At 65.9% G+C, this 54,768-nt stretch carries 62 protein-coding genes and 5 tRNA genes (1 of these 67 only partly in view); 44 read left to right on the top strand and 23 right to left on the bottom strand.

The genetic code is table 11. The features are described 5' to 3' along the window. Together L810_RS27600 and L810_RS47560 are read right to left on the bottom strand one after the other, a co-directional pair. Window positions 1-109: the start of a hypothetical protein gene (locus L810_RS27600; RefSeq protein WP_021161594.1), read on the bottom strand. Its footprint begins 266 nt before the window's first position; 109 of the gene's 375 nt are visible here — the first part of the coding sequence; the start codon lies at window positions 107-109; its stop codon lies beyond the left edge, outside the window. A 308-nt stretch (window positions 110-417) separates the two neighbouring features. Then, entirely contained in the window at window positions 418-870 is a 453-nt protein-coding gene (locus L810_RS47560; RefSeq protein ID WP_021161593.1) for a hypothetical protein, read from the bottom strand. A gap of 189 nt (window positions 871-1,059) precedes the next feature. Between L810_RS47560 and L810_RS27585 the strand changes: the two genes are divergently transcribed. The 23 genes from L810_RS27585 (at window position 1,060) to L810_RS27470 (ending at window position 16,321) form a co-directional block, all read left to right on the top strand. Continuing rightward, complete coding sequence (locus tag L810_RS27585) at window positions 1,060-1,518, top strand: helix-turn-helix domain-containing protein (RefSeq protein ID WP_257008995.1); 459 nt, start codon at window positions 1,060-1,062, stop codon at window positions 1,516-1,518. A gap of 810 nt (window positions 1,519-2,328) precedes the next feature. Further along, window positions 2,329-2,757: an HNH endonuclease gene (locus L810_RS45735; RefSeq protein WP_081712912.1), complete on the top strand. Its 429-nt coding sequence runs from the start codon at window positions 2,329-2,331 to the stop codon at window positions 2,755-2,757. Window positions 2,758-2,946: 189 nt separating this feature from the next. After that, a complete protein-coding gene (locus L810_RS27575) occupies window positions 2,947-3,327 on the top strand; it encodes a DUF1566 domain-containing protein (protein WP_021161592.1) in 381 nt (126 codons plus the stop codon). Window positions 3,328-3,360: 33 nt separating this feature from the next. Beyond that, window positions 3,361-3,786, top strand: a complete 426-nt coding sequence (locus tag L810_RS27570; RefSeq protein WP_021161591.1) for a hypothetical protein — start codon at window positions 3,361-3,363, stop codon at window positions 3,784-3,786. A 136-nt stretch (window positions 3,787-3,922) separates the two neighbouring features. After that, on the top strand, window positions 3,923-4,246 hold the full coding sequence (locus L810_RS27565) for a hypothetical protein (RefSeq protein WP_021161590.1): 324 nt from the start codon (window positions 3,923-3,925) through the stop codon (window positions 4,244-4,246). Beyond that, window positions 4,246-4,428: a hypothetical protein gene (locus L810_RS27560; protein WP_021161589.1), complete on the top strand. Its 183-nt coding sequence runs from the start codon at window positions 4,246-4,248 to the stop codon at window positions 4,426-4,428. The genes L810_RS27565 and L810_RS27560 overlap by 1 nt, the downstream gene beginning before the upstream one ends. After that, window positions 4,425-4,592 (top strand): hypothetical protein, encoded by a 168-nt coding sequence (locus tag L810_RS48515; protein WP_021161588.1) that lies wholly within the window; start codon window positions 4,425-4,427, stop codon window positions 4,590-4,592. The genes L810_RS27560 and L810_RS48515 overlap by 4 nt, the downstream gene beginning before the upstream one ends. Then, the gene (locus L810_RS27550) at window positions 4,589-5,398 is read left to right on the top strand and encodes a RecB family exonuclease (RefSeq protein ID WP_021161587.1); all 810 of its coding nucleotides are present in this window, start codon (window positions 4,589-4,591) and stop codon (window positions 5,396-5,398) included. Before L810_RS48515 ends, L810_RS27550 begins: the two co-directional genes overlap by 4 nt. Before the next feature lie 14 nt (window positions 5,399-5,412). Further along, complete coding sequence (locus tag L810_RS27545) at window positions 5,413-6,471, top strand: hypothetical protein (protein ID WP_021161586.1); 1,059 nt, start codon at window positions 5,413-5,415, stop codon at window positions 6,469-6,471. Window positions 6,472-6,483: 12 nt separating this feature from the next. Beyond that, window positions 6,484-8,304 carry an AAA family ATPase gene (locus L810_RS27540; RefSeq protein ID WP_021161585.1) on the top strand — a complete coding sequence of 607 codons (1,821 nt, stop codon included), beginning with the start codon at window positions 6,484-6,486 and terminating at the stop codon, window positions 8,302-8,304. 8 nt (window positions 8,305-8,312) lie between these two features. After that, window positions 8,313-8,963, top strand: a complete 651-nt coding sequence (locus tag L810_RS27535) for a ribonuclease H-like domain-containing protein (RefSeq protein WP_021161584.1) — start codon at window positions 8,313-8,315, stop codon at window positions 8,961-8,963. Window positions 8,964-8,993: 30 nt separating this feature from the next. Then, a complete protein-coding gene (locus L810_RS27530; RefSeq protein ID WP_021161583.1) occupies window positions 8,994-9,317 on the top strand; it encodes a hypothetical protein in 324 nt (107 codons plus the stop codon). Window positions 9,318-9,350: 33 nt separating this feature from the next. Then, window positions 9,351-10,175, top strand: coding sequence for a DUF2303 family protein (locus L810_RS27525; protein ID WP_021161582.1), 825 nt, complete (start codon window positions 9,351-9,353; stop codon window positions 10,173-10,175). A 223-nt stretch (window positions 10,176-10,398) separates the two neighbouring features. Next, the gene (locus tag L810_RS27520; protein WP_021161581.1) at window positions 10,399-11,010 is read left to right on the top strand and encodes a hypothetical protein; all 612 of its coding nucleotides are present in this window, start codon (window positions 10,399-10,401) and stop codon (window positions 11,008-11,010) included. Window positions 11,011-11,025: 15 nt separating this feature from the next. Continuing rightward, window positions 11,026-11,379, top strand: a complete 354-nt coding sequence (locus L810_RS27515; protein ID WP_021161580.1) for a hypothetical protein — start codon at window positions 11,026-11,028, stop codon at window positions 11,377-11,379. Continuing rightward, entirely contained in the window at window positions 11,376-12,422 is a 1,047-nt protein-coding gene (locus tag L810_RS44125) for a hypothetical protein (RefSeq protein ID WP_021161579.1), read from the top strand. Before L810_RS27515 ends, L810_RS44125 begins: the two co-directional genes overlap by 4 nt. After that, window positions 12,419-13,201 carry a hypothetical protein gene (locus L810_RS49260; RefSeq protein WP_021161578.1) on the top strand — a complete coding sequence of 261 codons (783 nt, stop codon included), beginning with the start codon at window positions 12,419-12,421 and terminating at the stop codon, window positions 13,199-13,201. The genes L810_RS44125 and L810_RS49260 overlap by 4 nt, the downstream gene beginning before the upstream one ends. After that, the gene (locus L810_RS27495; RefSeq protein ID WP_021161577.1) at window positions 13,201-13,551 is read left to right on the top strand and encodes a hypothetical protein; all 351 of its coding nucleotides are present in this window, start codon (window positions 13,201-13,203) and stop codon (window positions 13,549-13,551) included. The genes L810_RS49260 and L810_RS27495 overlap by 1 nt, the downstream gene beginning before the upstream one ends. Next, window positions 13,548-13,838, top strand: coding sequence for a hypothetical protein (locus tag L810_RS27490; protein ID WP_021161576.1), 291 nt, complete (start codon window positions 13,548-13,550; stop codon window positions 13,836-13,838). The genes L810_RS27495 and L810_RS27490 overlap by 4 nt, the downstream gene beginning before the upstream one ends. After that, a complete protein-coding gene (locus tag L810_RS27485; protein ID WP_021161575.1) occupies window positions 13,835-14,323 on the top strand; it encodes a DUF1643 domain-containing protein in 489 nt (162 codons plus the stop codon). Before L810_RS27490 ends, L810_RS27485 begins: the two co-directional genes overlap by 4 nt. Continuing rightward, a complete protein-coding gene (locus L810_RS27480; RefSeq protein WP_021161574.1) occupies window positions 14,320-14,958 on the top strand; it encodes a hypothetical protein in 639 nt (212 codons plus the stop codon). The genes L810_RS27485 and L810_RS27480 overlap by 4 nt, the downstream gene beginning before the upstream one ends. Then, entirely contained in the window at window positions 14,955-15,203 is a 249-nt protein-coding gene (locus L810_RS27475) for a DUF4224 domain-containing protein (RefSeq protein ID WP_021161573.1), read from the top strand. Before L810_RS27480 ends, L810_RS27475 begins: the two co-directional genes overlap by 4 nt. Then, window positions 15,200-16,321: a hypothetical protein gene (locus L810_RS27470; RefSeq protein ID WP_021161572.1), complete on the top strand. Its 1,122-nt coding sequence runs from the start codon at window positions 15,200-15,202 to the stop codon at window positions 16,319-16,321. The genes L810_RS27475 and L810_RS27470 overlap by 4 nt, the downstream gene beginning before the upstream one ends. Window positions 16,322-16,448: 127 nt before the next feature. On the opposite strand, the gene L810_RS27465 is transcribed toward L810_RS27470, so the two are convergent. From L810_RS27465 to ssuD, 8 genes are all read right to left on the bottom strand, one after another. Then, window positions 16,449-16,524, bottom strand: a tRNA-His gene (locus L810_RS27465). A 59-nt stretch (window positions 16,525-16,583) separates the two neighbouring features. Then, a complete protein-coding gene (gene dusA, locus L810_RS27460) occupies window positions 16,584-17,570 on the bottom strand; it encodes a tRNA dihydrouridine(20/20a) synthase DusA (RefSeq protein WP_021161571.1) in 987 nt (328 codons plus the stop codon). A gap of 130 nt (window positions 17,571-17,700) precedes the next feature. Continuing rightward, complete coding sequence (locus L810_RS27455; protein WP_021161570.1) at window positions 17,701-17,946, bottom strand: hypothetical protein; 246 nt, start codon at window positions 17,944-17,946, stop codon at window positions 17,701-17,703. A 55-nt stretch (window positions 17,947-18,001) separates the two neighbouring features. Beyond that, complete coding sequence (locus tag L810_RS27450; protein WP_021161569.1) at window positions 18,002-18,199, bottom strand: hypothetical protein; 198 nt, start codon at window positions 18,197-18,199, stop codon at window positions 18,002-18,004. Between the two features lie 138 nt (window positions 18,200-18,337). Next, a complete protein-coding gene (locus tag L810_RS27445) occupies window positions 18,338-18,553 on the bottom strand; it encodes a TOBE domain-containing protein (RefSeq protein ID WP_006476104.1) in 216 nt (71 codons plus the stop codon). A gap of 57 nt (window positions 18,554-18,610) precedes the next feature. Continuing rightward, entirely contained in the window at window positions 18,611-19,570 is a 960-nt protein-coding gene (locus L810_RS27440) for an ATP-binding cassette domain-containing protein (protein ID WP_021161568.1), read from the bottom strand. Further along, on the bottom strand, window positions 19,567-20,379 hold the full coding sequence (gene ssuC, locus L810_RS27435) for an aliphatic sulfonate ABC transporter permease SsuC (protein WP_021161567.1): 813 nt from the start codon (window positions 20,377-20,379) through the stop codon (window positions 19,567-19,569). The genes L810_RS27440 and ssuC overlap by 4 nt, the downstream gene beginning before the upstream one ends. Before the next feature lie 17 nt (window positions 20,380-20,396). Further along, on the bottom strand, window positions 20,397-21,554 hold the full coding sequence (gene ssuD, locus L810_RS27430; RefSeq protein WP_027787631.1) for an FMNH2-dependent alkanesulfonate monooxygenase: 1,158 nt from the start codon (window positions 21,552-21,554) through the stop codon (window positions 20,397-20,399). A 340-nt stretch (window positions 21,555-21,894) separates the two neighbouring features. Here ssuD and L810_RS27425 point away from each other — a divergent pair, with 340 nt between their 5' ends. Then, window positions 21,895-22,323 (top strand): hypothetical protein, encoded by a 429-nt coding sequence (locus L810_RS27425; RefSeq protein ID WP_006484223.1) that lies wholly within the window; start codon window positions 21,895-21,897, stop codon window positions 22,321-22,323. Between the two features lie 109 nt (window positions 22,324-22,432). Here the strand turns inward: L810_RS27425 and L810_RS27420 are convergent, their stop codons facing one another. Genes L810_RS27420 through L810_RS27410 form a run of 3 tightly spaced genes read right to left on the bottom strand, consistent with a single transcriptional unit; the run spans window position 22,433 to window position 24,464 of the window. Continuing rightward, the gene (locus tag L810_RS27420; RefSeq protein ID WP_021161566.1) at window positions 22,433-23,593 is read right to left on the bottom strand and encodes an enoyl-CoA hydratase/isomerase family protein; all 1,161 of its coding nucleotides are present in this window, start codon (window positions 23,591-23,593) and stop codon (window positions 22,433-22,435) included. Between the two features lie 31 nt (window positions 23,594-23,624). Continuing rightward, window positions 23,625-23,963 (bottom strand): DMT family transporter, encoded by a 339-nt coding sequence (locus L810_RS27415; protein WP_021161565.1) that lies wholly within the window; start codon window positions 23,961-23,963, stop codon window positions 23,625-23,627. A 3-nt stretch (window positions 23,964-23,966) separates the two neighbouring features. Next, window positions 23,967-24,464, bottom strand: a complete 498-nt coding sequence (locus L810_RS27410; RefSeq protein WP_021161564.1) for a heme-degrading domain-containing protein — start codon at window positions 24,462-24,464, stop codon at window positions 23,967-23,969. Window positions 24,465-24,661: 197 nt separating this feature from the next. Between L810_RS27410 and L810_RS27405 the strand changes: the two genes are divergently transcribed. From L810_RS27405 to L810_RS27375, 7 genes are all read left to right on the top strand, one after another. Beyond that, window positions 24,662-24,738: transfer RNA gene (locus L810_RS27405), tRNA-Met, on the top strand. 183 nt (window positions 24,739-24,921) lie between these two features. Next, window positions 24,922-25,467, top strand: a complete 546-nt coding sequence (locus L810_RS27400; protein WP_021161562.1) for an NUDIX hydrolase — start codon at window positions 24,922-24,924, stop codon at window positions 25,465-25,467. Window positions 25,468-25,478: 11 nt separating this feature from the next. Next, complete coding sequence (aat, locus tag L810_RS27395) at window positions 25,479-26,243, top strand: leucyl/phenylalanyl-tRNA--protein transferase (protein ID WP_021161561.1); 765 nt, start codon at window positions 25,479-25,481, stop codon at window positions 26,241-26,243. A gap of 33 nt (window positions 26,244-26,276) precedes the next feature. Further along, a complete protein-coding gene (locus L810_RS27390) occupies window positions 26,277-27,107 on the top strand; it encodes an arginyltransferase (protein WP_021161560.1) in 831 nt (276 codons plus the stop codon). Window positions 27,108-27,205: 98 nt separating this feature from the next. Continuing rightward, window positions 27,206-28,243, top strand: coding sequence for a quinone-dependent dihydroorotate dehydrogenase (locus L810_RS27385; protein ID WP_021161559.1), 1,038 nt, complete (start codon window positions 27,206-27,208; stop codon window positions 28,241-28,243). 101 nt (window positions 28,244-28,344) lie between these two features. Continuing rightward, window positions 28,345-29,139, top strand: coding sequence for a cystine ABC transporter substrate-binding protein (locus L810_RS27380; protein WP_021161558.1), 795 nt, complete (start codon window positions 28,345-28,347; stop codon window positions 29,137-29,139). A 122-nt stretch (window positions 29,140-29,261) separates the two neighbouring features. Next, window positions 29,262-29,954: an amino acid ABC transporter permease gene (locus L810_RS27375; protein WP_039358850.1), complete on the top strand. Its 693-nt coding sequence runs from the start codon at window positions 29,262-29,264 to the stop codon at window positions 29,952-29,954. A gap of 51 nt (window positions 29,955-30,005) precedes the next feature. On the opposite strand, the gene L810_RS27370 is transcribed toward L810_RS27375, so the two are convergent. The 6 genes from L810_RS27370 to rnr form a co-directional block, all read right to left on the bottom strand. Next, on the bottom strand, window positions 30,006-30,992 hold the full coding sequence (locus L810_RS27370; protein ID WP_021161557.1) for a Gfo/Idh/MocA family protein: 987 nt from the start codon (window positions 30,990-30,992) through the stop codon (window positions 30,006-30,008). Between the two features lie 101 nt (window positions 30,993-31,093). Beyond that, window positions 31,094-31,810, bottom strand: coding sequence for a FadR/GntR family transcriptional regulator (locus L810_RS27365; protein WP_021161556.1), 717 nt, complete (start codon window positions 31,808-31,810; stop codon window positions 31,094-31,096). A 279-nt stretch (window positions 31,811-32,089) separates the two neighbouring features. Then, window positions 32,090-32,785, bottom strand: a complete 696-nt coding sequence (gene rpiA / locus L810_RS27360) for a ribose-5-phosphate isomerase RpiA (protein ID WP_042976403.1) — start codon at window positions 32,783-32,785, stop codon at window positions 32,090-32,092. A gap of 91 nt (window positions 32,786-32,876) precedes the next feature. Beyond that, window positions 32,877-33,749, bottom strand: a complete 873-nt coding sequence (locus tag L810_RS27355; protein WP_042976402.1) for an N-acetylmuramoyl-L-alanine amidase — start codon at window positions 33,747-33,749, stop codon at window positions 32,877-32,879. 97 nt (window positions 33,750-33,846) lie between these two features. Continuing rightward, a complete protein-coding gene (gene rlmB / locus L810_RS27350) occupies window positions 33,847-34,590 on the bottom strand; it encodes a 23S rRNA (guanosine(2251)-2'-O)-methyltransferase RlmB (protein ID WP_021161555.1) in 744 nt (247 codons plus the stop codon). Window positions 34,591-34,739: 149 nt separating this feature from the next. Continuing rightward, window positions 34,740-37,232 carry a ribonuclease R gene (gene rnr, locus L810_RS27345; RefSeq protein WP_021161554.1) on the bottom strand — a complete coding sequence of 831 codons (2,493 nt, stop codon included), beginning with the start codon at window positions 37,230-37,232 and terminating at the stop codon, window positions 34,740-34,742. A gap of 250 nt (window positions 37,233-37,482) precedes the next feature. Here rnr and L810_RS27340 point away from each other — a divergent pair. The 9 genes from L810_RS27340 (at window position 37,483) to L810_RS27300 (ending at window position 46,075) form a co-directional block, all read left to right on the top strand. After that, window positions 37,483-37,569 (top strand) — tRNA-Leu (locus L810_RS27340). Window positions 37,570-37,906: 337 nt separating this feature from the next. Continuing rightward, window positions 37,907-38,896, top strand: a complete 990-nt coding sequence (locus L810_RS27335; RefSeq protein WP_021161553.1) for an aliphatic sulfonate ABC transporter substrate-binding protein — start codon at window positions 37,907-37,909, stop codon at window positions 38,894-38,896. A gap of 109 nt (window positions 38,897-39,005) precedes the next feature. Beyond that, window positions 39,006-39,092, top strand: a tRNA-Leu gene (locus L810_RS27330). Between the two features lie 413 nt (window positions 39,093-39,505). Further along, a tRNA-Leu gene (locus tag L810_RS27325) sits at window positions 39,506-39,592 on the top strand. 526 nt (window positions 39,593-40,118) lie between these two features. Continuing rightward, the gene (locus L810_RS27320; protein WP_021161552.1) at window positions 40,119-41,366 is read left to right on the top strand and encodes an ROK family protein; all 1,248 of its coding nucleotides are present in this window, start codon (window positions 40,119-40,121) and stop codon (window positions 41,364-41,366) included. After that, on the top strand, window positions 41,353-42,906 hold the full coding sequence (locus L810_RS27315; RefSeq protein ID WP_021161551.1) for a sugar ABC transporter ATP-binding protein: 1,554 nt from the start codon (window positions 41,353-41,355) through the stop codon (window positions 42,904-42,906). Before L810_RS27320 ends, L810_RS27315 begins: the two co-directional genes overlap by 14 nt. Before the next feature lie 40 nt (window positions 42,907-42,946). After that, window positions 42,947-43,984 carry an ABC transporter permease subunit gene (locus L810_RS27310; protein WP_021161550.1) on the top strand — a complete coding sequence of 346 codons (1,038 nt, stop codon included), beginning with the start codon at window positions 42,947-42,949 and terminating at the stop codon, window positions 43,982-43,984. Window positions 43,985-44,062: 78 nt separating this feature from the next. Then, window positions 44,063-45,007, top strand: a complete 945-nt coding sequence (locus L810_RS27305; RefSeq protein WP_021161549.1) for an ABC transporter substrate-binding protein — start codon at window positions 44,063-44,065, stop codon at window positions 45,005-45,007. A gap of 132 nt (window positions 45,008-45,139) precedes the next feature. Then, window positions 45,140-46,075 (top strand): carbohydrate kinase family protein, encoded by a 936-nt coding sequence (locus L810_RS27300; protein WP_042976431.1) that lies wholly within the window; start codon window positions 45,140-45,142, stop codon window positions 46,073-46,075. Window positions 46,076-46,097: 22 nt separating this feature from the next. Here the strand turns inward: L810_RS27300 and L810_RS27295 are convergent, their stop codons facing one another. From L810_RS27295 to L810_RS27285, 3 genes are all read right to left on the bottom strand, one after another. Further along, entirely contained in the window at window positions 46,098-47,828 is a 1,731-nt protein-coding gene (locus tag L810_RS27295; protein WP_021161547.1) for a SulP family inorganic anion transporter, read from the bottom strand. 7 nt (window positions 47,829-47,835) lie between these two features. After that, window positions 47,836-48,462 (bottom strand): ParB-like protein, encoded by a 627-nt coding sequence (locus tag L810_RS27290; protein ID WP_021161546.1) that lies wholly within the window; start codon window positions 48,460-48,462, stop codon window positions 47,836-47,838. A gap of 130 nt (window positions 48,463-48,592) precedes the next feature. Continuing rightward, complete coding sequence (locus L810_RS27285) at window positions 48,593-49,135, bottom strand: GNAT family N-acetyltransferase (RefSeq protein WP_021161545.1); 543 nt, start codon at window positions 49,133-49,135, stop codon at window positions 48,593-48,595. A 280-nt stretch (window positions 49,136-49,415) separates the two neighbouring features. Here L810_RS27285 and L810_RS27280 point away from each other — a divergent pair, with 280 nt between their 5' ends. The 4 genes from L810_RS27280 (at window position 49,416) to L810_RS27265 (ending at window position 54,531) form a co-directional block, all read left to right on the top strand. Further along, on the top strand, window positions 49,416-50,636 hold the full coding sequence (locus L810_RS27280; protein ID WP_042976429.1) for an MFS transporter: 1,221 nt from the start codon (window positions 49,416-49,418) through the stop codon (window positions 50,634-50,636). Between the two features lie 215 nt (window positions 50,637-50,851). Continuing rightward, window positions 50,852-51,673: a TetR/AcrR family transcriptional regulator gene (locus tag L810_RS27275; protein ID WP_021161544.1), complete on the top strand. Its 822-nt coding sequence runs from the start codon at window positions 50,852-50,854 to the stop codon at window positions 51,671-51,673. Between the two features lie 156 nt (window positions 51,674-51,829). After that, a complete protein-coding gene (locus tag L810_RS27270) occupies window positions 51,830-53,584 on the top strand; it encodes a long-chain-fatty-acid--CoA ligase (protein WP_021161543.1) in 1,755 nt (584 codons plus the stop codon). A 29-nt stretch (window positions 53,585-53,613) separates the two neighbouring features. Then, window positions 53,614-54,531, top strand: a complete 918-nt coding sequence (locus tag L810_RS27265) for a DUF1571 domain-containing protein (RefSeq protein WP_021161542.1) — start codon at window positions 53,614-53,616, stop codon at window positions 54,529-54,531. 27 nt (window positions 54,532-54,558) lie between these two features. Here L810_RS27265 and L810_RS27260 read toward each other — a convergent pair. Further along, window positions 54,559-54,768: hypothetical protein (locus L810_RS27260; protein WP_051392324.1), on the bottom strand; the 210-nt coding region annotated here is incomplete at its 5' end.

The following is a 54,768-nucleotide window of genomic DNA, read 5'->3' as shown; positions in this document are numbered from 1 at the left end:
CGAGCGCGCGCGTCAGGCAGTCCTCGAAGCTCATCGCCTCGACCTCCCCGTCCGGCAGCGTCGCGGCCTGTACCCACGGCGCGAACATCCTGAATTCGGTCTGGTTCATACGAAAAATCAATCGTTACCCAGTTGATTACCCACTTGCTTACCCAGTTGGCGCCGGGGCGAAATAAAGGCCAGGACAACACCTGGCCAACTGCAAAAGATGCGAACCACCGCTATGCGAGAATCGAAGCTCTCTACTTCCTCAACCACCACACAACGGGGTTCGCATGACCGACAAAATCGAGTCGCTCGTAATCGAGGTCGACACACTCACATCCGTAGGCGAGTACACCTTCGCGGTGCTGCCTCGAACGGAGGACTGGATCGAGATCGCCCACGCAGACGATTCGGCGACGATGTACCGAGTGGTCAAAGTTGTGCATCCTGCGAACGGCGACTTTCCCGACATTTACGTACTGCGTCTTGGAGACAATCACGAAGCGCTGGATCGCCTTGCTTGGCAACAAGCCGCGCACGAATAATTCGTTGCACGAGCTCGACGTCTTCGTTGCCGAACAGCACAACTGCGAGCAGTCGACGCCCGGCCATCGATGCCGACAAACGAATGACATCGAGGTCCTTCGTGACGGCGAATCCTTCCGGCTTCGCGTCCTCAGGAAGGTTGATCGGCTTCCCAACGGCGTTGAGTGCGTTCGGCTCCGCGCTTTCGGGATGCAGCCGTTTATGGAACGCATTCAGGTCCGCGACGGCTGCCTCCGCGAACCGCCGGCACTTCTCGCGCTCGACGCTCGGGCGCGATGGCCAACGCGTCGACGGCTTCTGCGCAGCGCGAACCGGCTTGAACACTCGGGTTTTCTTCACTTCCCCTCCTTCGGCTCATTGCACCGCTCGGCATGAAGTTCCATGACACGGCTTGCGATTGCGTACGACACGCGCGTGCCGCGCGCGCCTCTTAGGAGTGCCGAAATCAGCGACTGCGAGCACGGAACCAGCCCGGCTAGCTGCGATTGGGTGAGTCCCGAGTCCAAGAGGTCGGCGACGGCTTTTTGAATGTCCATGCCCCAGTATCACATTTGTGTTTTCAATGGTCAACACAAATCGAATGGGGCGTTCTATTACGATTGTGATATGTACACCCTAGCCGACAGACTTAAATGGGCGCGACTTCGCGCCGGCCTATCCCAGGAGCAACTTGGCGATAAGGCAGGCGTATCCCAATCAACAATTGGGAATCTGGAAGCCGGCACGCGCAATAGCGCAAGGCGGCTACCTCAGATCGCCGACATTCTCGGCGTCAATGCCCTTTGGCTCGCCGAGGGCGAAGGCAAGCCGACTCCAGATGCCGATACTGAAGCAAGCTACGACTCCTCAGTCAGTTCGGCGAGCGGGCCAGCAAAAACTTTGATCGACGCCATTCTCAGGGCTGACAAAGCCGGGGAATCTAGCCAGACGTTCGAGCTGATGCTTCGGATGCTTCCTGGCTCGGATAAGCTTGGCGCCGGCGACTAGCCTCGAACGCCGGTAACACCGCGATCTCGGGCGACAGCGGCTCGAGCGACGAGTCGCGAAATCCATACCGTGATGTGACGACTGGCTCCCGGCCCGATAACGTCACACCCAGCACCGCCCCACCCAACAGGCAGACGGCCCAGCGGCCGTGTTCTTGCCGCCACCTCTCGACAACGACGATCTGATCGATCAATGCTGGGTTGGTCGAATGAACCACCCTTGCCAAATCCCCGGGCCTGCATCGCAGGCGCTGCTCAGTTTCTTCTTTCATCGGCCGCCCTCGTCTTCGCCAGCACCACAATACTGTATATATGTACAGTAGTTTAGCCCCAGATTCGGGGAACATTCAACTGGTGTAAACAGTTCGTGCCGAAGATCAGCGTTTAGCAACAGTCGGCACCCCAATCACAATTTCTCGGTCAAAATCACATTTGTGTTGACACATCGAAAACACGTATGTGATTATCACTCCAACGCAGCACACAACGCGCTGCGCCACCGCCCAGGCGGATCGCTCTCTAACAATCGAAGGTATGCCGGGACCGCACACGCGGAGCAACCGGCCGGCGCGATCAGCGTCGTGAGTCAGGACAGGCGCAGCGTGCTAGGCCGATGTTTGGCTACCGCTTGCAGGCTTGAACGAACCTGATGCAAGACAGCGAAGCACGACGTGATCGAACGCGTTGTATTCGACACAAACCCATGGCGACCCAGAGCCTGCGCGGCAGGGAGTAGCTGGGCGCCATGGAGAGCTTTACCGATTGAGCTCGCATGGCCGAGATCAGTCGATAAATCTCTTCGGGAGTATTTATGGAATTGGAAGGTCCCTGCATTGATCACGGCCGCCGGGGCTATGGATGGGGATATGCGCGGGCATATCGAAAAGGAAAGCCTATCGGCCTTCACATCCTCGTTCTGATGCAAGCCACAGGCGAAGAGCGAAACGGCCGATTCGCGCTGCACTGGTGCGATAACCCCCGATGCATCAACCCCAAGCACCTTCATTGGGGAACTCATCAAGACAACATGCGCGAGCGCAACGAACGGGGTCGCGCCAGAGGTGGGCGGCTACCTGGAGAGTTGTGTGGAAAGGCAAAGTTGACCAACGCTCAGGTAGCAGAAATCAAAGCCATCTATGCATCGGGCGATGTGCTGCAAAAGGACTTGGCGAAAAAATACAGCGTCTCGACAGCTCAAATTTGCCGAATTCTAAAAGGCAAAGCGCGTCAGTGGGGATAGTTGTAATCGGCACAAACCTCGCGCGGCCCGGAGCCGGCACGGCCGGGAGTAGCCGGGCGCGCGAGTGATGCAGTTCTGACCGGTGGCGGTTCGTTCTCCGAGGCGCCACCGGTGAGAGCTGCAGCAGCAAGCGCAATTCGCCGTTTCACACCTCAATTTACTTAGTAGTTCTTCCGATCTGGAGTCTTCATGAACATGCCCACCCCCACCGCTGCAACGATTCCCCAGCTCGCTGAAGGCGAGATCTACGTCGGCGTCGTCGCCAACACCGCCGGAGAGCTGCATCACGTCATTCTGCTGCCGGGCGACAACGACGACGCCAGCTGGCAGGCGCAGATGGAATGGGCGCAGTCGATCGGCGGCGACCTGCCGACGCGTGTCGAAATGCTCTTCCTGCTGGAAAACCATCGCGGCGAGTTCGAGCGCGACGCGTACTGGACGTGCCAGCCGGACACCGATCCGGGCTACTCCGGCTGGGCGTGGTACCAGGACTTCCTCACTGGCCACCAGGACGGCTACCGCCAGAACGGCGAGTTGCGCGCCCGCGCCGTCCGCAGATTGCCCATTTAACCCTTCATCGATTTCAACTGCTTGGAGGGTGCGATGCATCTGAACAGTTCCACCGGCGGAAATGTCCGCACCCTCCCGGCACGGAAGGATGCGAGCGCCGATCGCCAACAAGCAGCGGCCGACGATGCGGCGCTGGCGCGCGACGAGCGCAATGAAGAAATCGCCGAGCACGTCACGTTCGACAAGCTCGAGATCTCGACGACTGACTGCGCGGTGATCGACGCCGCGTTGGCGCGCGGCCACATCGAGGATGTGTACGCGGTGTGGGGAATCCTCGTCGCCGCGCGCGCTGCCGAGATAGCGCGCCGCATCGCGGCCGCCGACCTCGCTGCTGTAGCACCGCGCTTCGCCATGACGACCTGCTCGTCGTGCGGCGCCGAGCTTGGCCCGGGCAATGCTGGCATCAGCCACTGCAGCGACCACGGCGCGCCGGTGCTGCGCCTTCTGCGCGGAGCGTGACATGGGCCGCGTCGTCGTGGGCGTCCTCGCCCTCCTGATCTTCTGGCTCGTCGTCGAAATCGCCCTCGCTCTCAAGCACTGGAACGACGACGAGCACCACCGCGGCTGAGCCGCAACAACCACACCGAGAGACCACATGGGACAGACCAACCACACGTTGGGGTCATGGGAAGCGTGCGAGCCCGGCGACTACCTCGACTACGACGGCAACTGCATCGTCGTGCTCGGCGATGACGTTCGCATCTGCATCGTGCTCGGCACCAGCGACGAATCGAAGGCGAACGCGAAGTTGTGCGCGGCGTCGCCCGACCTCGTGACGGCGCTGCGCCTCGTCGCATCGAAGACCGTGCTCACGTCCGGCATCCGCGCCGTTGTCGACGCCGCGCTCGGGAAGGCGGGTATCTCGGCGCCGATGCCGGATTCCCTTCGCCACGTGCGCATCTGCGGGGAGAACCTGTGATGCGCGCCCTTTCGATCTATCGCCCGGCGGCCGACAACTCGCTCCTGCGCACCGCCTCGCGCGCGCCGCGCATGCGCCGTGCTGCCGAGGCCGGCATGTGGATGGTCGCCTACGGCTGCGCGATCGCGGGCCTCTGGTACGGCTCGCTGCTCGCCGGCCCCTACCTGCGGAGCCTCGGATGACGCTGATCGACCACGCCTGCGCGGCGCTCGATCGGCTGTACGAGCGTCATCCCGTCCGCGCTATCGCGCTGATGATCGTCATCGCCTTCATGTGCATGCTCGCGATCGCAGCGCTCAACCAGGACGGCACGTCCGTCGTTTCCATTCCTGTGAGAACCGCATGAACCCGTCCGTCTACACCGTCCGCGCGTCCAGCTGGGGCGCTCTTTTCGACTGCGCCTACCGCTGGGAAGGCATCCACCTCCTGAACCTGCGCAACGTCGTCGGCCTGCGCGCCGCGCTCGGCACCGCGATCCACGCAGGCACAGCCGTGTTCGACCAGGCACGTCTCGATGGCTCGGGCCTGACCGTCGACGACGCGGCCGGAGCGTTCGTTGACAAGCTGCGTGACCCGGAAAACGAGTTCGACCCGGAGCGCGACGATCTCAGCATGTCGGACGCCGAGCGCATCGGCCTGTCGCTGACGACGAAATACTGCCTCGAGGTCGCGCCGCGCTACAACTTCATCGCCGTCGAGATGGAGACGAAGCCGCTCGAGATCGACTGCGGCGGCGGCATCGTCGTGCGCCTCACCGGCACCATGGACCGCGCGCGCGTGCGTCGCACGTCGGCCGGCGTCGGCATCGCCGACCTGAAGAGCGGATCGTCGGCCGTCCAGAAAGGCGCGGCCGTCACGAAGGGGCACGGGCCGCAGATCGGCACATACGAGCTGCTGTACGAGCACACGACTGGCGACGAGATCCGCGACACCTCCGAAATCATCGGTCTGAAGACGAAGGGCACGCCGGAGGTCGCAACCGCGCCGATCGCGAATTCGAAGCGCGTGATGGTAGGCACCGAGGAAACGCCCGGGCTGATCCAGTTCGCCGCTGACATGTTCCGGTCCGGCCGCTTCTATCCCAACCCGAAATCGCTGCTGTGCGACAAGAAATACTGCCCGCGTCACAGCACCTGCCAGTTCCACGACTAACTCGCGAGACCTCCATGTCCACGCCTACCACCCTGGAAGCTATCCGCAATCCCGCGCCGCGCGAGGCATCGCTGCCGCCTGTCCGCGCGGGCTTCTTCGACCTCCAAGGATTCGAGCTGCTGCAGCGCGTCGCCAAGGCATTCGCGTCGTCGTCGCTGGTCCCGGCGCACTACCAGAACAACGTCGCGAACTGCATGATCGCGCTGAATCTCGCACGCCGCCTCGGCGCCGACGAGTTGATGGTCATGCAGAACCTGTACATCGTCCACGGCAACCCCGGATGGTCGAGCAAGTTCCTGATCGCCAGCGTGAACACGTGCGGCCGATTCGAGACGCTTCGCTACGAGTGGCGCGGTACCGAAGGCAGCGACGATTTCGGCTGCCGGGCATGGACGATCGAGAAGTCGACCGGCGAGCGCCTGAACGGTACGTGGATCGACTGGAAGATGGTCAAGGCTGAAGGCTGGAACAAGAAGAACGGCAGCAAGTGGCTCACGATGCCCGACCAGATGTTCGTGTATCGGTCGGCTGCGTTCTGGCAGCGTGCCTACGCCCCCGAGATCAGCATGGGTCTCTCGTCCCAAGAAGAGCTGATCGACACCGTCGAAGTGCGCGCTGACGGTTCGGTCGCCGTGACCAGCACGCTCGAGGAGCTGCGCGCCGGCCGCGCGCAGCCGGCCGAAGAAGTCCCGCGCGGCGCTGAGCCGGCGCAGACCGGGCCCGCAGCAGAATCCCGCCAAGCCGGCACGCCGCTGGCGGCAACCCAGGCCAATCCGGTCGACGACCAAGACGGTCCAGCTGACGACGGCAACCAGGGTCAAGGCGGTTTCGACTTCGACGTCGCCGGCCTGGTGCGCGGCATCCGCGAGGACATCGAGTCCGCCGCAACGGCCGAGGATCTCGACCTCGCGCGCAGCGCGATCGCCGGCGTGCCGGACGAGTCCGCGAAGGCAGACCTGAACGCGGCGGCATCAGCGCGCATGCGCGCCATCACAGCGGCCGCTGAACAGGGGCAGCAACAGCCGCGCGCCGGTGCCGCTCGCCGCACGCGCGCGCCGATCAGCGCCGACTAACTGGAACCTGACATGAAGATCACCGACATCTACGTCTCGAAAGTGCTCGGGATCCACGCCGCAGACCTGCGGTTGTCGAAGCCCGTCGCACTCTTCGCCGGCCCGAATGGTGCTGGCAAAAGCAGCCTGCAGGAAGCTGTGCGCATGGCGCTCACCGGCGACACCGTGCGCGTCGCACTCAAGAAGGAATACGGATCGCTCGTCACGGAGGGTTCGGAGGCCGGCCAGATCGTGGTCGCGTGCGGCGAGCAGGCGAACAGCGTCATGCTTCCCGCTGGGAAGATCAAACGCGAGATCGCCGAGGATCAGCGTTTGCCGCTCGTTCTCGACGCGCAACGGTTCGCGCAGCTCGGCGCGGCCGAGCGCCGCGCGTTTCTGTACGATCTGATGGGCGTGAAGATCGGCCCGGACGAAATGCGCCGCCGGCTGCTCGCGAGGCTCAACCTGAAACCGGACGCACTGCCGCCGGCCGCCGCCGCACGCCTCGAAGCGATCACGCCGATGCTGCGCGCGGGCTTCGAAGGTGCGCAAAAAGACGCGGCTGACCGTGCACGCGGCGCGAAGCAGGCGTGGCGCGCGACGACCGGCGAAACATACGGCAGCCAGAAGGCGGCAACCTGGCGCCCGGCTGCCGTCAGCTTCGATGCGGCGGCGTTGCGCAGGCTCGAAGGTGATCGCGCCTCGCTCGACGGCGAAGTCGGTGAGCTGCAGCGCCAGATCGGCGCGGCCGAGGCCGGCGAATCAGCCGCGCGCGCCCGCGCATCGAGGATCGCTGCGTTGCGCGAGAAGGCATCCGGCTATGCGAAGGCAGCCGAGCTGGCGCAGCTCGCTGACGACCAAGTCACCGAGTTCCTGCCGAAGGTCGAAGCACTACGCGTGCGCGCCGGCGCCGCGCCGTCTGGCGTCGAGTGCACGTGTCCGGATTGCGGCACGCTGCTGCGCTTCCTGCACGGCGCGCTCACTGCGGCGGCCGCGGCCGGCGCGCGCGACGAGGAAGCCGTCGCCAAGCTGCCCGAGTACGAGCACAGCCTGACCATGCTGCAGAACGCCGCGCGCAACCGGCGCGCTGAGCTGGAAGCGACCGACGCTGCGGCCAAGCAGCTGAAGGAGCTCGAAAACGAAGCGGGCGCAGATGACGCGCCGGCACCGAGCGACGCGATCGACGCCGCGCGCAGCGAGCTCGGCACGCTGATGCAGCGCCGCAAGCAACTCGACGCGGACATCGCGGCCGCACGCGACGCTGAGCGCCGCGCCGCCGCAGTCGAGGAAACCGCGCGCAAGGCTGCCGCGCTGCACGACGACGTCGCGGCATGGGAGGCCATCGCCGACGCGCTGGCGCCGAACGGCATCCCGGCCGACCTGCTGCGCGAGGCACTGACGCCGATGAATGAGCGCCTGACAGCGCTCGCCGAGCTGTCCGAGTGGGCCGACGTGACGATCACGCCCGAGATGGAGGTCCTCGCCGACGGCCGCACGTACGCTCTGCTGTCCGAATCGGAACGCTGGCGTGTCGACGCGCACATCGCCGCGGCGATCAGCCACTTCTCGGGTCTGAAGCTGCTCGTGCTTGATCGTGCTGACGTCCTGGTCGGGCCGGAGCGCGACCGGCTGCTCTACTGGCTCGATGATCTCGCCTACACCGGCCAGATCGACACGGCGCTCGTGTTCATGAGCCTGAAGACGGCTCCGGCCGGCCTGCCGGGCGGCATCGAAGCATTCTGGGTCGAGGATGGACAGGTCGGCGCTCCCGCGCCGCGCGCCGTACGGGAGGCAGCCGCCGAACCCTCCCCCTACCGCGACGCGAAGTCCCGCGCCGCCAACGACAACGACTGAGGTATCCCGTGACCGAATTCGGCAATTCCCTGATCTACGACATCGAGATCGCCAAGGCGATCTTGGGGCGCGGCGAAGAGCGCATCGACGGCATCCAATACTGCGACGGCTGGCACGACCATGCTGGCATGGGGATCAGCGTCATCGGCGCGTACGACTACGCCGAGGCACGCTACCGCGTGTTCTGCGCGGACAACATCGTCGAGTTCCTCGAGCTGTGCGATGCACGGGCACCGCTCGTCTCGTTCAACGGCATCAGCTTCGACGACAAGGTCATCAATGCCTACGCCGAGACGGCCATCCACGGCTCTGTCGCGATGCCTCGTGAGCCGTTCCGTTACGACCTGCTCGCAGAGATCTGGCGCGCGGCCGGCCTCGATCCGACGTTCGGCGGTAACTCGCATACCGGCTACGGCCTCGACGCGACGTGCGAGGTCAACTTCGGGATCCGCAAGTCGGGCAACGGCGCGCATGCGCCGATTGCCTGGCAGCAGGGCCGCGTCGGCGAGGTCATCGACTACTGCCTCAACGACATCCGCATCACGAAGCGCCTGTTCGACCACGCGGTCGTGCTCGGCGAGCCGATTGTGCTCGCGAAGACCGGTGCGTCGGTGCGCCTCCGCACGCTCGACCAGGTCGAACGCACCTACCTCGGCTGATCACCCACATACCACCAGGAGCACACCACGATGATGAAGTCCTACACGTCGACGCTCGTCGACATCCGCGGCGGCATGCTCGTCGAGGAAGCCACGGCGCAGCTCAACCAGCTCGTCTCCCTCGTCCGCGACACCGGCAAGGCCGGGAAGATCAGCGTCACGATCGAGATCAAGCCGTTCGCCAAGGTCGCCGACGCGCTCGAGGTGTCCGGCGAGGTGTCGACGACGCTGCCGAAGGAGAAGCGCGCCGCCGAGGTCTTCTTCCCCACCGTCGAGAACAACCTGTCGCGCAACAGCGAGCGACAGCCTGATCTGCCCGGCATCCAGCTGGCCGGCACCGGCACCGACCGGTAATCGCAGCACCCACCACACCTACAGGAGATACACATGCTTGAGCATGACGCCCCCGATATCAGCGCCGCCCTCAACGCCGGTACCGCGCTCGCCGGCGCACAGAAGTCGCCGCTCGCGGACGGTACGCCGTTCGTTGTCGTGCCGAATGGCTACGAAGTCCAGCCGCTGACCGACCGCGACTCGTTCCCGCACCGCCCGAAGGGCATCGTGAAGGTGCGCGACGCCGCCAGTTTCATCGCCTACTTCAACCGGCAGAAGATGGCGAACAGCCTGATCTACGCGTCGCTCGACCCGGCTCAGGTGCTCGGCGTGATCGACGATCACTTCCAGGCTTCGGAATCGCAGGACAACGGCGGCGCCAACTGGCGCGAATACCGCGTGCAGTTCGCCGTGCCAGCGTCGCGCGAGTGGCGCGTGTGGAACGAAGTGAACCGCAAGCAGATGACGCAGCTGTCGTTCGCCGAGTTCATCGAAGACAACCTGCCGGACATCATCACCCCGTCGGGCAGCGACATGCTGTCGATCGCGCTGAACTTCGAAGCCAGCAAGGGCGGCAACTTCGTGTCGGCGACGCGCCTGCAGGATGGCAGCGTCGATTTCGTGTGGCGCGAGGACGTGAACGCGACCGGCAACAAGGTGAAGATGCCGACCGAAATCGCGCTCGAGCTGCCCGTATTCGAGAACGGCGCGAAGTACCCGCTCTCTGCTCGCCTGAAGTACCGCGTGAAGGACGGCGGCCTGACGATCTGGTACGAGCTGGTGCGGCCGCACAAGGTGCTCGAAGACGCGTTCCGTGCGATCTGGTCGGACATCGAAGCGCAGACCGAAACGAAGATCCTGCTCGGCTCCCCCGAATAACCGCTTTCCCTGTGGCCTGCCGCGCGCGCCCTCGTAGCGCGCGGCACTTCCGGGGCGGATGTCTCGCCCCGCTTTTTTCCACCGGCTTCAACGGTGGGTGCTCGGTGTGACGGGTGGGCGCCGTCACAAGCCAACGTCTGCAGCGCCGGCACTTCATGCTACCCCGCTGCCATATGCGAGCCGAGCACCCACCCTTGTAGCTTTCCGCACGTGTGAGGACCTCATGACGGAAGACATCGAAACCTTCCTAAGCACTGTCGCCGAGGCGACAGCCAAGACCGTCGCGACCGGTATAGGCCTGCCGCACCTAGACGTCGTGAAGGCGATCAACAAGATGCACGCGAGCGGCCAGGTCGAACGGGAGAAGCGCGCGGGCGGCGGCAACGAATACGTGTACTGGCTGTCGCGCGGAGAACCGCCGCAGCCGCAGGTCGAGCAAGCACTGCCAGCGGCCACGTCGGCGGCCACGGCCGCCACGAATCTGCCGGCCATCGTGGTCCGCTCGGCCGACTCTGCGCGCGCGATCGCCGAGTTACGTGCCGACGTCGAGCGCCTCACCGCCGAGCGCGACGCCGCGCTGCGGAAGGCCGACACCTGGCGCGCGAACGCGGCAACGCTCGAAGCGCGCATCGACGAGCTCACGCTCGGCCCGGTCGGCGCTGGCGCGCCGCTGTTCGTCACCGTCGGCCGCAACTGCAAGCCGCAGCGCCACGAATCGCTCGAGAAGGCCCAGCGCCGCGGCCGCGCCCTCGTGCGCAGCGAAAAGGAATCCGAGGTGCTCGTGCTCGAACCGGTCGGACGGATCGTGCGCGGCACGGAGTGGATGCCCCGATAACTACAGGACCACACCATGACCACCATCGATATCACCACGCTCACGAAGGTCGAGCGCAGCATCATCCTCTACGCGGAATCGTGCAGCGTCGACTACGGCGGATTGCTCGAAGGCATGCGCATGAACGCCCACGACCATGTCGCCCTGCGCAAGTTTGAGGCTCTCGGCATTCTTTCCTTCGGCCGCGTGCCCGCAAAGTTGCTCGGCCCGCTGTCGGACTTCGGGCGAAAGCCGACACACTGGGTCACGTTCACGGATGACGCATGGCAACTCGCACATGCACTGCGCCGCCAGCGCGCCGCGCGCGGATCGGCATCGCGTACGAAGGTCGACGAGGCGCTCGCCGAGCGCAGGACGGAGGCCGCATGACCGCCAACCATACGTCGCGCGCCGCCGCGCTGACCGATACCATCATGGAACAGGCGCAGGTCTACGCGTCCGCCTGGTCGCTGATCGATGGGCCGTTCGACCATGGGAACGCCCTCGCGACAGCCGAGCACGAGAAAGCCGAGCTCCACAACCTCGTCGGCAAGACGGTCGAAACGCTCGAGCAACACGCAGCGGCGCGCGTGCGGCCGTCGATTCTCGACGCGGCCGATGTTCTTCGGGATGCCGTGCAGGCGAACAGCATGCTCGCGATCGGCATCGTTCATGGCATCACATCCCTGGCCAGCGGGAAGCCCATCGCGCCGCTGAGCCTCGAAGGATTGCGCCGCGCGATCCTCACGCCGCGCGCGATCGTGCGCGATCAGGACGGCATGCTGTCGCACCCTGCTGTTCCGTACCTCGACGAGGACGTGAACTACGAGACATTCTTCGCCGCGTTCGGGATCGAAGCCGCGTTCATCCACATGGAGAACGACGTCGACGGCGATACGTACGACCGGTACTTCGCGTCCAACAACGCGAACTGCAGCTTCTGGACGCCGAGCGCGCCGACCGGTGACGGCTGGCTGCTGATCGAGATCTACGACACCGAGGACGGCCCGGTCGCGCTGTATGTGCGTGAGAAGAAATCCGAGTCCATCCGCGATCGCTCGAAACGCGAAGCAGGTGAAGGCGCTGCAACGACGAATGCAGTGCGCGACGTACTTTCCGAGCGAGACCGCCAAATCGAGCAGGAGGGCCACTCACGAGAGGACGATGATATCTACAACGACCAGGGCCAGCTCAGCTATGCCGCTGCCGGCTTGGCCGTTCTCGCGTCCAATGCGGCCACGGACGTCGTGTGCGGCCTTACTGGCGGCCTGACATACGCCGACGACTGCATCGGCTCGCCCGATCCATGGCCGCACGGCTGGCAGTACAAGCCGGCAACTCCTCGGCGAAACCTCGTGAAGGCCGCGGCGATGATCGTCGCGGAGATCGAACGCATCGACCGTGCGACTGCCAGTGCAGGAGACGCATCGTGAAAATGGCTCGTGCCTCCAAAGCCGACCTCGACGCAGCGCTCGACGTGTCGAACATCATCGAGCAGCTCGAGCAAGGCTACATGCCGTCGACCGACGAATCCGACGACCTCGAACGGTTCGACAGCGACGATCGTGAGCAGTGCAAGCGTGCGCTCGCCGCGATCCTCGACGCGGCCGAGAAAGGTTCGCTGTTCCGCGTCACGTTCGGCATGACCGTCGTGCTCGACCCGCGCAACGAGCTGCTCGACCCGGCCGCCGACACGCTCGAGCTGCACCCGAAGCTCGTGGCCGCGCTCGACGGCGCTGCGGTTATCCCTGCAGGCTTCGCGCTCGTGCCGGCCACACCGACACCCGAATGGGTGCTCCGCTACTGCGAGTTCACGAACCGCGACCCGGCCGGCACGCAGCACGCTTCGTCGATGGACGGCTGGGTCGAATCGAGCTTTGCGCAGGTTGCCGAGCGCGAGCTCGCCCTCGCGATCCAATCCGCGCCGCCGCCCGAGCGACACCCTGACGACCTGGCCGTTGACCGCTTCGCGGCGACGATGAAGGCGAAGCTCGCCGAGAAGCGAGCCGCCGGCCGCGGTGGCTGGGACGACCCGAAGCAGTGCCACGTCTCGACGCTCGCGCGCATGCTCGTCGAGCACGTCGCAAAAGGCGATCCAGTCGACGTCGGCAACTTCGCGATGATGCTCCACCAGCGTGCCGCCGGGCCGCTCGTGCTACCGGCCGCCCTCCACGTCTACACGCATCCGGAACCGCTGAAGGGAGGCAAGTGATGACGTACACGAAGAAGATCCCGGCCGCCGACCGTGTGCTCGCAGCGATGACGCCGGGCCAGATAGAATCGCCGTCCGATCTCGCGAAGCGTTTCGGCACATCCGCCGCGATCGTGCGAGGCGTGCTCGAGCAGCTCGCGACCGACGGCGCGCTCACCCGCGTGCGCTGCCTGCGCGTGAAACGGCCGAACTACATCATCGCGGGTACCGAGAAGCACACCGCGGCCCGCGACGGCTATGTCGGCGTGCCGGCCGCGCCGCGCACGCACTTCGTCATGACCGGCGACCTCGACGCCTATGCGTCCGAGATCCGGCGCCGCGCCGACCTTTGCATGATGGTGCGGCGATGAGCTGCGGCTACGACGGCAAGCACTTCGGTGCGTCGTACATCGACGCGATGTGCATCGACGGCTATCTCTGGGATCTGGATAGCTGCGACGAGCCCGGCGGCCCGCTGTTCAACGGCGGCGATATCCCATGCCCGAGCTGCAACACTGGCGAGTACGTCGAATACTGCGCACCGGACGTGTGGTCGAGCGGTAATTCGCGGCAGCGCCGCCGCGCGCGGCGGTCGCAACTCCGGGCGGTCAAGGCCAGCGTGCTGAAGCGGCTCGCCGCGGCAGGAGGTGCCCAATGAGCGCGATCATCAGCAGCTGCTGTGGCTACCGGTACCGCCTCGAGCGCGAGATCGCGCCGACCGGCATCGTCGTCGCGTTCTTCGGCGTCAACCCGTCCCGCGCAGACGCGAGCGTGCGCGACCAGACCGATCTGAAATGGACGGGCTTCGCGCACCGCTGGGGCGCGCGGAAGTACATCGCAGGCAACCCGTTCGCATGGCGCTCGCCGAACGTCCACGACCTGGTCGCCGTCGTCGATCCCATCGGTCCCGAGAACGACGCGCACCTCGCGCAGATCATCGCCGACGCCGATCTGCTCGTTCCTTGCTGGGGCGATCGCGGCAAGCTGCCGAAATGCATGCGGCCGCGCCTCGACGTCGTCGCCGGGATGCTGCGCGCCGCCGGCAAGCCAGTGAAGGTGTTCGGTCTGACCTCGAAAGGCGACCCGAAGCACCCGCTGTTCCTCGGGTATGACACCCCTCTCATCGAATGGAGCCGCCCGTGAAAGAACGCCCTATCCTGTTCAGCGGCCCGATGGTGCGCGCCATCATCGAGGGCCGTAAAACGCAGACGCGCCGCCCGGTGAAGTCGCAGCCTCCCGCGGAGACGCGCGACGTCTTCACGTTTCACCATCCAGACCCGCGCACGCACTTCTGGGCATTCGATGGCGGCTCCCTGCTCGATTGGGCCCAGCCGTGCCCATACGGCGAGGTCGGCGATCACCTGTACGTCCGCGAAACGTGGCAGCACAGCAATCATCCGCTCGGGCCATACGACGGCGACTGCCTGGTGTTCTACCGCGCCGATTACCTCGACGACCCGCACGGGCCCGACGGTGAGAAGTCACCGGAAGGCAAATACCGCGACTGGCGACCGTCGATCCATATGCCGCGAGCGGCGTCGCGCATCACGCTCGAGATCACCGGCGTGTGCGCCGAGCGCCTGCAGTGCATCGAATGGGACGAGGCGATCGCCGAAGGCATTCCCGATCCGCGGCGCGCCGCCCGGCGCGTCGATCCGGTCGTGGGCACTGTCGCGCAGTTCCGCAAGCTTTGGGACGGCTTGAACGCCGCGCGCGGTCACGGCTGGGATGCGAACCCGTGGGTGTGGGTTGTTGAATTTCGGAGGATCGAATCATGAGCCTCTATCTCACGACGCCGGAGCTGGCCGAGCTGGTCGGCTGCAAGCCGCGCAGCCACGCGTGCATGAAGCGCTGGCTCGAGCGCAATCACTGGCCGTTCGCGGTCAACATCGCCGGCGTGCCGCTCGTCGCGCGCGAGTATTACGACGCTCGCATGAACGGCACCGCGCCGCCGACGGCGCACGCGCGGCAGTCGCGCGCCGCCGCAGAACAAGAACCGAATTTCGACGCACTCGCAGCATGATCGGACGACGCAAACGGCCGGACGGATTGCCGTTCCGGCTCTACGCCAACTACGGAAAGCACAAGGTCAGCTTCGGCTACAAGCTGCCGAACGGCCGCTGGGCTTTCCGCCTGTCGGCGCCCGCGCACAACAAGGAAGCTCTGGCCGAGATCCGGAAGCAGGCGATCGAGCGCGCCGAAGCGCTAAACGGGAACGCGATCGAGCCCGGAACGGTCGAGGCGCTCGTCGCGCGGTACTTTGAGTGGCAGGACGGTCTGCCTCATACCGACGAGCGGCGCAAGGCACAGTCCACCCTCGACGAAAACCGAGTCGAGTCGAAGCGCCTGGTCAAGGTCTTCGGGAAGATGGCGCCGGCCGCGATCAAGCCCAAGCACGTGTATGGCTACCTTGACAAGCGTGCGCAGCTCGGCGCGCCGGCGAAGGCAAACAAGGAAATCGCCCTCCTGTCCGCGGTCCTTGAATACGGCCGGCGCCGCGGCGATCTCGAAACGAATCCGTGCCGCGGCATCGAGTACAACCCGACGCGGCCGCGCCAGCGGTATGTGACGCAGGACGAAATCGAACTCGCGGTCGAGGTCGCACGATCGCGGCGAAGCGTTGGCGACCAACACCCCAGCTCGGCATATCTGATTCTCGCGCTGTGCGTGCAGGCTGCGTACCTGACCGTCAGCCGTCCGACCGAGATGCGCGAGCTGCACCGCCAGGGCATCAAGCCGGAAGGCGTCGAGGTGCCGATCGGGAAACGGAAGGCCGGCGAGCAGCAGCGCGTGAAGCTCGTGCTGTGGTCGCCTGAGCTGAAGGCCGTGATCGACGAGGCGCTCGCGCTGCAGCGCACGTCGAGCGTGCACGTCTTCGGCAACACGGCCGGGCAGGTGTACACGCGCAGCGGATGGAACACGAACTGGTCGCGGCTGATGGGCTACTGCGAGAAGGAAGCGCAGGCGCGCGGTATACCGTTCGAGCGCTTCGCACTGCGCGACATGCGGCCGGCCGCCGTGACCGATCGCCAGGAGGAAGGCGACGACCGCATCATCGACGCGACGGGCCATGCAGACGAACGCATGGTGCGAAAGACATACGACCGCCGACGGCAAAGAAAAGTGCGCGCGACGCGTTAAAGCCGGAAATAAAAAAACCCGCTCAGTGGCGGGTTTTCTTTTTCGGAAGATCTTCCAAAATTTGGAATCTCATCTTCCAAAACTTGTAACGCGATCGATTAACCGTGCTGCAAGTCATTGAATTTGTTGGGGTGGCTGATGGGACTCGAACCCACGACGACAGGAATCACAATCCTGGACTCTACCAACTGAGCTACAGCCACCACTGTTACTGCTTTTTTTGTTCTTCGCTGCTTTTGTGTTTCAGCAGCGAAGAACAAGATTATACGAACACTTTTGAATCTTGCAAAGCTTTTTTTTCAAAAACTTCTTCGGCCTCGTTCAGATGCGCGCGCGCCTCGTCGAACACGGCCAGATCGCCGCGTGCGAGCTTCTTGTTGTCCGACAGCACACGACGCCAGCCACGTGCACCGGGCATGCCGCGATACAGTCCGAGCGCATGCCGCACGATCGCGCCGAGGTAGGTGCCGCGCTTCAGTTCGGCCGCGCAGTATTCGATCAGCTTCGCTTCGGCCTCTTCGCGCGTCGGCGTCGCTGCGGTCGACCCATAGAAGCGTGCATCGACCTCCGCGAGCACGTACGGGTTGTGATACGCCTCGCGGCCGAGCATCACGCCGTCTACATGCTCGAGATGCTGCGCAACCTCGTCGAGCGTCGTGATGCCGCCGTTGATGACGATCTCGAGCGAAGGAAAATCGCGCTTCAACCGATACGCATAGTCGTACTTGAGCGGCGGGATCTCACGGTTCTCTTTCGGCGACAACCCTTTCAGGATCGCATTGCGTGCATGCACGACGAACGTTTCGCAGCCAGCCTCGGCCACCGTGCCGACGAAGTCGCGCACGAATGCGTAGTCCTCGACCGCGTCGACACCGATCCGGTGCTTGACCGTGACCGGCACCGACACCGCATCGCGCATCGCCTTCACGCAGTCCGCGACGAGCTGCGGTTCGTTCATCAGGCACGCGCCGAACGCGCCGCGCTGCACACGCTCGGACGGACATCCGCAATTCAGGTTGATTTCGTCGTAGCCCCACTGCTCGCCGAGCTTCGCCGCGCGCGCAAGATCGTCGCGCTCGCTGCCGCCCAACTGCAGCGCGACCGGCGATTCGTTCGGCGTGAACGCAAGATGCCGCTGGGCATCGCCGAACAACAGCGCGCCCGTCGTGATCATTTCCGTATACAGCCACGTATCGCGCGTCAGCGTCCGGTGGAACGAACGGCAATGACGATCGGTCCAGTCGAGCATGGGCGCGACGGATACGCGGCGGGGAGGAAGCGAGGACGGTACGGACATGGATTTCGGGCAACAGGCCAGACGGCGCGGAAACAACCCGGCATTTTACCGCAACAGCGGGCAGGCCTGCCCGGCATGCACGCTACCCCTCGCCCAGCTCCGCATCGACCGCCCGCCGCGCCTCGTCCAGCACGCGCTCGATCACGCGTCGCTCGGTCAGCAGGATCCCGTCCACCTTGACGAGCCGCCAGTCGATCCGCACGGCATCGCCCTGCAGCACGCGGTAATGCACATGCTCGCCGTCCCAGACCTGCTCGGTCTTCACCTCGATCTCGAAGCCGCGGTACGGCTCGCTGAAATCGCCGAGGTCGCTGCCTCTCGGTTCCATCGCACGCTCCGTGGCGACGCAGCACCAGGCCGCCCGCGCGGCCGGCGCCGTGCGCTCAATCGTATTCGTCGGACAAAAAGGATTTGCCATCGGCCGTCAGGTCGACCCGGCCGGCCGCCGCCTGATAGATCAGCCCCTCGTTCAGCAACGCGTAGACGACGTCGTCGAACGCAGCGGGAACCGGCCGGCTTTCGCCGAACTGGTCGATCCATTTCAGCGCCTCGATGGCTTCGGGGGAAAGGATGGGGGTCATGCGTGGCCTCCGGCATCGGTGTCGCTCCATCCTAGCACTTCGTCCGGACGTCGAATACCAAGGCAAACGCGCTGCGCAAATGCCGGGCGGCGCCAACGGGCAGGTTGCCCGCGGCGCCGCCCGGCGCGGGACACACGCTCAGAGGCGTGCGATCGATACTTCGGTCGATTTCACGAGCGCGACGACTTCCGCGCCGACCTTCAGTTCGAGTTCGTCGACCGAACGGGTCGTGATCACCGACGTGACGATGCCGAACGGCGTCTCGACGTCGACCTCGGAGACCACGGATCCGCGAATGATCTCCTTCACCTTGCCCTTGAACTGGTTACGTACGTTGATTGCAGTGATGCTCATCAGGTTGATCGCTCCGAAGAAAAAGATTTCAGAACGGGCGGCCGCTGCCGCCCGGATTTAAACGGCCCAGCGGATCTGCCCGACCGGTCGAACGTTGTCTGCCTCGTGCACCTCGCCCGGTGCGTCCGCACCGGGCCCGCCGGCGAGCACGCGTTTCAGCACGCGGTCCTCCAGCGCCGCAAACGCGGCCGATGCGCGGGCGCGCGGCCGGTCGAGCGGCACCGGCTGATCCAGCGCCACGCGCCCCTGCTCGATGAGCAGGATGCGATCGCCGAGCGCGACGGCCTCCTGCACGTCGTGCGTAACGAGCAGCGCGGTGAACCGATGCTCACGCCACAACCGCTCGATCAGTGCATGCATCTCGATGCGGGTCAGCGCGTCGAGCGCGCCGAGCGGCTCATCGAGCAACAGCAGTTGCGGCCGGTGAACAAGCGCGCGGGCCAGTGCCACACGCTGCCGCTGGCCGCCCGACAGTTGCGCGGGCCAGTCGTTCGCACGCTCCAGCAGGCCGACTTCGTCGAGCACCGCGCGCGCTTTGTCGCGCGCGCCGCGTCCGAGGCCCAGCATCACGTTCTGCAGCACGGTCTTCCACGGCAGCAGGCGCGCATCCTGGTACATGATCCGCGTGTCGAGCACGCCGCCGCCTTCACCACGCGTCACGAGCGCGCCGCTGCTCGGCTGCTCGAGCCCGGCGACGAGACGCAGCAGGGTCGACTTGCCGCAGCCGCTGCGGCCGACAATCGCGACGAAGCTGCCGCGCGCGATGCCGAGTTCGACGTCGTCGAGCACCGTGCGTGCGCCGAAGCGCTTGCTGACACCCGACAGCGTCACCGCGTCGTCGGGTGCCGGGCTTCCTGCCCGCCGCCGTGCGAGCGGAACGATGGACGCACTGCCGTCACGGTCGAGGATCGCCGCATCCCGCGCGTCGCCGTCCGTGACACGCGCCTGCGCCAGTTCGACCTCGAGGTCTGCGCCGGCAAGCGGGCCGTAGGCGGCCGCCGAAGTCGTCGCATTCATGCCTTTGCTCCTGATTGATAAGCCGGGTGCCAGCGCAGCGTCACACGCTCGAGCCATTTCGCCAGCACGTCGGCCAGCTTGCCGAGCACCGCGTACAGCAGGATGCCGACCACCACCACGTCGGTTTGCAGGAATTCACGCGCATTCATCGTCATGTAGCCGATGCCCGATTGCGCCGAGATCGTTTCCGCGACGATCAGCATCACCCACATCAGCCCGAGCGCAAAACGCACGCCGACGAGAATCGACGGCAGCGCACCGGGCAGGATCACGTCGCGGTACAGCGCAAAGCCGCGCACGCCGTAGCTCTTCGCCATCTCGATCAGGTTGGCGTCGACCGATCGGATCCCGTGGTACGTGTTGATGTAGACCGGAAAGAACACCCCGAGCGCGACGAGGAACAGCTTCGCCTTCTCGTCGATGCCGAACCACAGGATCACGAGCGGAATCATCGCGAGCGCCGGGATGTTGCGGATCATCTGGATCGTCGAATCGAGCGCGACCTCGGCCGCCTTCGACAAGCCGGTCGCGAGCCCCAGCGCGAGGCCGACACCGCCGCCGATCGCGAAACCGAACAGTGCGCGCCATGTGCTGACTTTCACGTTCGCCCACATTTCCCCCGACGTCACGAGCGACCAGGCCGCTCGCACGACCGCCACGGGTTCGGGCAGCACGCGCGTCGACAGCCAGCCGACGCGGGCGCCGACTTCCCATGCCACCAGCAGCGCGAGCGGCACGAGCCACGGCGCGACGCCGCGCCACGCGCGGGCGGCCAGGGCCGCGCCCGTCGTCGACGTTTTCGTTGTCATCGCAGGCCTCCTGTCACTCAGCTCTGGGCTGCCTTCGGCAGATAGCTGTTGCCGACGATCTCGCCGAACGGGCCGGACAGCGGGCCGGTCGCCTTCGCCGCGCCGTTGCCCTTGATCAGCGGGAACACGAGTTCCGCGAAACGGTACGACTCCTCCAGGTGCGGATAACCGGACAGGATGAAGGTTTCGATGCCGAGATCCGCGTATTCGCGCATGCGCTCCGCGACCTGCTCCGGATTGCCGACGAGCGCGGTACCCGCGCCGCCGCGCACGAGGCCGACGCCGGCCCACAGGTTCGGATACACCTCGAGTGTCTCGCGGCCGCCGCGCTTGCCGCCGTGCAGCGCGGCCATCCGGCGCTGGCCTTCCGAATCCATGTTCGCGAACGCCTTCTGCGCGCGGGCGATGGTTTCGTCGTCGAGGCGGCTGATCAGGCGCTCCGCGTCGCGCCATGCTTCGTCCTCGGTCTCGCGCACGATCACGTGCAGACGAATCCCGAACTTGATCTTGCGGCCGCGGGCTTCCGCGCGGGCACGAATATCGGCGATCTTCTTTGCGACGGCCTCGGGCGGCTCGCCCCAGGTCAGGTAGGTGTCGATGTGATCGGCCGCGATCTGATGCGCGGCCGGCGACGAACCGCCGAACCACAGCGGCGGATGCGGACGCTGCACGGGCGGATACAGCGCCTTGCCGCCCTTCGACTGCAGGTGCTTGCCGATGTAGTCGAACCCGCCGTTGTCGTGCGACGCGGACAGCAGCCCGCGCCAGATGTTCAGGAAGTCGTCGGTGATTTCGTAGCGCGTGTCGTGATCGGCGAACAGGCCGTCACCCTCGAGTTCGGCGGCATCGCCGCCCGTCACGACGTTGATCAGCAGGCGGCCCCCCGACAGACGGTCGAATGTCGCGGCCATCCGCGCCGACAGCCCGGGCGACGCGATACCGGGGCGGATCGCGACCAGGAACTTCAGGCGCTGCGTCGCCGGGATCAGGCTCGACGCAACGACCCACGCGTCCTCGCAGGAACGGCCGGTCGGCAGCAGCACGCCCTCGTAGCCGAGCGTGTCGGCCGCAACCGCCACCTGCTTGAAGTAATCGTAATCCGCGGCGCGTGCACCTTCGGCCGTACCGAGATAACGGCTGTCGCCGTGCGTGGGGATAAACCAGAACACATTCATCTGCTGCTCCTGCTTGACTGTCCTTGCCGGAATTTGAAAAAACACCGCCCTGCTCGCGTCGCGGATCAGCGGCGCATGCATGGTGTGCGTTCGAATCGGGATGGTTCGCCGGTCAGGCCGTGCAGCGGGCGAGGACGCGATTGCACGGCTGTTTCTGGGAAATCAGTCTAGGGATCGGTACAGGGCTTTGGAACGATTTTTTTGAGCTTAGGTTTTCCGCTTTCGTGATTAGCACGACGCTGGAGCGAATATCACCGCGAGCGGGCCCTATAATGGCGCACCTATCCGAATAACTCCGCGCGTACAGCCCCGGCCGTGCGCGCCTGCGGTGCACTCATCGATGCAGAAAGTCATCCTGCCATTCCTGTCCGGCTTCCTGGCCGCCCTGTTCTTCCGCGAAGCCACGCTCGCACTCCTTCATACGGCCGACCTGATCGCCGCAACCGGCTTCTCCACGCAGCCGTTCGCGCCGCTCGGCATTCCTGAATTTGTCGCGAATGCGCTGATCAGCGCATGCTGTGCGATCCCGATGGCGTGGCTGCTGCGCGTCTCGCCGGAACGCGAGGCATCGTGGATCGGCGCGCTCGTGTTCGGCGGCATCGTGCTGACGGCCGCCCGCGTGTTCGCGATCGATCCGCTGCGCGGGATCTGGCCGTCGGGCAACATGATGCCCGTGCTCGCCGCCGGCTTCGCGGCAAACGCGGTATGGGGCTTCGGCGCGCTCGTGTTCATGCGCGCGTTCATGTCGGACGACGCCGGCGACGAGTAACGCGGACGCCACGCCCTTCGGCCGCCGGGCGGTCGACATCCATGCAAAAGGCCGCCTGCACCTGCAGGCGGCCTTTTCGTTTCCGGCTCGCGCGTCGGTCGGCCCGACGTCAGTCCTGCAGATTCCGCAGCGGATGCGTGTCAGGTGTCCACGGGCTGTCGAACATCGCGAGCACGTCTGCACGATCGATATCGGCGGACGACTTGAAGCGCCAGACCGGCTGGTGGTCCTTGTCGACGATCAGCGCGCGCACGCCTTCGATCACGTCGCCGCGCGCGAACGTCGAGCGCGTGAGGTCGAGATCGCGCCGCAGGCAATCGGCCATCGTCGCGCCGCGTGCACGTTCGACGACTTCGAGCGACACGGCCATCGACAGCGGCGACAACTGTTCGCGCATCGCGTGGGTCGCCTTCTCGACCCATCCGTCGACGGCCGCGCAATCCTGCTCGGCGTCGAGCGACGCGAGAATCGCGCCGATGTCGGGCTGCGCGAAATGCCGGTCGATCCCCGCGCGCGCGTCGGCCAGCGCCGACGTGTCGGGCGTCGGCACGACCTTGTGTGCGGCGGCCGCTTCGGCTACGCACGCGACGGCCTGCGCGCCGCTGTCGATGCGCACGTGGCGCAGCGTGTCGAGCAGCGCCGGCAGCGCGGCATCGGGCAGATAGACGTCGGCGAGCTGCGCGTACAGCGCGCCGGCCGCGTCGAGCGTCGCGCCGGTCACGGCGAGATAGCGGCCGATCGCGCCGGGTGTGCGCGCGAGGAACCAGCTCATCCCGACATCCGGGAACAGGCCGATGCGCGTTTCCGGCATCGCCATCTTCGTCGAGTCGGTCACGACACGCAGGCCGCCCGTATGCCGCGCCGCCTGCGAAATGCCCATGCCGCCGCCCATCACGACGCCGTGCATCAGCGCGATGTAAGGCTTCGGATAGGTGAAGATCGCGTGGTTCAGCGTGTATTCGTCGATGAAGAACGTATCGACCGCATCGCGGTCCCCGCGCTGCCATGCGTCATGGAAGAAGCGCACGTCGCCGCCCGCGCAGAACGCGCGCGGATGCGGGCTGTGCACGACGATCGCGACGACCTCGGGATCGTCGCGCCACGCGTCGAGCGCCTGCTGCATCAGCCGGATCATGCCGACCGACAGCGCGTTCAGCGCCTTTGGGCGGTTCAGTTCGAGAAAACCGATGCGGTTCGCGACATACGCGCGTACGTCGGGCTGGGCGGATTCGGCGGAACCGGCTGCGGAAGTGGGGGTGGAATCGGTCATGAGGGCCATCCGGCAAATGGCAGTCGCACGCTCAGTGCGCCTGCATCTTCGAAAACAGGTTCAGCACGACGACGCCCGCGATGATCAGGCCGAGGCCGATCACGGCCGGCAGGTCCGGCACCTGGCGATAGAGCAGCATCGCGACGAGCGTGATCAGCACGATGCCGGCACCCGACCAGACGGCATAGATGATGCCGACGGGCATCGTGCGCAACGTGAGCGACAGGCAGTAGAACGCGATGCCGTAGCCGGCGACGACGAGCGCCGACGGCCAGAAGCGCGTGAAGCCGTCCGCCGCGCGCAGCGCGGACGTGCCGACCACTTCCGCGACGATCGCGATCGCGAGCCATGCGTAACCGGGAAGCTGCATCGCTCAGCTCCTTGCGAGGGCCAGCACGGCGTAGTCGTGGCCGAGCTCGGCACACAGCACCTCGACGACGAATTCGTGATCCGCGCGCTGCGGCAGCCCGGACGCGGTGATCGAGCCGATCACGCCGGCGCCGGCGACGGTCAGCGGAAACGAACCCCCGTGCGCCGAATACTCGGCGATCGGCAGCCCGTGCTTGTCCGCCAGCGTCGCGCCCGCCTGCTGCATGCGCAGGCCGATGGCGTACGAACTGCGGCGGAAATGCGCGACGACGTTGCACTTGCGGCGCACCCAGTCGGCATTGTCGGGCGTCGCGCCGTCGAGCGCCGCGTAGAACAGCGGCTGGCCGAACGTGACGATGTCGAGCGCGACCGCATGGCCGCGAGACGCCGCGAGCGCATGCATCCGGTTGCCGAGCGCCCACGCGCGGGCCGGGTCGAAATGGGGAAACACGAGCGCCTGTTCCTGCGCGCCGATCGATTGCAGATCGTGAGCGATGTCCATGAATCCGTCGATGCAGTAATGAGAGTTGCAACGGCGCCGATGCGATCGCGCACGGCGTCGCTGGCGAAGAGGCGAAACAAACCGTTCGATTCTAGCGCACGCGCCCGACGTACCGTCCCTACAAGACACGACACGCGATTGTCAGAAAGTGCTTGCACCCGTTCGGGTAACTCCTTATAATTCATTTCTTCGACGGACGCGGGGTGGAGCAGTCTGGCAGCTCGTCGGGCTCATAACCCGAAGGTCGTAGGTTCAAATCCTACCCCCGCAACCAACGTCCAGATTCATGCAAAAAGCCCGGCTCCGTGCCGGGCTTTTTGTTTTCCCGTCGCATTTCCCGCCCCTCTTCGCGCATCCGCACCTTCCGCTTCGCGCGACACGCGGCCGGCATGCGCAGGCGTTCGAGAATGCCGCGACCCGGTGATACACTCGCATCACCTCGTCCCTTCCACTCGACATGAAATTCTGCTCCGTCTGCGGTCACGAAGTCATCGCGCGCATTCCTCCGGGCGACAACCGCGAGCGCTTCGTCTGCGATCACTGCGGCACGATCCACTATCAGAATCCGCGCAACGTCGTCGGAACGGTCCCGGTCTGGGGCGATCAGATCCTGCTGTGCCGCCGCGCGATCGAACCGCGCTACGGGTTCTGGACGCTGCCCGCGGGCTTCATGGAAATGGGCGAGACGACGGCCGAAGCCGCCGCGCGCGAAACGCTCGAGGAAGCCGGTGCGCGCGTCGAGGTGCAGAACCTGTTCACGCTGCTCAACGTGCCGCACGTGCACCAGGTCCACCTGTTCTACCTCGCGCGGCTCACCGATCCGGGATTCGAAGCCGGCGAGGAAAGCCTCGAAGTGAAGCTGTTCGACGAAGCCGACATCCCGTGGGACGAAATCGCGTTCCCGACCGTCAGCCAGACCCTGCGATTCTTCTTCGCCGATCGCGCCGCCGGCGACTACGGCGTGCACACCGGCGATATCTTCCGCTCGCTGCGCAACGGCTGAGCCCTCGCCCCATGGTCCCCTGGCTCGGCCCGGACGATCCGTTTCCGCCCATCGAACGCGCGCTCGGCCCCGCGACCGGCGCGCCGGGGCTGCTCGCCGCGAGCGCCGACCTGCTGCCGTCGCGCCTCATCGACGCATACCTGCGCGGCATCTTCCCGTGGTATTCGGACGGCCAGCCCGTGCTGTGGTGGAGCCCCGACCCGCGCATGATCCTCGTGCCGGCCGAGTTCAAGGTGTCGCCTTCGCTGCGCAAGACGCTGAAGCGCGTGCTGCGCGAGCCCGAATGGGAAGTGCGCGTCGACCACGACTTTCCGGGCGTGATGCGCGCCTGCGCGCAGGCGCCGCGCCGCGGGCAGCGCGGCACGTGGATCACGGCCGAGATCATCGATGCATACACGTCGCTCTACCGGTCCGGCAACGCGCACAGCATCGAGACCTGGCACGACGGGCGACGCGTCGGCGGCCTGTACGGCGTGTCGTTCGGGCGGATGTTTTTCGGCGAGTCGATGTATGCGGACGCGACCGACGCATCGAAAATCGCGCTGGCCACGCTCGTCGCGCACCTTCGCGAGCAGGGGCTGGAAATGATAGACTGCCAGCAGAATACGTCGCATCTAGCGTCGCTCGGCGGCCGCGAGATCGCACGCAAGGCCTTTGTCGCTCACGTGCGCAGCGCGGTAGCCGAACCGCCGATTCCGTGGCAGTTCGACAAGCGCGTGCTCGCCGCGCTGACGGGCCGCGCCGAAACGGCGCCTCCCTCCGGAATCGAGCGCTAGCGCGGCACTCCCTCCCTGCAACGAGAGCTGCCCATGACTCATCCGACTGAGCTGCCGCTTTCACCGCTTTCGGCGCTGCAATTCTATGCAACGGCGCCCTATCCGTGCAGCTATCTGGACGGCCGCGTCGCGCGCTCGCAAGTCGCGACGCCGAGCCACCTGATCAATTCCGACATCTATACCGAGCTCGTGAAGGCCGGCTTCCGGCGTTCGGGCGTCTTCACATACCGCCCGTACTGCGACGGCTGCCGTGCCTGCGTGCCGGTGCGCGTCCCCGTCGACGCGTTCGCGCCGTCGCGTACGCAGCGCCGGATGTGGAAGCGGCACCGCACGCTCGTCGCGACGGTTTCGCCGCTGCACTACGACGAAGAGCACTACGCGCTCTACATGCGCTACCAGTCCGCACGCCACGCGGGCGGCGGCATGGATCGCGACAGCCGCGACCAGTACGAGCAATTCCTGCTGCAGAGCCGGATCAATTCGCGCCTCGTCGAATTCCGCGACCTCGACACACCGGGCGGCGAGCCCGGCAGGCTGCGCATGGTCAGCATGATCGACATCCTCGGCGACGGACTGTCGTCCGTTTACACGTTCTTCGAGCCCGACGACCAGCACACGAGTTACGGCACCTACAACATCCTGTGGCAGATCGAGCAGGCCAAGAGCCTCGGCCTGCCCTACGTGTATCTCGGATACTGGATCCGCGAGAGCCCGAAGATGGCCTACAAGGCGAACTTCCACCCGCTCGAAGGGCTGATCGACGGCCGCTGGAAGATACTCGATCCGGATCGGATCGACCTGCCGCCCGTCGACGCGGCACTGGCCCGCGCGCCATTGCCGGGCGGACATTCCGGCTCGGGCTGACGCGCGCTGCAGGGGCGAGGACGCGAAGCGCGCCCCTGCCGCTCAACTCCCGGTAAAATAGCGGGTTGTCATCCATTCCGGCTGTCCGCCCTATTCCCGTGTTCAGTTCCCTTTATCCGCTGGCCCGCGCATCCCTGTTCAAGATGGATGCGGAAGACGCTCACCACCTCACGCTGCGCGCGCTCGGCGCGGCCGGCCGCACGGGCCTTGCCTGCGCGCTGTCGGCCCGCGTGCCCGACGCGCCGCGCACCGTGATGGGGCTCACGTTCCGCAACCCGGTCGGCCTCGCGGCAGGCCTCGACAAGGACGGCGCGGCCATCGACGGCCTTGCGGCACTCGGCTTCGGCTTCATCGAGGTCGGTACGGTCACGCCGCGTCCGCAGCCCGGCAACCCGCGCCCGCGGATGTTCCGCCTGCCGCAGGCCGAGGCACTGATCAACCGGATGGGCTTCAACAATCACGGTGTCGACCAGTTCGTGAAGAACGTCCAGGCTGCCCGCTATCGGGGCATCCTCGGCCTGAACATCGGCAAGAACGCCGATACGCCGATCGAGCGCGCCGCAGAGGATTACCTGTACTGCCTCGAGCGCGTGTACCCGTTCGCGAGCTACGTAACGATCAACATCTCGTCGCCGAACACGAAGAACCTGCGCCAGCTGCAGGGCGCGGGCGAGCTCGACGCGCTGCTCGCGGCGCTGAAGGACAAGCAGCAGCGCCTCGCCGACCTGCACGGCAAGCTCGTGCCGCTCGCGCTGAAGATCGCCCCCGATCTCGACGACGAACAGGTCAAGGAAATCGGCGACACGTTGCTGCGCCACAAGATCGAGGCGGTCATCGCCACCAACACGACGCTGTCGCGCGCGGCCGTCCAGGGCCTGCCGCATGCGGACGAAGCCGGCGGCCTGTCGGGCCGCCCCGTGTTCGACGCGTCGAACGAAGTGATCCGCAAGCTGCACGCCGAAGTCGGCAGCGAAGTGCCCATCATCGGCGTCGGCGGCATTTTCTCGGGCGAGGACGCCCGTGCGAAGCTCGCGGCCGGCGCAGCGCTCGTGCAGCTCTATACCGGCTTCATCTACCGCGGCCCCGCGCTCGTCGCGGAATGCGTGAAGGCCGTCGCCCGCGAACGCACCGCGTAATATAGGCATAAACAAACGGTATTTAGAGGCCGATTGCATTTTTGCTATCATCGGCCCTCGTTACCAGAATCAATGACCCGGACAGGGCAAGGAAACACACGATGAAGATTGCGCTGCTGAAGAAGCTGCTGGTTGCCGGCCTGGTCGGCACGTCGCTCGCTGCCGCCACCGCGCATGCGGCCGACCTCCTCGACCAGGTGAAACAACGCGGCACGCTGCGGGTCGGCCTCGAAGGCACGTTCCCGCCGTTCAACTCGAAGAACCCGCAAGGCGAACTCGTCGGCTTCGACGTCGACATCGCGAAAGCCGTGGCCGCGAAGCTCGGCGTGAAGGCGGAATTCGTGACGACCGAATGGAGCGGCATCATTGCGGGTCTGCAGGCCGGCAAGTTCGACGTGATCTCCAACCAGGTCGGCATCACCGACAAGCGCAAGGAAACGCTCGACTTCTCGCCGCCTTACACGTTTTCGTCCGCGCAGCTGATCCAGCGCAAGGACGACACGCGCGAGTTCAAGTCGCTGGATGACCTGAAGGGCAAGAAGCTCGGCGTCGCGCTCGGCACGAACTACATGGACATGGCGAAGTCGGTGCCCGGCATCGACGTGAAGACGTACCCGGGCGCGCCCGAGTACCTGCGCGATCTCGCGGCCGGCCGACTCGACGCCGCGCTCAACGACCGCCTGATGCTCGCGTACCTGACGAAGAATTCGCAACTGCCGCTGCGCCCGGGCGCGAACGTCGGCTCGGCGAACCCGTCGGGCATCCCGTTCAAGAAGGGCAACCCGAAGTTCCAGAAGGCGATCGACGACGCGATGGCGCAACTTGAGGCCGACGGCACGTTCACGAAGATCTCCGACAAATGGTTCGGCATCGACGTGACGAAACCGATCAAGTAAGCACGCCTGCATTTCCCGCCGGACGGCGGGCCGGAAAGGGCGGCATCCGTAACGATGCCGCCCTTTGTTTTGTTCGTCCGGTTTATGATTGCGCTTTCGCGCACGCATTCGATTCGTATTCCATGTCGACAACGTCCCTGCTCGTCCAATCGCTGCCGGTGCTCGCCCAGGGTGCCGTGCTGACCGTCAAGTTCGCCGTGCTGTCGATGGTGTTCGGCCTGCTTGGCGCCGTCGTGCTCGCGATGATGGGCATCCGGCAAAGCGAAGCGCTCGACGGCTTCGAACGCATCTGGGTCAACGCGCTCGCGTGGCTGGCACGCGCGTACGTGAGCCTGATGCGCGGCACGCCGCTGCTCGTGCAGATCTTCGTCATCTATTACGGGCTGCCGAGCCTCGGCATCTCGCTCGACCCGACGCCCGCCGGCGTCATCGCGCTGTCCGCGAACGTCGCGGCGTACATGTCGGAAAGCATGCGCGGCGCGATCAACGGGATCGCGCGCGGCCAATGGCTCGCCGCGTACAGCCTCGGGCTGTCGTGGGGGCAAACGCTGCGCTACGTGATCGGTCCGCAGGCGCTGCGCATCGCGGTGCCGAGCCTGTCGAACAGCCTGATCAGCCTGATCAAGGACACGTCGCTCGTGTCCGTGATCACCGTGACCGAACTGCTGCGCAGTGCGCAGGAAGTGATCGCGGCGACCTATCAGCCGCTGCCGCTTTATCTCGCCGCCGCGGCCGTGTACTGGATCCTGTGCCAGGTCCTCGAATGGGTGCAGCGCTGGTACGAAAAACGCCTGTCGCTGCCGACGCGGCACTGAGCACGGCCGTTCGCCGGGCCGCCCGCGCGCGCCCGGCGCCTTCCTTCCCGCTTACTCGCCCGAATAGCGCACGCCGAGCGCCGCTCGCGCGGCATCGGTCATCGCGATCATCTGCCGCGAATGGTCGTGCGTCATGATCGGGCTTTCGGTCTTGCCCGCGCGCAGCAGGTCGCAGAAGTGCGCGGTCTCGTAGTTCAATCCGCCGCCTTCAGCCGGCGTGTCGAGTTCGACGGTGCGCCCGTCCGCATAGCTGATCGTCGCGCGCTCCGGGTTCCACCACTTCTCGTGAATCGTCACATGGCCGCCGGCTGCGGCGATCAGCGCGTCGCCCCGCCCCATCACGTCGAGCCCGCAAAAAAGCTGGGCGATCCCGCCGTGCGCATGCGCGCTGTTCAGGCTCGCGAACAGGTCGACACCCGTCGCGCCGACGCGGCCGAGCGTCTGTACGTCGAGCGCCGCACCGAGCCAGTCGACCGCGAGAAAGGTCTCGTAGATCCCGATATCGAGCAGCGCACCGCCCGCGCGATCGAGGCGATAGACGGAATGGTCGCCAGGGACCGACGACGACGCGCACCCTGCCCGTACGAGCCGGATCTCGCCGATCGGATCGTCCTGCAGGTGCGCGCGCAACTGACGGTACAGCGGGAAGAACGGCGGCTTCATCGCCTCCATGAAAAGCCGCCCGGCGTCGCGTGCCGCTTGCAGCACGGTGTCGAGCTGCGCCGCGTTCAGCGTCGCGGGTTTTTCGCACAGCACGGCCTTGCCGGCGGCAAGCGCGGCCAGCGTGTACTGCGCGTGACTGTCATGGAGCGTCGCGATGTAGACCGCGTCGATATCGCTCGCGAGGAGTGCTTCGAGGCTGGCGGCAGGAGAACCGCCGTGCGCGCCGCAAAAGGCTGCCGCGGCGTCCGCGCGGCGGGCCCAGGCACCGGCGAGCGTGGCGCCCGGCACATGTGCGAGGCTTTGCGCGAAGCGGCGCGCAATGCTGCCTGCGCCGATGATGCCGAAGCGCACCGGGCGATGGTCGTTGTCGTTCATCCTGATCTTCCGTGTCGGTCGTATGACGGTGGCCGGCACGCTGCCGGCCGGACGTCATGATAAACGGCCCGGCGGCACACGGATGAGCGAAACGCGCCGCGTCAGGCGCGCATGGGCACGTCGACGGAGAAATCGCGCGAGATCTCGTCGGCGCTGAAATCGATCAGCGCGAGCGAAGCGGCTTCGGCTTCGCGCGGATCGCGCCGCTCGATTGCGTCGACCACACGCGCATGCGCCTTCACCACGACGTCGTGCGCGCCCTCCTTCTGCACGACACGCGGATTCACGAGGCGCACCGCGCCGCGTACGATCGCCGCCATCTGCTGGAAGAACTGGTTACCGCTCGCCTGAACGATCCGCGTGTGCAGCAACTCGTCCGCCGTGTCGTAGCCGGGGTCACCCGGCTGCAGCACCTTGAAGGCATCGAACGCTTCACGGATGCCCGCGATGTCCGCCGCCGTTGCGCGCACCGCCGCCTGCGCGGTCGCGCGCGGTTCGATCAGCATCCGGAATTCGATGACGTCGCGCATGAACTGCGGATCGGGTTTCGCCCGGAAGCGCCAGCTCACCACGTCTTCGTCGATCATGCGCCAGTCGCGCATCGGCCGCACGCGCGTGCCGACTTTCGGACGCACGTCGAGCATGTCGCGCGCAAGCAACATCGACAACGCTTCCCGCATCACGGTGCGACTCACATCGAACTCTTTCGACAGCACGTCCTGCGGCGGCAAGATGCCGCCGTACTTGTCTTCGACGATACCCGAGACAAGCCCATCCATCACTTTGGCGACCAGTGACCGGTCTTTGCCCTGCTCCATGACACCTCCCCGTGCGTCGATTTGCGAACACCTGCTCCGCAGTTCCGCCGGCCCTGGTTACGACTGTTCTTATGATCTATAAGTTGATGAGTTCGAGGACATTTCGCTATCTGGTAAACACCTGACAGGGTTATCCCTCTTTTTGACGGGGTGATTTATACGGCTAAAAATAAGGCCCGGGAAGCGCATTGCGCCTACCGGGCCCCGAATTCCACAAGATTTAAACATTCAGTTCATTACGGTACATGGCATACCGTTACGGACTGCTTTCCATATCTTTCAATTAGCCGAATAAACGATCGTTTCAACGCCGTTTTCCGTGCCGAGCAAGCACAGATTCGCGCCGCGCTCGGCGAACAGGCCGACCGTCACGACGCCCGGCCATGCGTTCACCTGCGCTTCGAAGCCGCGCGGGTCGGCGATCTGCAGCCCCTTCACGTCGATGATCTCGTTACCGTTGTCGGTGATGTACGGCGCACCGTCCTTCGTCACGCGCAGCACGGGCACGCCGCCGAGTGTCGTCACGCGCCGGCCGATCGCCGTGCGTGCCATCGGCACGACTTCGATCGGCAGCGGGAACGCGCCGAGCACCGGCACGCGCTTGCTGGCGTCAGCGATGCAGACGAACGTGTCGGCCACCGATGCGACGATCTTCTCGCGCGTGAGCGCACCGCCGCCGCCCTTGATCATCGCGCCGCCCGCGTCGATCTCGTCGGCGCCATCGACGTACACCTGCAGCGAGTCGACCTCGTTCAGGTCGAACACCTTGATGCCGTGCGATTTCAGGCGTTCGGTCGTGGCGACGGAGCTCGACACGGCGCCGCGATAGCGCGCCTTGACGACGGCGAGCGCGTCGATGAAGCAGTTGGCGGTCGAGCCGGTGCCGACGCCGATCACGGCACCTTCCGGCACGTTCTGGATCACGTAGTCGGCGGCGGCCTGGCCGACGAGGCGTTTGAGTTCGTCTTGAGTCATGGAGTGGTAAAGCTGCGGGATTGCGGAAAACCGCCAGTTTACCGGAGTCGGATGACGGCCCGCGTTTTTCGGCGTGCGGTGCGCCGCGGGTTCAGGGCTCACCTGCCGCGGGCGCATGGTCCGCGGGTTGCGTGCCGGCGAAGTACTTGTCGAGCAACGCCTGCGCGATCGCATCGGTTTCGGCGTCCGGATCACCCGCGTAGTCGGCCGGCCTGAAATGCATCTGAAACGCCGCGAACACGCGTCGCGTACGTTCGTCGAGCACGCCGTCGGTCGCCACGTCGTAGCCGTAGCGCGCGAGCTTGAGCTGCAGTTCGCGCACGTCGACCGGCGCATGCGGATCACGACCGGCGAGCCGCGCCGCCACGGTCGCGGCGTCCGGCCACGCACCGACACCGGCCTGCGCCAACGCATGCCACGGGAACAGCGGCCCCGGATCGATCTTGCGTTGTGGCGCGATGTCGCTGTGCCCGACCACGCGCGTCGGCGGAATCGCGTAGCGCGCGACGATGTCCTTCGACAGCCGGGTCAGCGCGGCGACCTGCTCGGGCGGATACGGCTGCCAGGTGCGGTTCTGCGGATCGAGCGGGCCGCGGTTCACGTTCTCGATGCCGATCGACACCGCGTTCAGCTCGGTCGTGCCCTGCCACTCGCTGACGCCCGCGTGCCATGCGCGCTCCGATTCCGGAACGAGCTGGTAGACGACGGGCAGCCCGCGCTCGATGCGCGGCTGAGGCGGGATCACGTAATGCACGCTGACCGAATCGCCCGTCAGCGTGCGCAGCGATTTCGCCTCGTCGCTTTCGGTGTAATGCATCACGAGAAAGCGGATCCGCGAATCGGCACCGCGCGCGTGCAGGCTCGTGTCGGCATAGTAGGTGCCGCGTTCGACGAGCGTCGGCGACGTGCAGGCAGCCAGCAGGCACAGCACGGCGCAGGATGCGCCTATGCGGAACAGGGTCATCGGTCGCGCGCTCCGGAGGGCCGCGTGCCGCACCGGATCGCGGCACGCGTCGTTCGGGTCATTCGAGGCCCGCGCAAGCCGCGCGGGACGGGCTGCGTCAGCCCTTCACGCGCCGCTGGCGCACGGCTTCGTACAGGCACACGCCGCTTGCGACCGACACGTTCAGGCTTTCGACGCTGCCGGCCATCGGAATGCTCATCACTTCGTCGCAGGTGTCGCGCGTGAGCCGGCGCATGCCTTCGCCTTCCGCGCCCATCACGAGCGCGACGGGGCCGTCGAGCTTCGTTTCGTAGAGCGTTGCCGAGGCTTCGTCCGACGTGCCGATGACCCACACGCCGGCGTCCTTCAGCTCGCGCAGCGCACGGGCGAGGTTCGTCACCGTGATGTACGGCACCGTATCGGCCGCGCCGCTCGCCACCTTGGCGGCGGTCGCGTTCAGGCCGACCGCACGGTCGCGCGGCGCGATCACCGCGTGCGCACCGGCCGAATCGGCGACACGCAGGCATGCGCCGAGGTTGTGCGGATCGGTGACGCCGTCGAGCACCAGCAGCAGCGCGGGGCCCTGGATGCCGTCGAGCAGTTCGGACAGGTTCTGCGCGAGCGGGATGTCCTCGACACGCGCGACGACGCCCTGGTGGCGCTCGGTATGTGCGAGGCCCCACAGACGCGTTTCATCGGCCGCGATCAGCCGCACGCCCGCTTCCTTCGCGGCGTGCAGGAAGTCCTGCATGCGGCGGTCGCGGCGCGTCTGGTCGTACAGCACCTCCGCAACCGTCGATGCATCGTGCCGCAAACGTGCGGTCACCGCATGAAAACCGTAAAGAACCTTCAGACGTGACATGACTGGAACAACCTTCGATCAAACGTGCGGCCGCGCGACGCGCGCAGCCGCGATCCATGGAAAAGGAAAGCGCCGCGTTGCCGGCCGATGACCGGTGACGCGGCGTCTCTCGATACTGCAGGGCGTGCGCATGGCGCCGCCCCGAACGCTCAATACTTCTTGCGGGCGCGGGTCTTCTTCGCGGTCGGCTTCGCCGCCGCACCGCCGCCGCCGCCGTTGCCGGCACTACCGCCCTTCTTCTTCGCGGCGGCACGCGCGGCGCGCGCGTCCTTCACCGCGACGCTCGGCGCGCTCGCAGCCTTCTTGCGGCGCGGCGCGGGTTCTTCCGCCTGCGGCAGAGCACGGACACGCGGGCCGTTACGGTCGATACCGCCGCCAGCCGAAGCCGGCGCCGGCGACGGACGCGGCGCCTTCACCGGCGTGTCGCGCACGAGGCGGAAGTCGATCTTGCGCGCGTCGAGATCGACACGGCTCACCTGTACGCGCACGCGATCCGACAGACGATAGCGGATGCCCGTCCGTTCGCCGCGCAGCTCGTTCTTGATTTCGTCGTACTGGAAGTAGTCCGAGCCGAGTTCGGTGACGTGCACGAGCCCTTCGATGAAAAGCGTGTCGAGCTGCACGAAGATGCCGAACGACGTGACGCCGTTCACCATCCCGCCGTACTCCTCGCCGAGCTTGTCGCGCATGAAGTAGCACTTGAGCCAGGCCTCGACGTCGCGCGACGCTTCGTCCGCGCGGCGCTCGTTCGCCGAGCAGTGCAGGCCGAGTTCTTCCCAGATCGCCGTATTCGAGCGCGAGCGGCCACGCGTTTCGTCGTCGGCCTGCTGCATCGCACGGGCGCGCGGTGACAGCGCGGTGTTCAGCTCGAAGCCGTCCGGCGCCTTCGGCACGTATTTCTTGCCGGACAGAATCGCGTAGATCGCGCGGTGCGTGAGCAGGTCCGGATAACGGCGGATCGGGCTCGTGAAGTGCGCGTACGCCTCGTAGGCCAGGCCGAAGTGACCGATGTTGTCCGGGCTGTAGACGGCCTGCTGCATCGAGCGCAGCAGCATCGGCTGCAGCATCTGTGCATCGGGCCGGTCGCGGATCTGCGCCATCAGCGCCGCGTAGTCGCTCGCATGCGGCTTGTCACCGCCGCCGAGCGACAGGCCCATGCCGCGCAGGAACGCACGCAGGTTCTCGAGCTTCTCCGGCGTCGGCCCCGCGTGCACGCGGTACAGGCCCGGATGCTTGTTGCGCTTCAGGAAATCGGCCGCGCAGACGTTTGCGGCCAGCATGCATTCCTCGATCAGCTTGTGCGCGTCGTTACGCTGGCGCGGCACGATCTGCTCGATCTTGCCCTGCGAGTTGCAGACGATGTAGGTCTCGGTCGTGTCGAAGTCGATCGCGCCGCGCTTCTGCCGCGCGGCGAACAGCGACTTGTAGACGCCGTACAGATCCTGCAGGTGCGGCAGCAGATCCGCGCGGCGCGCGGCCTCCGGCCCCTTCGTGTTCGACAGCACGGCCGCGACTTCGGTGTACGTGAGGCGCGCAGCCGAATGGATGACGGCCGGGTAAAACTGGTACGCCTTGATCTCGCCGCGCCCGGTGATCACCATGTCGCACGCGAGCACGCAACGGTCGACCTGCGGATTCAACGAGCACAGGCCGTTCGACAGCTTCTCCGGCAGCATCGGAATCACGCGGCGCGGGAAGTAGACCGACGTGCTGCGCTCGAGCGCGTCGGCATCGAGCGCGCTCCCAGGCTGTACGTAATGCGACACGTCGGCGATCGCGACGATCAGCCGGTAGCCGTCGCCGCGGCCGACCTTCACCGGCTCGCAGTAGACGGCATCGTCGAAGTCGCGTGCGTCCTCGCCGTCGATCGTCACGAGCGGCACGTCGCGCAGGTCGACGCGGAAACGCAGGTCGGTCGGCCGCACCTTGTCGGGCAGCGCGGCGGCTTCGTCGAGCGCCGGCTGGCTGAATTCGTGCGGCACGCCGTACTTGCGCACCGCGATTTCGATTTCCATGCCCGGATCGTCGATGTCGCCGAGCACCTCGACGACACGGCCGAGCGGCTGCGAATGGCGGCTCGGGAAATCGGTCAGCTCGACGACGACGACCTGCCCGACCTTCGCCTTCTTCACGTTCTGCGTGATCAGGATGTCGTGGCCGATGCGCTTGTCTTCCGGTGCGACGATCAGCGCGCCGTTCTCGTTGAGCAGGCGGCCGATCACGCGCTTGTTCGCGCGCTCGGTGACTTCGACGACGTGCCCTTCCGGGCGGCCGCGGCGATCGTAGCCGACGATCCGCGCGAGCACGCGGTCGTTGTGCATCACCTTCTGCATTTCGCCGTTCGGCAGGAACAGGTCGTCCTGGCCGTCGTCGCGGATCACGAACCCGTAGCCGTCGCGATGCCCTTGCACGCGCCCGGCGACGAAGTTCGACGGATGGGTCAACTGGTAGTGGCCGCGCTTGTCGAGGCGGATCTGGCCGTCGCGCTCCATCGCGGCGACACGCCGGAAGAACCCCTCGCGCTCCTGACGCTTGATCGACAGTGCTTCGGCGATGTCGTTGGCGGCCAGCGGCGCGTCGCTCGTACGCAGCACGCCGAGAATCTCTTCACGGCTCGGAATGGGGTACGGATATTTGCTCAAGGGTTTGTCGATGATTGTTCTCGTTGCGTTGACTGATGGTGCACGGCATCAACATAGAGGTGTCCTCCAGACAGTTCTATATTGACGGCGGCGGGTCATTCTATCACCCGCCTGTGTCGCCAAATGACGGGGAATGCCGCCGGCAGGCGCGGCGGAGCCCGGTTTGCGGTGCATCGCAAAAAAGTGTTGACACAATTAATTGGGGCGCTATAATTTCGCTTCTTTGCAGCAAGCAGCTACTGCAAAACGTGCCCAGGTGGCGGAATTGGTAGACGCACTAGGTTCAGGTCCTAGCGGTGGCAACATCGTGGAGGTTCGAGTCCTCTCCTGGGCACCATCTGTTTTTAAAAAGGTCGGCTTCTAGCCGGCCTTTTTTCATTTCCAGCCCAGCGCTTTGCGTGAGGACTCGAAAGGCTGCGCTTGCAAGCGCAGCCGGGGTCGCGCATGCGTGACCGAGTCCTCTCCTGGGCATCATCTGTTTTTTGAAAAGGTCGGCTTCTGCCGGCCTTTTTCATTTCGACCGTATAAGCATGGACGCGCCGCAATCACAGGCGCTCCGCCCTTATGCCCGCCAGCAGGATCGATAGCAGAATTTATCGGTTATCGTCCGCTCGCCCTGTTGGTACGTTAGCCGGCTCGCTTCAATGCAACGAACCAGACAAGGAGCACGATCCATGACGCCGATGAACCGCCGCGCATTCGCGCGCGCGATGCTGGCCGCAGGCCTCACTGCCGCCGGCGTCCGAGCGCGTGCCGAGAACGCACCCGATGTGCTGCGCATCGGCTACCAGAAGTCGTCGACACTCATCACGCTGCTCAAGACGCGCGGCGCGCTCGAGCAGGCGCTGGCGCCGCTCGGCTTGCGCGTGTCGTGGCATGAATTCGCGAGCGGATTGCCGCTGACGGAAGCACTCAACATCGGCGCGGTCGATTTCAGCGCCGACGTGGCCGATACGGTCCCGGTCTTCGCACAAGCTGCCCGTGCGCGTTTCGTGTACGTCGCACTGGAAGCGCCTTCGCCGAAAGCGCAGGCGATCATCGTCAAGCAGGACAGCACACTGCGTACGCTCGCCGATCTCAAGGGCACGCGCATTGCGGTCACGAAGGCGGCCGGCAGCCATTACCTGTTGCTTGCCGCACTCGCACGCGCGAAGCTCGGGCCGGCCGATGCGACGATCCACTACCTGACGCCCGCGGACGGCCGCGCGGCGTTCGAGCGTGGCAGCGTGGACGCATGGATCACGTGGGATCCCTATGTCGCATCGGTCGACCGCAATCCCGACGTACGGATTCTCGCCGACGGCAACGGACTCGCGTCATACCAGCGCTACTACCTCGCGTCGACCAGCTTCGCCACTGCGCGGCCCGACGTCGTCCAGATCCTGTTCGACCAGCTGTCGCAGGCCGGCACGTGGCTGCGCGACCACCCGCAGGACGCAGCGAATACGCTCGCGCCGATCTGGGGGCTCGACGCGGCGACGATCGCGCGCGCGAACGCGCGACGCAGTTATCTCGTTCGCGCGGTGGTCGCACAAAACTTCGGCGAACAGCAGAAGATCGCCGATACATTCCTCGCGGCGGGACTGCTGCCGGCCCGAGTCGACACGAGTCAGGCGCAGCGCTGGAACTTCGACGCGAAACGCGCGATTCCGGTCGGCGCGTGAGAATCCGTCGCGCGAGGGGCAATATTTTTATCGCTTCGAATGAAATTGTGTTGACAGGCTGCGAAGACACGCTAGAATAGCGGTCTTCGCATCGCAGCAAGCGAAACGTGCCCAGGTGGCGGAATTGGTAGACGCACTAGGTTCAGGTCCTAGCGGTGGCAACATCGTGGAGGTTCGAGTCCTCTCCTGGGCACCATCTGTTTTCTAAAAAGGTCGGCTTCTAGCCGGCCTTTTTTCATTTCAAGCCCTGGAAGCAAAGCGCCTGCGCGCTTTGCGTGAGGACTCGAAAGGCTACGCTTGCATGCGTGACTCGGGTTACGCATGTGCGACCCAAGCCCTCCCTCCTGACCCTCCACTTCCTGAAAAAGCTCCTTCCAGTCGGCTCACCTGCATTCCCGGCATCCGGAAGGGATCAGCCCGCGCGCACCCCGTCCATCACAAGTTTTCGACGATGCACGTCGGTCGCCCCGCCGCGACGTTTGGGCACGTCGCTCGATGCCAAAACAAATCCGTCAAATTATTTTCGTTCGCGACCTCAAATCCTGTTGACAGCCGCCAAAGACGCGCTATAATTTTGCTTCTTTGCAGCAAGCAGCTACTGCAAAACGTGCCCAGGTGGCGGAATTGGTAGACGCACTAGGTTCAGGTCCTAGCGGTGGCAACATCGTGGAGGTTCGAGTCCTCTCCTGGGCACCATCTGTTTTTTGAAAAGGTCGGCTTCTAGCCGGCCTTTTTTCATTTCAAGTCCAGGAAGCAAAGCGCCTGTGCGCTTTGCGTGAGGACTCGAAAGGCTGCGCTTGCAAGCGCAGCCGGGGTCGCGCATGTGTGACCGAGTCCTCTCCTGGGCACCATCTGTTTTTAAAAAGGTCGGCTTCTAGCCGGCCTTTTTTCATTTCCGGCTCCGGAAAAACCTCCCCCTCATCTTCTCGAGCAGACCCAGCCGCTTCGATTTGCACCGCCAGCGCAAGCAAACAGCGGCAGCATGCTGCGAGGCCGGCGACAACCCACTGCCCGGGTTCATGCCACCACCCACGCCACCCTCCGCCTGAACGACCGACCTTCCGCGATCGATCCCCGATTCCGGACGCCCCGAGCTACCATCTCCGCCCTCCACCTCAAACCGGGATTTCCCTAGGCTGACATGCCGGCGTTCACGCGGTTAAATAAATCAACGTGATTTATTTAATGCGCCGCTGCACGGCGCGCCATGGAAGGAGACGCCATGAGAAGCCCGCACTTCGGCCAGGGCAGCAACTCGGCCAACGTGCGCCGTTACAACGAGCGCCTGCTGCTGAAGACGCTGCGCCGCGCAGGCAGCGCGTCAAAGGCCGATCTCGCCCGCCTCGCGAACATGACGGGCACGGCGGTCGGCAGCATCATCACATCGCTCGCCGACGCGAAGCTGATCGAATTCGCGGGCCGCACCGAAGGCCAGCGCGGTCAGCCGGCTTCGCTGATTCGCCTCGACCCGCGCGGCGCGTTCGGCATCGGCGTCCATCTCGACCGGATGCGCATCGAAACGGCGCTCGTCAACTTCGCGGGCGACGTGCTCGGCCGCCGCTCGCACGACACGCTGCTGCCTCCGCCTGCCGACGTGCTCGAGATCGTCCGCCACGATATCGAAGCGATGCAGGCCCTGCTCCCCGACCACGAGCGCGCCCGCCTGACCGGCATCGGTGTCGCGCAGCCCTACAACCTCGGCGCGTGGATGCGCGAACTCGGTCTCGCACCCGACACGTTCCGCGCATGGGAAGACGTCGATTTCGCCAGCGACCTCAGTCGCATGCTGTCGCTTCCGGTATTCGGCGAGAACGACGGCAACGCGGCCGCGATCGCCGAGCTGTTCTACGGATACGGCCGGCAGTGCGACGACTTCGTCTATCTGTTCATCGGGCCGGCGATCGGCGGCGGCATCGCGATCGACGGCGACTGCCTGCGTGGCGTGACCGGCAACGCGGGCGACATCGCCGTGATTCCCGTGCCGCCGAGCCGGCTCGCTTCCGCGCCGCCGCCGCGTGGCCCGTGGGACATCCTGCTCGCGCGTGCGTCGCTGCATGCGCTCGTGCGCCATCTGCGCCATCACGGCGAGACGGTCGACAACCGGGCCGATCTCGAAGCCTGCATCGCTCGCGGCCTGCCCGCCGTCGACGAATGGATCGACGATTGCGTCGACGCGCTCGCCCCTGCGTTGCGCGCGGTGCTGTGTGTGGTCGATGCGCCGGTGGTCGTGCTCGACGCCGATACCGACGCAGGCCTGCTCGACGCGGTGACAACGCGCCTGCGGGCCGCGCTCGTGGCCACCGCGCCCGAAGCACGCGGCACGCCGGTGCTCGTGCGCGGCACGTTCGGCGCCGACGCCGGCGCGATCGGCGCAGCCACGCTGCCGATGTATTTCAACTTCTCCCCGCGGGCCGGCATCCTCAAGGGCGCCCGCACCGATTCGCAGGAGGTCAACCATGTCGCGATCTGAGTCGCCTCGCCCGCTGCTCGAGATGCGCGGGATCAGCAAGACGTTCCCGGCCGTGCGCGCGCTCGACAACGTGAGCCTGACCGTCTATCCCGGCGAGATCCACTCGCTGATGGGCGAAAACGGCGCGGGCAAATCGACGCTGATGAAGATCCTGTCGGGCGCGTACCGCGCCGACGCCGGCGGCGAGATCCTGATCGACGGCGAACGCATCGACATCGACGGCCCGCTTGCCGCGCGCGATGCTGGCGTCGCGGTGATCTACCAGGAGCTGTGCCTGTCCCCGAACCTGAGCGTCGCGGAAAACATCTACATCGGCCGCGAATTGCGGCGCGGCAACCGGCGCTGGGGCACGATCGACCGCGCGGCGATGGCACGCGGCTGCGAGGACGTGCTCGCGCGCCTGGGCGCATCGTTCGGGCCCGACACGCTCGTCGGCACGCTGTCGATCGCGGAACAGCAGCTCGTCGAGATCGCGCGCGCCGTGCACACCCGCGCGCGCATCCTCGTGATGGACGAGCCGACCACGCCGCTGTCGTCGCGCGAGACCGAACACCTGTTCCGCCTGATCCGCCAGTTGCGCGAGGAAGGTCTCGCGATCATCTACATCAGCCACCGGATGGCAGAGATCTACGAGTTGTCCGATCGTGTGTCGGTGCTGCGCGACGGCACGTATGTCGGCACGCTCGAGCGCGCGTCGCTGTCGGCCGAGCGTCTTGTCGCGATGATGGTCGGCCGCGACATCTCCGGCTTTTACAAGAAGGAACACGCGCCGTACGACCCCGGCCACCTGCTGCTGTCGGTACGCGACATCGCCGACGGCGCGCGCGTGCGCGGCTGCAGCCTCGACCTGCACGCCGGCGAAGTGCTCGGCATCGCGGGGCTCGTCGGCGCCGGCCGCACCGAACTCGCGCGGCTGATCTTCGGCGCGGAACCGCGCGTGCGCGGCAACGTGAAGGTGGGCGAACGCACGTTCGGCGCGCACTCGCCGCGCGACGCGATCGACGCCGGGCTCGTCTACCTGACCGAAGACCGCAAGCGCCAGGGCCTGTTCCTCGACATGAGCGTACGCGACAACATCAACATCTCGGTCTGCAACCGCGATGCGCGGCTCGGTGCGCTCGACCTCGCACGCGGCGCCGAACGTGCACGCGACGCGATTGCATCGCTGTCGATCCGCGTTCCCCACGCGAACGTCAACGTCGGCGCGCTGTCAGGCGGCAACCAGCAGAAAGTGCTGCTGTCGCGCCTGCTCGAGACGAAGCCGCGCGTGCTGATCCTCGACGAACCGACGCGCGGCGTCGACATCGGCGCGAAATCCGAGATCTACCGGATCATCAACGAACTGGCCCGAGCCGGCGTGGGTGTGATCGTGATCTCGAGCGAACTGCCGGAGATCATCGGCGTCGCCGACCGGGTGCTCGTGATGCGCGAAGGCGAAATCGCGGGCGAACTCGGCGGCCACACGCATACGCCCATCACGCAGGAAGCCATCATCGCGCTCGCCACCGGCTCGCAGGCCGAACTCGCCGACGCGCACTGAGCCCGCCCTTTCAGTCCATTCTTACATTCAGGTTACCGACATGATCAACCCGACCAAGCAGCGGAACCTCGCTTCCGCGACGGCCCATCCGGTGGGCAACCGTACGCCGCTGTTGCGCGGCGCCGATCACCGCGCCCGCATGCAGTCGCTGATCCGCACCGCCGGCATGCTGCCGGTGCTGCTGGTTCTGTGCATCGGCTTCGGCTTCCTGACCGACGGCTTCTTCACGCTGCAGAACCTGTCGATCGTCACGCAGCAGGCGTCGATCAACATCGTGCTCGCCGCCGGCATGACCTTTGTGATCCTGACGGGCGGCATCGACCTGTCGGTCGGCTCGGTGCTCGCCGCCGCGGCCGTCGCGGCGCTGCTCGCGTCGACCATTCCGGGCTGGGGCTGGCTCGGCGTACCGTTCGCGCTCGTCGTCGGCCTCGTGTTCGGCGCGATCAACGGCGGCCTGATCTCGTTCCTGCGCCTGCCGCCGTTCATCGTCACGCTCGGCGCGATGACGGCCGTGCGCGGCGTTGCGCGCCTGATCGGCAACGACACCACCGTGTTCAATCCGCAGTTGCCGTTCGCGTTCATCGGCAACGGCACGATCCTCGGTGTGCCCTGGCTCGTCGTCATCGCGTGCGCGGTCATCGCGATCTCGTGGTTCATCCTGCGCCGCACGGTGCTCGGGATGCGCATCTATTCGGTGGGCGGCAATCCGGAAGCCGCGCGCCTGTCGGGCATCAACGTGCGGGCGATCCAGATGTTCGTCTATGCGGCGTCGGGCCTGCTCGCCGGGCTCGGCGCGGTGATGTCGGCCGCGCGGCTTTATGCGGCAAACGGCCTGCAGCTCGGCCAGTCGTACGAACTCGACGCGATCGCCGCGGTAATCCTCGGCGGCACGAGCTTCGTCGGCGGCGTCGGCTCGATCGTCGGCACGCTGATCGGTGCGCTGATCATCGCGGTACTGACGAACGGCCTCGTACTGCTCGGCGTGTCCGACATCTGGCAGTACATCATCAAGGGGCTCGTGATCATCGGCGCCGTTGCGCTCGATCGCTATCGCCAGCGCGACTCGGCACGCACCTGACTCTTCCCGTCGATTCAACCTTGCGGCGCAGGCCGGTTAGCCTGCGCCCGTTCACCAACAACTCGGAGACACAACGACATGATCAAGCACAAAGCCGCCCTGACCGCCGTCGCCTGCGCACTCGCCTTCGGCGCTTCCGCCGCACACGCGGCCGACAAGCCGCTCAAATCGATCGGCGTCACGGTCGGGTCGCTCGGCAATCCGTACTTCGTCACGATCGTCAAGGGTGCCGAAGCACGCGCCAGGCAGCTCAATCCGAATGCGAAGGTCACGGCCGTCTCGGCCGACTACGACCTGAACAAGCAGTTCACGCAGATCGACAACTTCATCTCCGCGCACGTCGACATGATCCTGCTCAACGCGACCGATCCGAAGGCGATCGAGCCGGCGGTGAAGAAGGCGCAGGCGGCCGGCATCACGGTCGTCGCGGTCGACGTCGCCGCGGCCGGCGCAAACGCGACCGTGCAGACCAACAACGTGAAGGCCGGCGAACTCGCGTGCGACTACATCGCGAAGAAACTCAACGGCAAGGGCAACGTGATCATCGAGAACGGCCCGCAGGTATCGGCCGTGATCGATCGCGTCAACGGCTGCAAGGCCGTGCTCGCGAAAAACGCCGGCATCAAGCTGCTGTCGAGCGACCAGGACGGCAAGGGTTCGCGCGAAGGCGGGATGAATGCGATGCAAGGCTACCTGACGCGCTTTCCGAAGCTCGACGCGGTGTTCACGATCAACGACCCGCAGGCGATCGGCAGCGACCTCGCCGCGAAGCAGCTGAACCGTCCGGGCATCGTGATCACGTCGGTCGACGGCGCACCCGACATCGAAGTCGCGCTCAAGTCCAACACGCTCGTGCAGGCATCGTCGAGCCAGGATCCCTGGGCCATGGCGCAGCAGGCGGTCAACGTCGGCTACGGGATCATGAACGGCCAGAAGCCGGCCAATCCGATGATCCTGATCGAGCCGACGCTCATCACGCGCGACAACGTGAAGACCTACAAGGGCTGGAGCTCGCCGCGCTGATCGCGCCGCCTGTCCGCCCGCGCAACCGGGCGGTGCCGGGCCGTGTCGCCATGCGCGACGGCCCCGCACTGCCCGCCTTTTCGGATCAACCGCTGTACGGCCGTGCGCAACGCCACGGCACAAGGTTTCGACATGACGACGACGTTCCCCCGCCTGATCGTATTCGGCGAAGCGCTGACCGATTTCATCCGCGACGACGCGCAGCACTGGCACAGCATCGCCGGCGGCTCATGCTGGAACGTCGCGCGCGTCGGCGCGCGACTCGGCGTGCCGACGGCCTTCGCCGGCACGGTCAGCCGCGACATCTTCGGCGACGAACTGATGCGCAAGAGTGCCGACGCCGGGCTCGACCTGCGCTTCATCCGGCAGGTCGATCGTGCGCCGCTGCTCGCGATGGTCGTGTCGAAGCAGCCGCCCCACTATTTCTTCATCGGCGAGAACAGCGCCGATCTCGCGTTCGATCCGGCGGACCTGCCCACCGGTGCGCTCGATGCGGCCGAGATCGTGCACGTCGGCTCGCTCGGCGTCGTGCGCGAGCCGCTCGCGGCACGCCTGATCGAAGTCGCGCAGGCCGCACGGACGGCCGGCAAGCGAATCTCGTTCGACCCGAACTTCCGTGCGCCGATGGCCGCGCCGTCGTATCGCGACACGCTGCGCCGGCTGGCCGGGCTCGCCGACTGGATCAAGGTGTCCGACGAGGATCTGCGCGGGTTGTTTCCGGAACTCGATGAAGCCGCCGCGCTCGCGCAACTGCGCACGTGGGCGCCCGATGCAACGATGCTCGTCACGCGCGGCGCATCGGGCATGCAGCTCCTGCATCGCGACACCGTGCTGTTCCAGCCCGCGTTCCCGACCGAGGTGGCCGACACCGTCGGCTGCGGCGACGCGAGCATCGGCGGCTGGCTCGCAAGCCAGCTGGCGCGTCCCGACGCGTCAACCGCCGAGCATCTGCGCTACGCGGCCGCGTGCGCGGCGGTCGCCTGTGCGCATGCAGGCGCCTATGCGCCGACGGCGGCCGAGGTGACCGACATGATCGACCGCACTGCCGATACTGCAGTTTCGCAATAGCACGTACCGGCGCACCGCCCCGTCACGCGGCGGTCGTTCCGCCGCTGCCGTCCGGCGGCGTCCCGGCCTGCAGCAGCTGCAGGCTCTCGTCGACGCTCAGTTCGGACATCGCATCGTCGTGAAGCGTATCGTCCGCCGCGCGGCGCAATGCATGCAGCGTGTGCACCTTGAGCCGCACGAGCGCGAGCCGCAACCCGCGCGCCGCGCATTCGGCCGCAAAGGTGCGCAACGATTCGATCGTCGTGCCGTCGACATCCGGCGTTTCCTCGAGGCTCAGCATCACGGTATGCGTGTCCGGCGCGGCTTTCATCAACGCACGCACACGGTTCAACATCCGGTCCGCATTCGCGAAGAACAGCTGCGCTTCGGGCCGCACGATCAGCACGCCCGGCACCGGCTTCGCGTCGGCGTGGCTCGCGACGTCGACGAAATCATGGCTGTCGCGCAGCCTGCCGAGCACGCTGACGTTCGGCTCTGACAACTTGCGCAGCGTCAGCAGCAGGCTCACGCCGATGGCCGCGAGCAGCCCGTGCAGCACACCGAGCACGAGCACCGCGAGCAGCGCGGCGATCACGACGAGCCGGTCGCGATGCCAGGCCCAGTACGGCCGGAACACCGACGGATGCAGCGAGTGGCTGACCGCGAAGATCACGATCGCCGCGAGCACGGGCTCGGGCGTGCGCGCGAGCTGCGGCAGCAACAGCCAGACGATCAGCGCGACCACGCCCGCCGCCCACAGGCCTGCAAAGCGCGACTGCGCGCCGGCCGCTTCGTTCGCCGAGGTCGCCGAATAACCGGCGCCGACCGGCATCCCGTGCAGCAGGCCCGACACGAGATTCGCGCAGCCGAGCGCGACGAGGTCGCGGTTCGGCGACACGCTGTCGCCGTGCTTCAGTGCGAAGTTGCGGATCGATCCGTACGACTCCGCATACAGGATCAGCATCAGCGCGAACGCAAGCTCGACGGTCTGCATCCATGCGTTGCGGTCGAGGGTCGGCAGGCCGAACTCGATATGCCGGAAGTCGATGTGGCCGACGATCGCAATGCCGTATCGCTGCCAGTCGACCGCATAACCGGCCGCGATCGACAGCACGATCACGACGAGCGTAGCGGGCACCCGCGCGCTCCGCCCGAGTGCGAACAGCAATGCCAGCGCGGTCGCGCCGAGCACGACGCTCGCGAGATTCGCGTGCGGCGCGCCGCTGATCAGGTCGAGCGCGACATGCGGCGCATCGCTGTGCTGCACGGAAATCGCCAGAATCTTCGGCAACTGCTTGATGACGATCGTCAGCGCGAGGCCGAACGTGAAGCCGCGCAGCACCGGCCGCGCGACGAAATCCGACATGCCGCCGAGCCGCGCGGCACCCGCCAGGATGAACAGCACGCCCGTCATCGCGACGAGCGCCGCCGCCAGCGCGAGCTGCGCGGCAAGCGCCATTCCCGACTCCGCGAGCACGGTCGCCGCGAGCACGGCAGCCGACGACGACGTCGACGATACGATCGCGAAACGGCTGCTGCCGGTGAGCGCATAGACGACGAGCCCCGACAGCAACGCGATGAGACCGGCCTGCGGCGGCAGGTTGGCCAGCCCCGCGTACGCGACCGCCTCGGGGATCAGCAGGCCCGCGATCGACAGGCCGGCCAGCGCGTCGAGGCCGATGCGCCGCGTCGGCGGCGGCGCGGCCGCGTCGAGCGCGGAGAAATGCTCGGCATGCTGCGGGCCGGCATCGGGGCGGATCGGGGCGGTCGTCATGAGGTGCTCAGGGTTTGACGGCGATGACGCCCGACCAGCCGGGCAGATAGCGTGCATCCTGCTCATGCGCGCGATGCAGTGCGATTTCGAGCGCCTTCGCGAAGTTCTTGCGGATCTGGTCGAGCGACACGTGCTGGCGCAGGTAGTCGGCCCACAGGAATTCGCTGAACGGCGTCGCGTCCTTCGCGTAGCCGCCCGCGGTGCGCAGTTCGCCGGCGAGGCTGCGGTACGGATCGTCCACGAGACCCGTCAGCGCCTTCGGCAGATTCGCGTAGTCGCGGCGTGTGCCGTCGGCACCGAACGGATGCACCCACTGGTTGTGTTCCATCATCCGCCAGAAGATCGTGTCGTCGAGCCACGACAGGTCCTTCAGCAGCATCGCGTTCACGCGCACCTCGCCTTCCTCGATCAGCGCGAGGCCGAGATGGTGGTGATCGGTGATGTAGTGCAGCCCGTCCGGGCCGAGTACCGCCGGGAACCAGTGCGATTCGATCGCCGCCTTGCGCGCGCGCTTGTTGAGCCCTTTCCAGTGCTTGCGCTTCGCCTTGACTTCGCGATAGCCGACCGTCATCTGCGTCGGACGCAGTTCTTCCAGCTTGACGGGAATCAGGTGAACATCGTTGCCGAGTGCCATGGTCGTACCCCATGTTGCGAAATTCCGGCAACGATACTCCTGATCACACGAGCCGTTAATACGTCGTGACCTCGATACGCATCCGGTTGACGATCTCTGACAACCGTCCGTACCTGCGCAAGACGCTGCGCTACGCGCGCAGGTCGTTGCGTTCGAGACGATGTCGAATGTAAGGAATGCCATCGTGCACGACGCTCACCCGGCGCATCCCGAGCTTGCGCGCGACGTTCAACGAGCCGCTGTTGGCTTCCGCGATATCGGCGATCACGCGCGGCAGGCGCACGGTGTCGAACGCATGGCGCACGACGGCTTGCGCGGCCTCGCTCGCGATACCGCGCCCCCAGGTCTCACGCACCAGCCGCCAGCCGATCTCGACGTCGCGCGCGCCGTCCGCATAGTCCGGAATCAGCAGGACCCAGCCGATGAACGCATCGGGCGCGGCCTTCTCGAAGATCGACCAGTAGCCGAGGCCCGGCGGATAGTCGCGCGTGATCCGGTGCGTGACGAAGCGACGGTGCTCGACGGGATCGTGCCACGGGCCCGCGATGTGCCGCGTGACCTCGGGATCGCGATCCATCGCGATGCAGGCGTCGAGATCGGCCAGTACGCGCGGACGCAGCCACAGCCGCGCAGTTTCGAGCACGGGCAGCGTGGCGGCGGAAGGTTCAGTCATCTGGACTCCTGATTCGGTGACGATGCTCACCGGACGCATTACAAAACAGATACAAACGGCCTTCCGGAATGATACAGATGCCTGTCGCCGGTTTCGCGCGACGCCGTTGCCGAATCCGAAACAGTTCATTTCCTAGGGATTATTCCCGATTCGGCGTTATCGCGCCCCACATCGCCGGGCGCCGCGGCCTACACTCGATCCATGCCCCCGCACCGCGCGCAAGCCGGCCGGCATCCGCATGCACATCGTAAGCGCGCAAGCCAACGAGGAGACCTCGGACATGAGCTGGACCCGCGAACAACGCAACGTGACGATCGCCGCCTACCTGGGCTGGACACTCGATGCGTTCGATTTCTTCCTGATGGTCTTCGTGCTGAAGGACATCGCCGCCGAATTCGGATCGACGATTCCCGCCGTCGCGTTCGCGCTCACGTTGACACTCGCGATGCGTCCGCTAGGCGCGCTGATCTTCGGCCGGCTCGCCGACCGCTTCGGCCGCCGCCCGACGCTGATGGTCAACATCGCGTGCTACTCGCTGCTCGAGCTCGCATCGGGTTTCGCGCCGAGCCTGACCGCGCTGCTCGTGCTGCGCGCGCTGTTCGGCGTCGCGATGGGCGGCGAATGGGGCGTCGGCTCCGCGCTGACGATGGAAACCGTGCCGACCCATGCACGCGGCTTCGTGTCGGGGCTGCTGCAGGCCGGCTATCCGAGCGGCTATCTGCTCGCGTCCGTCGTGTTCGGCCTGTTCTACCAGTACATCGGCTGGCGCGGGATGTTCATGGTCGGCGTGCTGCCCGCGCTGCTCGTCCTCTACGTACGCGCCCACGTGCCCGAATCGCCGGCGTGGAAGCAGATGGAGAAGCGCCCGCGCCCGAGCCTCGGCGCCACGCTGCAGCAGAACTGGAAGCTCACGATCTACGCGATCGTGCTGATGACCGCGTTCAACTTCTTCTCGCACGGCACGCAGGATCTCTATCCGACGTTCCTGCGCGAACAGCATCATTTCGATCCCCATACCGTGTCGTGGATCACGATCGTGCTGAACATCGGTGCCATCGTCGGCGGCCTGTCGTTCGGCTCGATCTCGGAGCGGATCGGCCGGCGTCGTGCCATCTTCATCGCTGCGTTGATCGCCCTGCCCGTGCTGCCGCTGTGGGCATTCTCGAGCGGCCCGGTTGCCCTCGCCGCGGGGGCGTTCCTGATGCAGATCTCGGTGCAGGGTGCGTGGGGCGTGATCCCGGTTCACCTGAACGAGATCTCGCCCGACGAGATCCGCGCGACCTTCCCCGGCGTCGTCTATCAGCTCGGCAACCTGCTCGCGTCGGGCAACGCGACGATGCAGGCCTCGCTCGCCGTTTCGCACAACAACAACTACGGCTTCGCGCTCGCGCTCGTGGCCGGCATCGTCGCCGTCGTGATCGCCGTGCTGATCCTGTTCAGCCGCGAGCGGCGCGGTATCGACATGACGCAATCGGTCAATACGCGTAGCACGGTCGCCTGATCCCGCGCATTGCCGCATTGCACCATCGCGCGTGCCCCGCCCTGTCGAAGGCGCGCGCGATACTTTCCGCATTCGCACATCGAACTAGAGGAATTTGTCCAGATTCCCCGCTTGCCCGCTCCGCTCGCCCTTTTTTATCTTAATAAAAACGACTGTTTGAATCAGATAATCAAATCACCAGTTCGCGGCCGGGCGACCGGCATGGGAGGCGGGACATGGCAGTAAGTCAGGAGGGGCGGCCATCCGCGGGACGGCCGTCCGGGGCACGGTCATCCGGCACTCGGCAGACCGGCGGGACGAAGGCGCGCATCCTCGATGCGGCCGAGGACCTGTTCATCGAGCATGGCTTCGAGGCGATGTCGATGCGCCAGATCACCTCGCGCGCGGCGGTCAACCTCGCCGCGGTCAACTACCACTTCGGCAGCAAGGAAGCGTTGATCCACGCGATGCTGTCGCGCCGGCTCGACCAGCTCAACCAGGAACGCCTCGGTATCCTCGACCGCTTCGATGCGCAACTCGGCACGCACATCACCTGCGAGCACGTGCTCGGCGCGATGTTCATTCCCGCGTTGAAGGCATCGCGCAATCCCGAACGCGGCGGGCCCGGGTTCCTGCGGCTGATCGGCCGTGCGTACACCGATCCGTCGCCGTTCGTGCGCAACTTCCTGACCGCGCACTACGCAAGCGTCGCGGGCCGCTTCTTCGACGCGTTCCAGCGCGCGTTGCCGCACCTGCCGCGCACGGAGCTCGGCTGGCGGCTGCACTTCGCGATCGGTGCACTGTCCGGCGCGCTCGCAGGCGCCGAAACGGAAAGCCTGATCGACGAGTTCTCGCAAGGCCGCACGATGAACGACGTGCAGATGATCGCGCGGCTGTCGTCGCTGATCGTCGCCGCGCTGAAAGCGCCGATGCCCGACAGCGCGCAACTGTCGATCTTCGCGGCCGTGCTCGACGATGCAGGCGCAAGCGAAGCGTTCGGGCTGCCGTCGTCGGGCGCGGCGGCCGCCGATACGGCGACGCTGCATTCCACGAACTGAGCGCGCGAGGCCACGCGCGGCTTCCTGTTCACGATTTGATTGAAACGCGCGGTCATGCGGAGCGCCGAGGCGCCCCGTCGACCGACCGTGCGGCACGGGGCACGGGCCGGCGCTGAAGCGCCGGCCTTCGCCGAGAGCAAAGACCGGAGACATGTCATGTCATCTTCCGCAGCAACCGCAGCGGCCCAGGTTCCGCCGAACACCGACGGCATCTGGTACGCGTCATATCCGCCCGGCGTCCCGCACGACATCGACGTCACGCAATACGCATCGCTCGTGCAGTTCTTCGACGAATGCACGAGCCGCTTCGCCGAGCGCGTCGCCTATGTGAGCGCGGGCGCATCGATGACCTATCGCACGCTCGCGCAGAAAGTCGACGCGTTCGCATCGTATCTGCAAAGCCTCGGCGTCAAACCCGGCGACCGCGTCGCGATCATGCTGCCGAACACGTTCCAGTACCCGGTCGCGCTGTTCGGCACGCTGAAAGCCGGTGCGATCGTCGTCAACGTCAATCCGCTCTATACCGTGCGCGAACTCGCGCATCAGCTGAAGGACAGCGGCGCGCAGACGATCGTCGTGTTCGAGAATTTCGCGCGCACGCTGCAGGATGCGCTGCCGGAAACGCAGGTGAAGAACATCGTCGTCACCGCGCTCGGCGACCTCCTCGCCGACGGCTTCAATGCGAAAGGACGCCTGATCAATTTCGTGCTGAAGCACGTGAAGAAGCTCGTGCCGGCCTACCACCTGCCGCAGGCCATCCGGTTGCGCTCCGCCCTCGCGCTCGGTGCGCGAAGCAAGCCGCAGCCCGTTCAGACGACGCGCGACGACCTCGCATTCCTGCAATACACGGGCGGCACGACGGGCGTCGCGAAAGGCGCGATGCTCACGCACGGCAACCTGATCGCGAACCTGCTGCAGGCGAAGGCCTGGATCGCCGACCAGGTATCGGGCGACGTCGAAACCGTGCTCACGCCGCTGCCGCTGTATCACATCTATTCGCTGACGGTGAACGCATTCATCTTCATGGGGCTCGGCGGGCGCAACATCCTGATCGCGAACCCGCGCGACATGACGATGGTGATGAAGATCATCCGCAACGAGACGTTCACCGGGATCACCGGCATCAACACGCTCTACAACGCGTTCCTCGACAACGAGGAATTCCGCAAGCGCGATTTCTCGAAGCTGAAGCTCGCGATGGCGGGCGGGATGGCGATGCAGCGTGCGGTCGCCGAGCGCTTCCAGCAGGTGACGGGCCGGCCGGTGGTCGAAGGCTACGGCCTGACCGAATGCTCGCCGATCGTCACGATGAACCCCGTCGACCTGAACGACATGGCCGCGTTCAGCGGTTCGATCGGCCTGCCCGCGCCGTCCACCGTCGTGCGCTTTCGCCGTGAAGACGGCACCTGGGCGCCCGTCGGCGAGCCCGGCGAGCTGTGCGTGCACGGCCCGCAGGTGATGCGCGGCTACTGGCAGCGCCCCGACGAGACGGCCAAGGTGATCGACGCCGACGGATGGCTCAGCACCGGCGACATCGGCGTGATGGACGAACGCGGCTTCATCCGCCTGATCGACCGCAAGAAGGACATGATCCTCGTGTCGGGCTTCAACGTGTATCCGAACGAGATCGAGGAAGTGCTGGTGATGCATCCGGGCATCAGCGAAGCCGCGGCGATCGGCATTCCGGACGAGGTACAGGGCGAACGGATCAAGGTGTTCGTCGTGCGCCGCGACCCGTCGCTGACGACCGACGATGTGCTCGCGCACTGCCGCAAGAACCTCACCGGCTACAAGATGCCGAAATTCGTCGAGTTCCGCGACGCGCTGCCGCAAACGAACGTCGGCAAGATCCTGCGCCGCGCGCTGCGCGACGAGGAACTCGCCAAAATCAAGGCCGCGAAGCAAGGTTGAACGATCCGCCGCCCAGGGAGACGCCGTCGATGAACGAAGGAAAGAAGCACCACGCGCGGCATGCCGCCGCCGTGGCAGTCGCCTGCCTGCTGTCGCTCGGACAGGCGGGCCTGCATGCACAGGAAACGGCCGACGCCGCAAGCGCGGCCGCGGGCGTCGCGCTGCCGGCGGACCTCGCGAAGGTCGCGCGCGAGCCGGTCGCGCAGCAGGCGCGCTGGCTGCGCACGGCCGCGCAGCGCGGCACGCTCGCGCAACTCGACGACGCGACGCTCACGGCGCTCTTCAAGGCACTCGATCCGCTCGCCGTGCCGCTCTATATCCGTAACGGCCCCAACGGCTATCCGTCGTACCAGTTCACGATGGTGCGCCAGGAGCGCATCAGCGGAAAGTGGTCCGATACGCCCGACCGCATGCTCGTGAAGACCACCCGCGAGCCGCTGCGCGTCTATGCGAAATGGCTGCCGGGCGGTGCACATGCCGGACAGGAGACCATCTACGACACGACGCAGCGCAAGGACGAGATGTACGGGCACCTCGGCGGCCTGCTCGGCAAGATTCCGCTGTGGACGGCACTCGACGGCGCACTCGCACGCGCGCAGTCGAATCACCAGGTGAAGGATCTCGGTACCGAGTTCATCACGAACCTGTACCTGACCGAAGGGAAGAAATACGTGGAAGCCGGCGTGCAGCGGCCGACCGATGTGGAAGCCAGGACGATCGGCGGCGTGCGCGTGGTCGCGCTCACCTACGAAACACCGACCGGCCGGCCGCAGTTCTACGCGAAGAAGGAAGTCCTCGGGCTCGATCTGCACGCGCCCTATTTCCGGACCGTCGAGTCCTATGACAACGACGGCAAGATCTTCGAGCGGATCGTCATCGAGAAAATCGCGCCGGCGACGCTCGACGACACCGCATTCGACCCGAAAAACCCCGACTATGCGTTCTGATGCGCGCCGGCGGGGATGGCCTCGGGCTCAATCGTCATCGTCGTCGCCATGGTGCCGGTGCCAATGCTTGTAATAGTGCTTGCGCCACTTGCGATAGCGATCGTCGTCCTCGTCGCCGTAGTAGCCGTATCCATAGCCCGGATAGGCGACCACGGCCGGCTGCGGCGCCACATAGACCGGCGCCGGCTCGACATAGACCGGCGCGACCGGTACGCCGATGCCGACCGACAGGTCGAC

This window comes from Burkholderia sp. AU4i (assembly GCF_000466765.1).
Taxonomy (GTDB): Bacteria; Pseudomonadota; Gammaproteobacteria; order Burkholderiales; family Burkholderiaceae; genus Burkholderia; species Burkholderia cepacia.
The sequence above is the reverse complement of the archived record's forward strand: the minus strand, read 5'-3'. Positions and strand labels throughout refer to the sequence as shown.

Excerpts from the sequence above, each read along its gene's own strand:
- L810_RS27515 (WP_021161580.1), top strand. The coding sequence starts at position 11,026 with ATGACCACCATCGATATCACCACGCTCACGAAGGTCGAGCGCAGCATC.
- L810_RS27525 (WP_021161582.1), top strand. The coding sequence starts at position 9,351 with ATGCTTGAGCATGACGCCCCCGATATCAGCGCCGCCCTCAACGCCGGT.
- L810_RS27390 (WP_021161560.1), top strand. The coding sequence starts at position 26,277 with ATGACTCATCCGACTGAGCTGCCGCTTTCACCGCTTTCGGCGCTGCAA.
- L810_RS27310 (WP_021161550.1), top strand. The coding sequence starts at position 42,947 with ATGATCAACCCGACCAAGCAGCGGAACCTCGCTTCCGCGACGGCCCAT.
- L810_RS27440 (WP_021161568.1), bottom strand. The coding sequence starts at position 19,570 with ATGAATGCGACGACTTCGGCGGCCGCCTACGGCCCGCTTGCCGGCGCA.
- rlmB (WP_021161555.1), bottom strand. The coding sequence starts at position 34,590 with ATGTCACGTCTGAAGGTTCTTTACGGTTTTCATGCGGTGACCGCACGT.
- L810_RS27295 (WP_021161547.1), bottom strand. The coding sequence starts at position 47,828 with ATGACGACCGCCCCGATCCGCCCCGATGCCGGCCCGCAGCATGCCGAG.
- L810_RS27270 (WP_021161543.1), top strand. The coding sequence starts at position 51,830 with ATGTCATCTTCCGCAGCAACCGCAGCGGCCCAGGTTCCGCCGAACACC.
- L810_RS27265 (WP_021161542.1), top strand. The coding sequence starts at position 53,614 with ATGAACGAAGGAAAGAAGCACCACGCGCGGCATGCCGCCGCCGTGGCA.
- L810_RS48515 (WP_021161588.1), top strand. The coding sequence starts at position 4,425 with ATGACGCTGATCGACCACGCCTGCGCGGCGCTCGATCGGCTGTACGAG.
- L810_RS27275 (WP_021161544.1), top strand. The coding sequence starts at position 50,852 with ATGGCAGTAAGTCAGGAGGGGCGGCCATCCGCGGGACGGCCGTCCGGG.
- L810_RS27285 (WP_021161545.1), bottom strand. The coding sequence starts at position 49,135 with ATGACTGAACCTTCCGCCGCCACGCTGCCCGTGCTCGAAACTGCGCGG.
- L810_RS27570 (WP_021161591.1), top strand. The coding sequence starts at position 3,361 with ATGCATCTGAACAGTTCCACCGGCGGAAATGTCCGCACCCTCCCGGCA.
- L810_RS27400 (WP_021161562.1), top strand. The coding sequence starts at position 24,922 with ATGAAATTCTGCTCCGTCTGCGGTCACGAAGTCATCGCGCGCATTCCT.
- L810_RS27450 (WP_021161569.1), bottom strand. The coding sequence starts at position 18,199 with ATGACCCCCATCCTTTCCCCCGAAGCCATCGAGGCGCTGAAATGGATC.
- L810_RS27335 (WP_021161553.1), top strand. The coding sequence starts at position 37,907 with ATGACGCCGATGAACCGCCGCGCATTCGCGCGCGCGATGCTGGCCGCA.
- rpiA (WP_042976403.1), bottom strand. The coding sequence starts at position 32,785 with ATGACTCAAGACGAACTCAAACGCCTCGTCGGCCAGGCCGCCGCCGAC.
- L810_RS27495 (WP_021161577.1), top strand. The coding sequence starts at position 13,201 with ATGACGTACACGAAGAAGATCCCGGCCGCCGACCGTGTGCTCGCAGCG.
- dusA (WP_021161571.1), bottom strand. The coding sequence starts at position 17,570 with ATGCTCGACTGGACCGATCGTCATTGCCGTTCGTTCCACCGGACGCTG.
- L810_RS27475 (WP_021161573.1), top strand. The coding sequence starts at position 14,955 with ATGAGCCTCTATCTCACGACGCCGGAGCTGGCCGAGCTGGTCGGCTGC.
- L810_RS27370 (WP_021161557.1), bottom strand. The coding sequence starts at position 30,992 with ATGAACGACAACGACCATCGCCCGGTGCGCTTCGGCATCATCGGCGCA.
- L810_RS27375 (WP_039358850.1), top strand. The coding sequence starts at position 29,262 with ATGTCGACAACGTCCCTGCTCGTCCAATCGCTGCCGGTGCTCGCCCAG.
- L810_RS27550 (WP_021161587.1), top strand. The coding sequence starts at position 4,589 with ATGAACCCGTCCGTCTACACCGTCCGCGCGTCCAGCTGGGGCGCTCTT.
- L810_RS27540 (WP_021161585.1), top strand. The coding sequence starts at position 6,484 with ATGAAGATCACCGACATCTACGTCTCGAAAGTGCTCGGGATCCACGCC.
- L810_RS27320 (WP_021161552.1), top strand. The coding sequence starts at position 40,119 with ATGAGAAGCCCGCACTTCGGCCAGGGCAGCAACTCGGCCAACGTGCGC.
- L810_RS27565 (WP_021161590.1), top strand. The coding sequence starts at position 3,923 with ATGGGACAGACCAACCACACGTTGGGGTCATGGGAAGCGTGCGAGCCC.
- L810_RS27470 (WP_021161572.1), top strand. The coding sequence starts at position 15,200 with ATGATCGGACGACGCAAACGGCCGGACGGATTGCCGTTCCGGCTCTAC.
- L810_RS27315 (WP_021161551.1), top strand. The coding sequence starts at position 41,353 with ATGTCGCGATCTGAGTCGCCTCGCCCGCTGCTCGAGATGCGCGGGATC.
- L810_RS27560 (WP_021161589.1), top strand. The coding sequence starts at position 4,246 with ATGCGCGCCCTTTCGATCTATCGCCCGGCGGCCGACAACTCGCTCCTG.
- ssuC (WP_021161567.1), bottom strand. The coding sequence starts at position 20,379 with ATGACAACGAAAACGTCGACGACGGGCGCGGCCCTGGCCGCCCGCGCG.
- L810_RS27420 (WP_021161566.1), bottom strand. The coding sequence starts at position 23,593 with ATGACCGATTCCACCCCCACTTCCGCAGCCGGTTCCGCCGAATCCGCC.
- L810_RS27305 (WP_021161549.1), top strand. The coding sequence starts at position 44,063 with ATGATCAAGCACAAAGCCGCCCTGACCGCCGTCGCCTGCGCACTCGCC.
- L810_RS27575 (WP_021161592.1), top strand. The coding sequence starts at position 2,947 with ATGAACATGCCCACCCCCACCGCTGCAACGATTCCCCAGCTCGCTGAA.
- L810_RS27485 (WP_021161575.1), top strand. The coding sequence starts at position 13,835 with ATGAGCGCGATCATCAGCAGCTGCTGTGGCTACCGGTACCGCCTCGAG.
- L810_RS27445 (WP_006476104.1), bottom strand. The coding sequence starts at position 18,553 with ATGAGCATCACTGCAATCAACGTACGTAACCAGTTCAAGGGCAAGGTG.
- L810_RS45735 (WP_081712912.1), top strand. The coding sequence starts at position 2,329 with ATGGAATTGGAAGGTCCCTGCATTGATCACGGCCGCCGGGGCTATGGA.
- L810_RS27300 (WP_042976431.1), top strand. The coding sequence starts at position 45,140 with ATGACGACGACGTTCCCCCGCCTGATCGTATTCGGCGAAGCGCTGACC.
- L810_RS27380 (WP_021161558.1), top strand. The coding sequence starts at position 28,345 with ATGAAGATTGCGCTGCTGAAGAAGCTGCTGGTTGCCGGCCTGGTCGGC.
- L810_RS44125 (WP_021161579.1), top strand. The coding sequence starts at position 11,376 with ATGACCGCCAACCATACGTCGCGCGCCGCCGCGCTGACCGATACCATC.
- L810_RS27365 (WP_021161556.1), bottom strand. The coding sequence starts at position 31,810 with ATGGAGCAGGGCAAAGACCGGTCACTGGTCGCCAAAGTGATGGATGGG.
- L810_RS27410 (WP_021161564.1), bottom strand. The coding sequence starts at position 24,464 with ATGGACATCGCTCACGATCTGCAATCGATCGGCGCGCAGGAACAGGCG.
- L810_RS27455 (WP_021161570.1), bottom strand. The coding sequence starts at position 17,946 with ATGGAACCGAGAGGCAGCGACCTCGGCGATTTCAGCGAGCCGTACCGC.
- L810_RS27585 (WP_257008995.1), top strand. The coding sequence starts at position 1,060 with ATGTCCATGCCCCAGTATCACATTTGTGTTTTCAATGGTCAACACAAA.
- ssuD (WP_027787631.1), bottom strand. The coding sequence starts at position 21,554 with ATGAATGTGTTCTGGTTTATCCCCACGCACGGCGACAGCCGTTATCTC.
- L810_RS27490 (WP_021161576.1), top strand. The coding sequence starts at position 13,548 with ATGAGCTGCGGCTACGACGGCAAGCACTTCGGTGCGTCGTACATCGAC.
- L810_RS27415 (WP_021161565.1), bottom strand. The coding sequence starts at position 23,963 with ATGCAGCTTCCCGGTTACGCATGGCTCGCGATCGCGATCGTCGCGGAA.
- L810_RS27280 (WP_042976429.1), top strand. The coding sequence starts at position 49,416 with ATGAGCTGGACCCGCGAACAACGCAACGTGACGATCGCCGCCTACCTG.
- aat (WP_021161561.1), top strand. The coding sequence starts at position 25,479 with ATGGTCCCCTGGCTCGGCCCGGACGATCCGTTTCCGCCCATCGAACGC.
- L810_RS27425 (WP_006484223.1), top strand. The coding sequence starts at position 21,895 with ATGCAGAAAGTCATCCTGCCATTCCTGTCCGGCTTCCTGGCCGCCCTG.
- L810_RS27530 (WP_021161583.1), top strand. The coding sequence starts at position 8,994 with ATGATGAAGTCCTACACGTCGACGCTCGTCGACATCCGCGGCGGCATG.
- L810_RS27545 (WP_021161586.1), top strand. The coding sequence starts at position 5,413 with ATGTCCACGCCTACCACCCTGGAAGCTATCCGCAATCCCGCGCCGCGC.
- L810_RS27355 (WP_042976402.1), bottom strand. The coding sequence starts at position 33,749 with ATGACCCTGTTCCGCATAGGCGCATCCTGCGCCGTGCTGTGCCTGCTG.
- L810_RS27290 (WP_021161546.1), bottom strand. The coding sequence starts at position 48,462 with ATGGCACTCGGCAACGATGTTCACCTGATTCCCGTCAAGCTGGAAGAA.
- L810_RS27520 (WP_021161581.1), top strand. The coding sequence starts at position 10,399 with ATGACGGAAGACATCGAAACCTTCCTAAGCACTGTCGCCGAGGCGACA.